The sequence below is a fragment of the Helcobacillus massiliensis genome (genome assembly GCF_033106145.1).
Classification (GTDB): Bacteria; Actinomycetota; Actinomycetes; order Actinomycetales; family Dermabacteraceae; genus Helcobacillus; species Helcobacillus massiliensis.
On record NZ_CP136959.1, the window covers coordinates 2351355 to 2408213 of the forward strand.

Below are 56859 nucleotides of genomic sequence, written 5' to 3' on the forward strand. Positions count from 1 at the left end.
ATCGTGGCGAGCCTCGGCGACGCCCTCATCTCCTCGGGTGATGAGCGGTGGGAGCTCGTCGGCGAAGCGGTCCACGCGTACCTCGCCGCGCCGTACGCGCAGCTCGAGCAGGGGCAGCGGGTGGCGCTCGCGGAGCGGGTCCACCACCGGTGGCTGTCCGCGCATCCGCGCGCTGCCGCGAAAGTGACCCCGCACCACTTGATGTCTGCGGGTCAGCGATGGGCGGACTGGTGCGATCGTGAATTTCCCGGCGCCCACACGGCGACGGAGCAGCCGCTCGCGTGGTGGAGCGCCGAGCAGCAGGAGATGGAGGGCTGGATGGATGCCCTGCTCACCCTCCCCGACGGCCGCACGATCGTGGTGGACCACAAGACGTTCCCGAACGAAGAGCCGTCGGCGATCATCCAGCACATCCGGGAGAGTCACCTCGGGCAGATGGCGACCTACGCCCGTGCGCTGGAGGAGACCACGGGGGTGCGGCCGTCGCGGCTCCTGATCCACCTGCCGCTCAGCGGAACCGTCGCCGAGGTGATAGTGCGGTGAGCCAGATGAACGACTCCGGAGGCGCGGCGCCCTCGGTGACGCCTCCTATCAATGAACCGGGCCTCCCGACCGGCGCCACTGTCCGTCCGGCGACGGACGCGGATGTGCACGTCGTTGCCGACGCGTTTCCGGACATGCAGCCGGATCGGTGGCGGGGCGGCGACAACCGCCGCTCCTTCGCTGCCCTCGCCGACGGACACGTGGTCGGACATTGTCGCGGGATCGACAACGTGTTCCACCCCGGCACTCGCACCCTGGTGTTCGAGATCGATGACGCGCACCGCGGCACTGATTTGGAGGATCAGCTGCTCGCCGCACAGATCGCGGTGTCCACGGTCCCGCTGACGGTGAAGCTCACCCGCGACACCCCCGCCATGACCGCGCTCAGCGCACGGCATAGGGGTTTCGCGTACCAGCTCTGCCCGCCGTGGGCGTATGTCGTCGGCCCGGAGATGCGCGCCTGGGCTGCCCGACACATCGCTGCCCACCGGGCCCCCACTGCGGGGGATTCGCAGGCGCTCGCGCAGCTCGAAGCCGAGCACTACGCGGCCCAGCATGCCGCGTGGAACCCGTCGGCCCCCATCGACACGATGCTCGACGCGTTCGCCGAAGACCACGACCCGGACGCGCCCGGGTATGACCGCGACCGCAGCGTCGTGATCGAACGGGACGGCAGGGTCGTTGCCGCCGCGCTCGTCTGGCCCGGCAGCAACGCCGTTCCCGACCTCGACCTCACCGGTGAGGCAGAAGAGGGCGGCAGAGAAGTCACGCTCCTGTCCAACCCGTACGACTCACCCGCGGCATGGCGCGACAAAGCAGCCTGCATCGCCGCCGTCGTTGAGCGCTCGGCCGATGGGGACCGCCTGCTGATCGACTCCCACGCCACACAGCGGGGCGAGATCGCGCTGATGGGAAACGTTCCGGGGCTTGACCCCGCGCATGATGACGAATGGACCGCGCTCGTCGCGATCCCCGCCGGAACCGGCGCGAACGCGCAGGTCCGCCCACTGCCCGCGGACGCGCTGCCAGCGGACCTGTCGGCCGCCGGGCTCACCTGGGCGCGGCCCCTGCTCACCTGACCCGTGCCCATCCGGGTCTTGCCCACGGTCCACTAGATTGCTAGCATACTAGTCATGGTGGCGCAGAAGAAGGACCAGCCTGGGGCCGAAGCACCCAGCAAGGACGACCCGAAGAAGCAGTTCAACGTCTACCTGCCGGCGTCACTGATCAAAGAGATCAAGTTCGCCGCCATCGATGACCAGAACTCCCTGTCGTCCTTCGTCGAAAAAGCGATGCGCGACTACCTCACAAGGAGCCGACCATGACCCACCTCAGCCCCATCCGATTCACAGCGGCACCCGCAGCAGTCGCCGACTTCTACACACTGCTCGGCCTGCGTGAATACACTGCCGAAGCATCCGACGGGTGGCGCCCCATGCTCGGCGGCCCCCAGCCCGGCCGGCTCAACATCCATCACGCCGACGAGGCTCGCGGTGACGCCCACCTCCATGCCGTCGACCTGCACCTCGACACCGACGAGGGTGAATCGCTCGAAGCGCTGCACCGGGCACTGCAGGACGCCGGGCATGAGCCCGGCCCCATCATTGACGAAACTTTCGGCCGGTTCTTCCGCGCCGTCGATCCCGACGGGTACACCGTGCAGGTCAACGACACCGACCACGAACTCCAGTCCCGCCAGTACACCCTCGGCCAGTAGGCGCCGCTGTCGAAGCCTGGCCCCTCGGCTCAGCAGTGCCCAAGTCGCAGCCCAGGCGGGCCTGCGTTCACTGCAGCGGGATCTCGCCCGTCTCGCCGTCCCCGCGCGGACCGACGATGCGGCGCTCGTCCTCGCTGATCGGCACGTCGTTGATGCTGGCTTCGCGGCGCTCCATGAACCCGTCGGCGTTGAACTGCCAGTTCTCGTTGCCGTAGGAGCGCCACCACTGGCCGTCCGCGTCATGCCACTCGTACTGGAAACGGACGGCGATGCGGTTCTCCGTGAATGCCCACAGGGACTTGCGCAGCGCGTACTCCTGCTCCTTCTCCCACTTCCGGGTCAGGAACTCCACGATGGCCTCGCGTCCGGTGATGAACTCGTCCCGGTTCCGCCACTGCGAATCCGGGGTGTAGGCGAGAGCGACCTTGTGCGGGTCGCGCGTGTTCCACGCATCCTCCGCGGCCTGGACCTTCTTCGCGGCCGTCTCGGCGGTGAACGGCGGCAGCGGCGGCTTCTGATCGGACATGACTGCTCCTCCTCGAACATTCGTGAGCGTCGCCCGCGGCCTGCGCCGCGGGTCACCCCGAGTGTCCCGAGTTCACCTGGGCACCACCTGCCCGGCGCCCCTGCTTCCCCGCCCAGCGCAAGAAGCTTCAGCAGAACGACGCACGTCTGGCGCGCCTCGTGCGTGCGGCATTCTGCTCAATTTCGACCGGGGAGGGGCATGCGACCACGCACCCACCACCCGCAGACCGTAGGCTGGAAGGATGGCTGAGAACCCTGCCCTGCCCGTGATCGACCACACGCACCTGCAGCGGCGCTTCGGCGACACGGTGCTGGAGCGCGCGGAAGGACTGATCCGCCGCGGCCAGGTCCTCCACGCCGACTGGTCGCCGGAGAACGGCTCCATCGACGCCATGGTCCAGGGGACCGATCCTCAGCCCTACAGCCAGACCATCAAACTGCGCCGCGCCGCCGGCGACCCTTCCCGCTGGAGCGTCACACTCGCGCACTGCAGCTGCCCCGTCCGCCTCGACTGCAAGCACAGTGCGGCGGTCCTCCTCGACATCGCCCGGGACGCCGCCGCTCTCGCTGCCGCTGACCGCCTCCGCGGCGGATCCGCCGACACCACAACCGGCACCCGCCCCGCCGGCACCACCCGGCACGCCGGGCGCACCGAACACGCTGGGCACGTCGATCACCCGGAGCACGCTGAGCGGCCCGCCACCCCGGAGTGGCGCACCGCCCTGTCCTCCCTGCTGCGGGACGAGCCGCGCGAGCAGGAGCAGCCGACCCCACTGGCGATCGGCTTCGAGCTCGATGCCGAGAAGATCGACAAGCGCCCCTTCGAATGGGGGCAGGAGCCGGCCGCAGCGGAGCACATCGCCGCTGGCAAGCCCCTGTTCGTGAAGATTCGGCCGCTGAAGGCCGGCAAGCGCAACAACTGGGTGCGCTCCGGGCTGTCCTGGCGTACCTTCGAGTTCCGGATGCGCAGCCTCGGCTACGTCCCCGAGCAGGCCGATGCGCTCCACCGCATCTTCGCCGCCGCCGAATCCGAACGCTCCCACGTGTCCGGCACCGTGGAGCACCTGTGGCTGAACTCCATCAACACCGACATGCTGTGGGAGGCGCTGCACCGCGCGCGCGAGGCGGGCGTGGCGTTCGTCGGCCTCGGCTCGGTGAAGGACGTGGAGCTCGCGGACCGCGCCGCCGTGGACCTGCGGCTCTCCCGCCCCGGCAAGGAGGGGGCCGACGGGTCCGCCGCGCCCGATGAACCCGGCGACCTCGCGCTGCGTCCCGTGCTCACCATGGACGGTGAGGAGATGGAGATCGGCCGAGCCCTCGGCGCGCACGGCGCTGTCGCGATCACGCACATGACGCGGGCGAAGCAGCCGAAGTTCTCCATCCGGATCGGCGGGATGAACGAGCCGATCCCCACCCAGCTGCAGAACCTCCTCGCGCGCCCGGAACCGCTGGTGATCCCGGCGGAGGACCGTGACATGTTCCTGCTGGAGGCGTACCCGCGGCTGCAGCGCACCGTTCCCGTCACCACCCGCGATGACTCGATCGATCTGCCGCAGATCCGGCCGGCCACCCTGGAGCTGACCGCCTCGTACGGCAAGGAGGACTCCCTCAACCTGGACTGGGCGTGGCGCTACCACGACCCGGAGCGGACTCTGCCGATGAACCAGCAGGTGGGGACGCGCCGCACCATCGAGCATGAGGATGCGGTGCTGGCTCAGGTGCGGATGCTGTGGCCCACCGCCGGCGGCACTGCCACGGAGCGTCTGCATGGCGTGGACACCGCCGAGTTCACCACCACGGTCCTCGACCAGCTGATGGAGATGGACTTCGTTGAGGTGCGGATCACCGGCACCCGCCACGCCTACCGCGAACTGGATGACGCCCCGCATGTGCGCGTCACGCAGACCGAGTCACCGGGGAAGAACGACTGGTTCGATCTCGGCTTCCACATCACCATCGACGGCCGCGACATCCCGTTCCCCACCCTGTTCGTGGCGCTGGCGAAGGGCCAGTCGAAGGTGCTGATGCCGGACAAGACGTTCTTCTCCCTGGAACGGCCCGAATTCGATGCGCTGCGCGAACTCATCCAGTCCGGTGAGCAGATGCAGGAGTGGGAGCCGGATGTTCAGCGGATCTCCCGCTACCAGATGGACCTCTGGGATGACATCGAAGCGGTCGCGCAGGAGGCGGAGACGGCGGCGACCTGGGATGCGGCCGTCGGCCGGCTGCGCACCCTCACGGACCTGGAGGACGTGCCTGCCCCCGACGGGCTGAACGCGCAGCTGCGGCCGTACCAGCGTGACGGGCTGACCTGGCTGGCCTTCCTGTGGCGGCACGGCCTCGGCGGCATCCTCGCCGACGACATGGGGCTCGGCAAGACCCTGCAGGCGCTCGCCCTCATCGCCCACGCGCGCGAGCGGCAGGCTGCCGGTGACGAACCCGTCGGCGGCGCAGGCCCCGTCGGCGCGCCCAGCGGGGGAGGGGCCGACGGGTCCGCGCATTCCCCGGGTGCCGCCTCCCGCCCGTTCCTCGTGGTCGCCCCCAGTTCGGTGCTCGGGGTGTGGCAGGAGGAGGCGGCGCGCTTCACGCCGGGTCTGCGGGTCGGTGTCATCGACCAGACGCGCCGTGCCCGCGGCACCTGGGTGGAGGACGAGGCCGACGGCTTCGACATCCTCATCACGAGCTACACGATCCTGCGGATCGACGCCGATGACTTCGCCCGCCTCGACTATGACGGCGTGATCTTCGACGAGGCGCAGTTCGTGAAGAACCGCGCCTCGCGCGTCCACCAAGCGGCGGCGCGGCTGCAGGCGCCGTTCCGCCTCGCGATCACCGGCACCCCGATGGAGAACTCGCTCGCCGACCTGTGGTCTCTGCTGTCGCTGACGGCGACGGGCCTGTTTCCGTCCCCGATCACGTTCCGGGAGCAGTTCACGAAGCCGATCGAGTCGGGGGAGCATCCGGAGCGGATGGATGTGCTGCGCCGACGGATCCGGCCCTTCATGCTGCGCCGCACGAAGGAATTGGTGGCGAAGGATCTGCCGGCCAAGCAGGAGCAGGTGCTGAGTGTGGAGCTGGAGAAGCAGCATCGGAAGCTGTACGACTCGGTTCTGCAGCGGGAGCGCAAGAAGGTGCTCGGGCTGCTGGATGACATCGACAAGAACCGGTTCATCGTGTTCCGGTCGCTGACGCTGCTGCGGATGTTGGCGCTGGACCCGGGGATCGTGGATGAGACGGAGCATGAGGGCGTGGAGTCCTCGAAGCTGAATTCGCTGTTCGAGCATCTGGAGGAGGTGCTGTCGGAGGGGCACCGGGTGCTGGTGTTCAGCCAGTTCACGTCGTTCCTGCGGCGCGTGGCCGGCCAGTTGGAGCAGCGTGGGGTCGCGTTCTCGTATTTGGATGGGTCCACCCGCAACCGCGGTGGTGTGATCGAGGAGTTCCGTGAGGGCGCGAACCCGGTGTTCCTGATTTCGTTGAAGGCGGGCGGTTTCGGATTGACGCTGACGGAGGCGGACTACGTGTTCCTGCTGGATCCGTGGTGGAACCCGGCGGCGGAGGCGCAGGCGGTGGACCGTGCGCACCGCATCGGGCAGCAGCGCAACGTGATGGTGTACCGGATGGTTGCGCAGGACACGATCGAGGAGAAGGTGCTGCAGCTGCAGCAGAAGAAGGCGGCATTGTTCTCCTCCCTGACCGACGGCGGCGATGCCTTCGCCGAGACCCTCAGCGCTGACGACATCCGCGGCCTGCTGGAGGGCTGAGCCGGGGGACCCTGCCGCCGCTACAGTTGAGCGATGAGCATCCCCGAGGACCACGGACCTCTCTACGCGGTCGTCACCTCCGACGACCGCGAGCACCTGGCGCGGCTGCTCGCCTCGTTCCCGGACTATGCACGGCGCGTCGGCGGCCTGCGGGCTGACGGAACCGTCGACGGCGACTCCGCCGCACGCGACGTGCTGGAGACCCTGCCGCCGGGGGTGGATGCGACGGCGAAGAATCTGCGCGGCCTCTGGGGGCCGGCACCCGTCGGCCCCTCCGTGCATCCCGACCGGGAAGCCTTCGCCGGGCGCCCCACTCCCTCCACTCACCCGGCCGCGGGCCTGTCCGGCATGGGCCTGATAGCCGTGGCCGACGTGATCCGCGGCTGGCCCACCGACTCCACCGCGTTCATCGGGATCCTGTTCGTGCACGGTGAGCAGCAGGGCCGCGGCCTCGGTGCCGCGTTCTACCGGCGCGTGGAGAAGGAGATCTCCCGCTGGGACGAGATCGACCGGATCGAGCTGCGGATCGTGGCGACGAACGCGGACGCCGCAGAGCCGTTCTGGCGGCGCATGGGCTTCGAGCCGACGGGGGAGACCAGCCCGTTCGAGCGAGGCGAACCAGGCGAGGCGGGGCATGTGAGCAGCACGTCGGCCCGCTGGGCGAAGGATCTGCCCCGCCGCTGATTGTCGTCAGGAACCAGGAACGTCGGCTGGGGAGTGTCGGAGCAGGCCCGGGACACCATCGAAAGCCCGGTCCGCCGAAACTATTTCATTGAATCCAGCGAGGAACGCCGTTGCCGCGTGGACGGCATCGCGGCCCCCAATTCGGCCAGCCGACGACAGCTCAACTGACTTGCGAAGAACTGCCTGGTCGAACGAATGCCAGAGCACAAGTCTGTCAACGATGCGGAACTCCTGAGCTGCCTGAGCGCCGCCCACACGGCGCATACGGTGGAACAGGAACTCCTGCCCCGCCTCAACGCTTGCGTGCAGGGTGACACGGCTTTCGCCTGCCGCCCCTAACAGTATGTGGCTCGGTTCGCGCATCGGATGGGGGCCTCCGACAGCATGGAGGAGCACTGTTGAGTCGATGAAAAGCGAGGTCACCAGCGATCCGCCTTCGCGATGAGCTCTGCGTCCATCTCGTCGCGGACGCTTTCGACTTCGCCTGCAGCCACAGGAGGCTCGGAGTCATCATTACTGGCGGTCAGAGCGAGCAGTTCGCGCGCTGCCTGTGCGCGCACTTCCACCGCATCCGTTGCGAATGATGCGTCGATGGCGTCGCGGACCACCGCGGACACAGAAGTTCCCTGCTCGGCGGCGCGCTCACGGAGCTGATCGAGCCGCTGCGCATCGAGAAGCAGTTGAAGACGGTGTTCCATAACGCTCATAGCCAGATCATACACATGCTCATGCTCATATGTGTTCGAGCTGATGGTCGCAGATCCGCCACAACGCTCCGTCACAGGCAGAAACATGGCCCCTCATCGCGTTCTCTAAGCGGCTTATGGTGAGGGGCATGACTCACAGCGACCCCTTCGACATTCCCCTGTCCGAACTGCGCCAGCGCCGCAGCATGAAATGGTCTGCGGTCGATGCCGACGTGCTCCCGCTGTGGATCGCTGAAATGGACGTGCGCCTGCCCGAACCGGTCCGCAGCGCCCTCCACCGCGCCATCGACCTCGGCGACACCGGCTACCCCGGCTCCCTGCCCGGATTCGCCGCTTCGTTCGCCGATTTCGCGCACCGCACCTGGGGCTGGGACATCGACCCGGGCCTCTGTCGCGGATTCCCCGACCTCGCGGCGTCCGGCCAGGCGCTGCTGCGCCACTTCGCCGGCGACGACGCCCGCGCCGTCATCACCCCGCCGGTGTACAACAACTTCTTCGCCTGGCTGCGCGCCGCCGGCATCACCGGGGTGGAGGTCCCCGTCGGCCCCGACGGCGTCCAGGACCTCGACGGCATCGAAGCCGCGTTCGCCGACGGCGTGCGGGTCGCCCTCATCTCCAACCCGCACAACCCCCTCGGCCGCATCTGGACCGACGCGGAACTGGAGCGCCTCGCCGACCTCGCCGCCCGCTACGACGCGTTCGTGATCGCCGATGAGATCCACGCGCCCGTCGTCCACCCCGGCCGCGCCTTCCGGCCCTTCCTCACCATCAGCGACGACGCCCGACGACGCGGCGTCGCCCTCCACTCGGCATCGAAGGGCTTCAACATCGCCGGCCTGAAGTCCTCCCTCCTCATCACCGCGGCCGACGGGCCCCACCTGCCCGACGAGCTCGACGGCTTCGCCGCCGTCGGCCACCTCGGCGCCCTCGCCAGCGAAGTCGCGTTCTCGCCTGCGTGTGATGACTGGTTCCAGACCGTCCGCGAGGGCATCGCCGCGCGCACCGCGCATGTGGCCAAGCGCGTCACCGAGGAGATCCCGGGCGCTCGCGCGGACGTGCCGGAGGCGAGCTACCTGGTGTGGGCGGACCTGCGCGAGCCCCTGGCTGCGGACCTTGCGGAGGGCCGGCGCGCCGGTGACGTGATCTGTGAGCGCGGCCGTGTGCAGTTCGCGGACGGTGAGGACTATGGGCGTGAGGGCCGCGGGTTCGTGCGGATCAACTGCGGGACGTTGTGGGAGGTGCTGGACGAGGCGATCGACCGTCTCGTCGCTGCGTGCCGCGGTGGCCGTTCCGCTGACTCCGCGCGTGTCGGCGCGGCCTCTCCTGCCGGCGCCGCAGCGGCCACCGTCGCCGCGCGCCGCTGATCGGGGCCGATTCTTCGTCCTATTCGGGATCCGGAGCGCGAAGAAGCCCGAATGCGGAGAAGGATCGGCTCAGCGCGCGGCCGGCTCCGCGGTGGTCACCTCACGGTCCTTGATCGCGCCGTACAGCGCCACGAGCAGGGCGATGAGGCCGCCGGTGATGAGCATGTGGCCGAGGCCCGCGATGCCGGGGATGGCGGCGGTGGTCATCTCCTCCGTCTTGCCCTGCAGGGTGAGAATTCCGCGGATCACCATCATGACGCTGGTGAGGAGGACACCGGCGTTGTACACCCAGAAGAACACGGTGAACGAGCGCCGGCCGGACAGGCGCAGAGAGGCGTCCAGGGCGATCATGATCAGCGCCATCAGCAGGCCGAGGGCCAGCAGGTGGGTGTGCACGGTGGACAGCTGGGACTTGACGCCGACGGCGTCGATCGACTTCGTGTACTCGCGGTAGAACAGGCCCGAGACCAGGCCGAGGATCGTGTACATGACTGCGGCAGCGTAGTTCTTCATCATGCCCGTCAGACTACGCATCGGGGCGCGGGGGCAGATCAATCGAACGGTTGAACCCGTCGGCCCCGCGCCGCCGGACCGCGTCCGGCCGCAGCCGGGCGTGCTGACGCTCCCGCCGTACACTGGCCGCATGCCCCACGCCACCGCACCCGCTCCCGCCCCCGAGCATCTGCCGCGCTTCCTCCCCGCCCCCACCGCGAGGGACCACAAGTACACGCGCGGCGTCCTCACCGTCGCCACCGGCTCCGCGCAGTTCCCCGGCGCGGCCCTGATCGGCACGGAGGCCGCGGCCCGGGTCGGCATCGGCATGGTGCGGTACGTCGGCGCGGAGTCCGTGGGCCGCCTCGTCCTGGCCCGCACTCCCGAGGTCGTCCTCGGCGAGGGCCGCTCGCAGGCCGTGGTCGCCGGGTCGGGGTGGGCCGTCCCGGCCGACGGAGCCGCTGCGCCCGACGGGTTCGAGACCGTTCTCGAGGCGTCCGGCCGCATCCCGCGCCCGGGCGAGGCGTCGAAGCCGCGGCCCCTGCCGCTGGTGCTGGACGCCGGCGCGATTCCCGCGATCGTCGGCGATGACCGCGTGGGCGACTGGGCGACTGTTCTCACCCCGCACGCCGGTGAAGCCGCGGACCTCCTCAGCGCGCTGCTGGACGCCGGCACGATCACCACGGAGCAGCTGACCGGCGCGGGCCTGTCACCGGTGTGCGCAGGCGCCGGCCCGGGCGACACCGCCCCAGGCGACTCACGCCCGGATCGCACCGCCGCGGACGGGACCGATACCGCCCCGATCACCGTGCCCCGCGCCGCGGTTGAGTCAGAGCCGCAGGCAGCGGCCGCGCTCCTCGCCGAAGCGACCGGCTCCACCGTGGTCCTCAAGGGCCACACCACGCACATCGCGACCCCGGAGCACGACGGCCCGATGGACTCCGCATTCACCGTCACCGCGCCCACCACGCGGCTCGCCACGGCCGGGTCGGGCGACGTGCTCGCGGCGATCATCGGCGCGCTGCTCGCGCTGAACTCCGACGAGATCCAGGAGGCGCGCGCCTACTTCGCGCCGGCGGCGCAGGAGATCATCGCGATGATCGCCGCCGCTGGCGTGGAGCTACACGGCCTGGCGGCGCTTCGGGCGTCGCAGGCACTCGCGGGAGGGGCAGCGCCGAACGGAGCAGAGCCGAACGAGCGGGCCGACGGGGACGCCCCCGCCGAACTTCCCTCCGCCGGAGCACCGATCCTCGCCGCGGACATCACCCGGTTCGTCCCGCAGGTCGTCGCCGAGAACACCCGTGCCTGACCCGGACCCCCGCGACACGCCCGGCCCGGCGGAACCGCTCGCGCCCACCTCATCGACATCCGCACCCCGTGGACCCGTGACACCGAGGGGCACGTTCCCGGCGGGATCGTGGTGGAGCACACCGTGCTGCTGTGGCGGCTCGACCCCGCGAGCCCGAACCGGATGGCGGGCGGTCCCGGCCCGGACGACCTCGTCATCGTCATGTGCAACGAGGGCTACCAGTCCACCCTCACCGCGGAGGCGCTGCGCCGCCTCGGGTTCTCCCGCGCCACCGACCTGGCCGACGGGTTCCGCGGCTATGCCGCCGCCGGACTGCCCACCGCGGCGCGCCCGACCCGGTACGTGACCTGACCTGCGGCTCATTCCCGGCCGGCCGCGTGACCTGACCGGCGCTGCCGGCGCGGCGTTCGACACACCGCCCGCCGACCGCCCCGCCCGCAGCTGTGCGGCTGAGGGGACTGACGGGGGAATGCCGGGGTGCGGCCTGTAGTGTTGCCTCATCTTCCCGCATCCGCCGAGCGGGCCCCGCCGTGGGTCCCGCCGGGTGCAGTCGGCGAAAGGAACCCTATGGGCGGCACACTCTCAGTGCAGTTCGAAGTCATCACCCTCGCGGTGCTGGTCGCAATCCTGGTGGTGGACCTGATCCTCGTGGTGAAGCGTCCGCACATCCCCTCGGTCAAGGAATGCCTCGGCTGGGTGGGGTTCTACGTGGCGCTCGCGCTGGTGTTCGCCGCTGTCCTGTTCTTCGTGGCCGGGGGGCAGATCGCCGGCGAGTTCGTGGCCGGTTGGCTCACTGAATACTCGCTGAGCGTGGACAACCTGTTCGTGTTCCTGGTGATCATGTCGCGCTTCGCGGTGCCGAAGAAGTACCAGCAGGAAGTGCTGATGGTGGGCATCATCATCGCGCTGATCGCCCGCGCCCTGTTCATCCTCGTAGGCGCCGCGGTGATCGACCGCTTCGCCGGCGTGTTCTACCTGTTCGCGATCTTCCTGCTGTGGACCGCGTGGCAGCAGGTCAAGGGTGAGGACGATGAGGACGACGGCGAGTCGTTCATCATGCGCTCCCTGAAGAAGCTCATCCCCGTCTCCAACGAGTACGACGGCAACAAGCTGCGCACCGTGGAGAACGGCAAGAAGGTCTTCACTCCGATGCTGCTGGTGTTCCTCGTGATCGGCCTGACGGACGTCATGTTCGCCGTGGACTCCATCCCCGCGATCTTCGGCATCACGCAGAGCGCGTTCATCGTGTTCACCGCGAACCTCTTCGCCCTGATGGGTCTGCGCCAGCTGTACTTCCTGCTGGGCGGCCTGATGGACCGCCTGGTGTACCTGCACTACGGCCTCGCGGCGATCCTCGCGTTCATCGGCGTCAAACTGCTCATCCACGCGGCGCACGAAGCGCCGTTCTGGTCGGAGAGCTCCGGCTTCGGCCGCTTCGTCCATTCGATCCCGGAGATCCCGATCTGGCTGTCGCTCTCCGTCATCATCGGCTCCATGGCCATCGCCACCATCGCGTCTCTCGTGCGCGCACCCCAGGTGGCATCGGCGGGTCGCGACGAGGACGACGACACCCCGACCGCGTGATCTGAGCGACGTTCCGGGACCCTCCCACGGCTGGCGGGGCGGGCGAGGACAGGCTCACTAGCCTGGCCAGGCGGGTCACGGACGCATAACGTCCGAGGCATGAACGCCTCATCGTCCACCCTCCAGTCCTCCCAATCCCCTCTCGCCTCAGCGTCGCACGACCCTGCCGCCGGCACGACCGCTGCCCCGGAGCGGGCGGTCCCGTCGGCCTCCCGCCTCAACCAGCTGCGCGCCGGCGTCCTCGGCGCGAACGACGGCATCGTCTCGGTCGCCGGCATGGTGGTCGGCGTCGCCGCCGCCACGCCGCACTTCGGCCCCCTCGCCGTCGCCTCCGCTGCCGCGGTCGGTGCCGGTTCCCTGTCCATGGCGATGGGCGAGTACGTGTCCGTGTCCGCGCAGAAGGATTCGGAGTCCGCGACGATCGCCCGCACCCGCGCCGCCCTCGCCGAGGACCCCGACGGTCAGCTGGAGCACCTGTCGGCCTCCCTGGAGGAGGCGGGGATCCCTGCCGATCTGGCGCGCGAATCCGCGGTCCGCATGACCGCCCACGACGCGCTCGATGCGCACATGCGCATGCGCTACTCCATCGACGAGGACGAGATCGCCTCCCCGATGCACGCCGCGATCTGGTCCTTCGTGGCGTTCCTGCTCGGCGGTCTGCTGCCGGTGCTGGCGGTGCTGCTGGTCCCGGTGCCGTTCAAGATTCCTGCGACGTTCGCCGCGGTGGTCCTCGCGCTCGCCTTCACCGGCATGATTGCCGCGCGCCTCGGTCAGGCTGCGGCGGGGAAGGCGACGCTGCGCACCATCGCCGGCGGCGTGCTCGCCATGGCGGTCACGTACGGCATCGGCGCCCTGGTGGGCGTGGCCGTCTGATCGGCCGACGGTTGCCCCGCGCCCATCGGCCCTGCGCCGCGCGGACCCTGCCGCGCCACCGCTGTGCTCAGTCGGTGTGCTGGGAGGGTGCGTAGCCGCGTGCCTGCACGGTGAACATGTCGTAGTACTGGCCCCGCGCAGCCATCAGCTCGCGGTGCGTTCCCTGCTCCACCACGCGGCCGTGGTCGAGCACCACAACGCGATCGGCGGCGGAGACGGTGGAGAAGCGGTGCGTGATCAGGAGGGTGATGCCGCCGGCGGCGCGGGTCTCCTCCGCGGCCGCGGCGTACTTCCTGAAGAGTCGGTCCTCCGTCTCGGGGTCGAGGGCGGAGGTCGGTTCGTCGAGGATGCGCAGCAGGGGAGCGGTGCGCATCATGCCGCGGGCGATGGCGAGGCGCTGCCACTGCCCGCCGGACAGGCCCACACCGTCGGGCCAGGATGTGCCGAGCTGCGTGTCGAGGCCGTGCGGCAGGGCGGTGAGGACGTCGGTCGCCGACGCCCTCTCCAGGGCCCGCATCGCAGAGTCTGCGCTGTCGTCCCCGCCGAGGTCGCCGACGGTGATCGTCTCCCGCGCCGTCGCTTCGATGTTCGCGTGGTCCTGGAACGCGCCCGCGCACTGTGCCCTCCATGCCGCGAGGTCCATGTCCGCGAGCGGGACCCCGTCCACGTCGATGCTGCCGCTGTCGAGGTCGTGCAGGCCGAGCAGCAGTTCCACCAGGGTGGTCTTGCCCGCTCCGTTCTCGCCGACGAGCGCGATCGTGGACCCGGCGGGCAGGTCGAGTGTCAGGTCATCGAACACGGGGGAGGACGCCCCCGGGTGGGTGAAGGACACGTTCCGCAGACGGATCCCGTCGGCCAGGCCGGCCGGCGGCAGCGCGGTGCCCGCGTGCGCCTCCGCCTGCCCGCGCGCGTAGTCCTCGAGCCAGAGGTAGCGGGCAACGGAGCGCGCGCAGTCGTCGAGGGTGGTGATGGCGGTGCGCACACCGCCCGCGGCCTGCTGCAGGCCGGACAGGCTGGTCAGCGCCACCGTCATCGCGCCGAGGCTGACCGTTCCCGCGACGGCGTCCATGCCCATCCAGACGAGGACGCCGACGGCTGCCGCGAGGTAGATCAGCTCCATCGCGAGCGTCAGTGCGGACGTGCGGGCGGTGCCGCGCAGCAGGACGCTCTGCCAGCGCTGTGCAGCGGCCCGCAGTTCGGCCCGGAGGAACCCGCGGGCGCCGAAGGTTCGGGCCTCACTGCCGCCGGGGCGGCTCGCGGCGATGTCCATGAGCGCACCGAGCCGCTTGGAGTCGTCGGCGGCGGCCTCTTCGTGCTTCTGGCTGATGGAGGAGATGCGGCTGGTGATGAACAGCTGCGGGACCGCGGCGAGGACCACGAGGATGAGGCGCCAGTCGGCGGTGACGGCGACGGCGACGGTGGCGATGGGGGCGAGCAGCCACCGCAGGGCGTTGAGCACCATGTTGTAGGTGCCGCCGATGCCGCCGGCGAGGTCCCGCAGCAGCTGCACCTTCGCGGACATCGTCGGGTCGTGCAGGTGCGCGGTGGTGGGGATGGAGGCGAGCAGCCGCGCGGTGCGGCCCTCGAAGCGGGCGGTGAGGCCCGCCATCAGGCTGACCCGGTGGGTGATGCCGATGAACGTCAGCAGCATGCCGGCGCCCGTCTCCAGGGCCAGCAGCGTACCGCCGGCGATCGCGAAGGACCATGTACCGGTGGCGATGCCGGTAACGATGAGGGCGAAGAACACCGGCTGCAGGGCCTCGGCGAGACGGAGCAGAAGCTCCAGCAGCGCCAACAGGCTGGAGCGGGGGCTGAGCGCCCACGCCTCGCGCAGGGCGAAGCGGACGGCGGTGATCCGGGAGCCCTTCGCGACGGGCTCAGGCGTCGTCGTCATCGTGTCCACCTGCTTCCTGGAACCGCTGGGCCTGGGTGGTGAACATGCGGGCGTAGGCGCCGCCGGCGGCCATCAGCTCGTCGTGCGTGCCGTCCTCGGTGATGCGGCCGGCGTCGAGGACCACGATGCGGTCGGCGCGGCGCACCGATGAGAGGCGGTGGGAGACGAGCAGTGTGGTGGCGCCGCGGGTGACGCGCAGGAAGTCATCGAAGATCTCCGCTTCGGCGCGCACATCCAGCGCGGATGTCGGCTCGTCGAGGACGAGCACCTGCGCGCCGGCGTCCACGGCTGCGAGGGCGCGGGCGAGCGCCACCCGCTGCCACTGGCCCCCGGACATCGACGTTCCGCCCTCGAATCCCGGGGCGAGGATCGTGCCGAGGCCGTCGTCATCAGTGGTCAGGCGGTGCAACAGGTCCGTGCCGCCGGCGCGCCGCACCTGCTCGGCGACCTGCTCGTCGTCGGCGGGGCGGCCGAGCGTCACGTTGGCGCGGACATCCAGGGGGTAGCGGGAGAACTCCTGGAAGATCACGGCAGCCGTCGGCCTGCCCTCCGCGGCGGGCGTGAGCGGCCGCCCGCCCACCTCGATCGTGCCGGCGGTGGGGCGCTCCAGCCCGGCGATGAGGGACATGAGGGTGGATTTGCCGGCGCCGTTCACTCCCACCACGCCGACGCTCTGACCTGCGGGGATGCTGAGGCTGAGGTTGTGGAGGGTGTCGGTGTCGCGGCCGGGGTAGCGGAACGCGAGGTCGCGGATCTCGATGCCGGCGCCCGGCGCCGACGGGGGCAGCGCGTCCGTCGGCGCCCCAGCGGTCGGCTGGACGGTGCCGGCGGCGGGATGGGAGGGACCGGCGACGAGGCGGGAGGCGCGGGCGAGATCGTCGATGCGGCGCTGCAGGCGACCCGACACGATCATGTGCAGGTGCGGGTCGCCGATCGGCCCTACGAGTGCCACGAGGGACACGGCCGCGACCACGAGCGCGGCTATCTGCCCGGGGCTGATGCGGCCCGCGGTGGCGTCAGCGATGATCAGGGCGATGGTGCCGAGCAGCGCCACGAGGCCGAGCAGCATGGCAAGGACCTGTGGGCGGCGCAGACTCATCTCCTGCGAGCTCTCCCGCAGGGAGTTCTCCGACCCGGCGAGGTGCGGAGTGATCCACGGCAGCAGGCCGAACAGCCGCACTTCCTTCGCGGCGGCGGGCCCGGTGGCGAGGTCGAAGAAGTAGCGGGTGCGGCGCTTCGCCGGGCCCGGCGGCTTCGTCAGCGCCGCCATGAGCCGGCTCAGGTGCTGCAGCATCACGACCGCGACGATCTGGAACACCACCAGGAGGATCAGCGCCGCCCACACGTTCCACAGGCCGATGACGATGACCGGGGCGAGCGCCGAGACGCGCATGGTGACCGTGGTGACGGTGGATTCGGTGCCGAGGAGGATCTGCCAGCCCCGCAGTTCGGACGCCACCGACTGCGCCTCCTCGGACAGTTCCGGGGTGTCGAGGTGGCGCAGCGTGTCCGGGGTGAGGACGGCGGCGGCGAAGTCGTCGGAGCGGCGGACCTGCACAGCCCGGTCCAGTGCCTTCGCGCCGATGTCGGTGGCCGCTCCCAGGAGCGGGGCGGCGAGGAGGGTGCCGCCGAGCACGATCAGCGCGGTCACCATGCTGGGGTGGTCGGCGGCGGCGAGCGCTGTGACGACCCAGCCGATGGACAGCAGCCGCGCGGCCTCCAGCACCATCTGCGCAACGATGAGGACGCCGACCAGGGCTGACAGCGCCGGGCTCGACTCCACAAGGAGGCGCACCTGCCGCACACGGTCCAGCAGCTGCTGGCGCTGCGCCTCACCGGTGCTGAGCGCGGCGTCCGTGGGTGGGATGCGCAGCAGCGGCGCGGCGGGGGAGGACATGCCGCCGAGCATAGTGCTGTTCGTGACGGGGCGCCCCCGTTTTTCCGCAGGTCGCGCGGCCTTATTCTGGGGTGGCCCTCAGTACTCGCCCATTCTGCAGAGGAGCCCCATGAGCACTGCCGCCCCTTCCGGCCTGCGCCGCCAGGTCACCCTTCCCGAACTCATCGCCTACGGCCTGGTATTCATCGGACCGGCGGCTGCCGTCGGCGTCTTCGGTCCGCTCGACGCCAAGAGCCACGGCGTAGTCCCGATCGTCTACCTCGTTGCGACCATCGCGATGGCGTTCACCGCCGCTTCCTATGTGCTGATGAGCCGAGAGGTGCCCAGCGCCGGGTCCGTCTACGCCTATGCGCGAGCCGGCATCGGGCCGCGGGCAGGGTTCTTCACCGGCTGGATCGTCATGCTCGATTATCTGCTGATCCCGTCGGTCGCCTACCTGTTCACCGGCATCGCCATGAACTCCCTGGTCCCGGTTGTGCCGGTGTGGGTGTGGACCGCCGGTGCGGTTGCGCTGACCACTGCGATGAACCTCGCTGGATCCAAGATCGCCGCCCGCGCCGCCACCATTGTGGTGGTCGCTGAGGTGATCGTGCTGGGGCTCGTGCTGATCGTCGGCGTGTGGCACTTGGCGACTGTTGGTCCGTCGCGCGGCTGGCTCACCCCATTGACCGGTATCGGAGTCTTCTCCTGGCAGGCGGTGTTCGCGGCAGTGTCCGTCGCCGTGCTCTCCTATTTGGGGTTCGACGCGATCGCCACGTTCGCCGAGGAGACCGTCGGCTCCTCCCGCGTCGTCGGCCGCGCGACCCTGGTCTGCCTCGTCCTCGCCGGCGCCCTGTTCATCCTGCAGACCTACATCGGAGCCCTCCTGATGGAGCCGACCCCCGCGGAACTCGCCGCGAACCCCGAACTGCAGGGCCCCGCCTACTACACGGCGGTGGGGGAGCAGCTGTCTCCGATCCTGCACACTCTGCTCGCGGTGGCGAAGGGCATCGGCGCCGCGTTCTCCGCGATGGTGGGCCAGGCGGCGGCGTCGCGAATCCTGCTCGGCATGGGGCGCACCGGAGCCCTGCCCTCGGCTCTGACGCGGGTCTCGGAGCGGACAGGCGTGCCGATGCGCGGCATCCTCTTCGCGGCGACCGCGAACGTTGCGCTCGCGGTGTGGGCCGCCACGCGGGCCGACGGGCTCGACCTCCTCGTCTCCATTGTGGACGTGGGCGCCCTGGTCGCTTTCACTCTGCTGCACGCTTCAGTGATCGGCTGGTTCTGGGCCGGCCGGCGCCACGCCGCGGGTGCAGCGCCCGTGGCGCGCTCCGTGCTGCGGCACCTGATCCTGCCGCTGATCGGCGCGGCGATCCTCATCGCGGTGCTGGTGAACGCCTCCACGATCGCGCTGATTGTGGGCGCGGTGTGGACGGTCGTCGGCGTGGTCGTGATGCTGGTGCGCGGTCCCGGCAGCCTGGACGACCCCGCCGTCACGAGGCGCGCGGCCTAGGCGCCCGGCGGCGTCGCCGGCAGATCCACCACCCACGGTTCGAGCACCCATTCAGTTCCCGGACCGGCCGACGGGTCCAGGGCGGCGGCGATGTCCGCGGCGCTGCGGGCATGCTCCACGCCCAGGCTGCGGCCGATCCGGTCCACCACGTCCGCGATGCTCTCGCCGGCGTCCAGGCGGTCGCGGAGGGTGACGGCGCCGTCCCGCTTCGCGAGCCGCTGCCCGTTCGTGTTCAGGGCGAGCGGCACGTGGATGTACTCGACCTCTGGCCACGGCGCGGCCCCGTCGGCCGCCTTCCCGCCGCCGGCGGAGGAGCCCCCGTCGGCCGTTCGGCCCGACCGCGCAGCGCCTTCCCACCCGGGGACGTCGCGGCCCCATAGGCTCGGCCACACCTCCTGCAGCAGCGCCGTCAGATGCGCCTGGCGGGGCGCCGAGGCCAGCAGGTCATCAGCGCGGACGATCTGATCGACCGCGAACGCGCAGTCATCCACCACGCTGACCAGGTTGTACGCCCACACCCCGTCCCCGCGGCGCAGGACGATGTCATCGACCGCGCCCTCCACGCTCCCCGCGAACCGGTCCCGCACCCGGTACGTGGACACATCCGCCCGCAGTCGCAGCGCCGGCTCCCGGTTCAGGTCCGCGACCTTCGCCCGGCCCGCTTCCCGCTCCGTCTCCGTGAGATCCCGGCACGTCCCCGGGTAGGCGCCGGGTGCGGCGTGCGGCGCACTCGGCGCCTCCTGGATCTCCCGGCGCGTGCAGTAGCACTCGTACACCAGGCCCCGCTCCGCGAGACGGCGCGCCGCCTCGTCATACAGGTCCGTCCGCTCCGACTGCCGCACCAGCGGCTCATCCCACTCGATGCCGACCGCCCGCAGATCCTCCAGCTGCCGCTGCTCCGCGCCGGGCCGCACACGGTCCAGGTCCTCGATGCGCATCACGAACCGGCGATGCGTGGCGCGGGCGAAGAACCACGCGAGGATCCCGGTGCGCAGGTTCCCCAGGTGGAAGTCACCACTGGGGGAGGGGGCGAATCGGCCGGCCGGTGCCGGGCGGTCAGCGGGCGCCGCGAGCCCCACCGGCCTGCGCAGCAGCACGTGCTCGAACCCCGCCGTCGGATCCTCCTCATCGGTCTCGTGGAAGCCGAGCTGCTCGGCGAGGCGGCGCATCGGTGTGTTCTGCACCGCGGTGATCACGACCGCGTCCGACGGGTAGGGAGTGTCCGGGTCGAGGGAGCGGGAACGGTCCGCGGCGGCGAGGACCGCGCGCAGCGCCTCGAGGGCGTACCCGCGCCGCCACTGTTCGGGGAAGAGGCGGACGTACAGGTTCGCCACCGTCTCGCCGGCCACGTCCATGCCGGAGAGGCCAGCGGCGCCGACGGGTTCCCCGTCGTGTGTGGTCACGAGGAAGTAGCCGTAGTGGTCGCGGCGGGCGTAGGCGAGCCACTGCGCGAGGACGCGCTGCATCTGGTCGACTGCGCCGAGCTCGGGGATCGCGTCGTGCTCGAAGGCGCGCGGGTCGGAGTGCAGGCGCCACAGCACCGGCAGGTCCGTGTGGGCGAGGGGGCGCAGCTGCAGGCGTTCGGTGAGGATGGGCTCGGACACGCGGCCAGCCTATCGGGCAGCGCGGCACCCGTCGGCCCCTGCCTGCGGCCACCGCACTCAGTCGGCTGGGACCCGTCGGCCCCTGCCTGCGGCCACCCCACTCCGACGGCTGGGGCCCGTCGGCCCGCCGCGGCACAGCGAAGCGGCCCGACGCAATGCGCCGAGCCGCTTCGATTCACTGCCCCTGATGGGGAGCACGGATCACTTGTTCGGGAAGTGTTCCTTCTTGTTCACCGGAGCCTCCGGGTCGCGGGTGGCGTTGGGGTCCACGACCTTCTTCGGGTTCTCCACGTCGTTCACCTTCTTGGCGTCGGCGACGTGGGTCGGGGTGGAGGCATCGCGCTGGGCCGGGTTCGGCTTCACCGGGGTGTCGGTGACGCGCTTGACGTCGCCGCCCTTGGCCTCCGGGTCCGGGGTGCGCTTCACAGCGGTGTCCGCGCGCTTACCGGTCACGGGACGCTCAGAGCCCGGGTTCGTGTTCAGCGACTTCGGGTCGCGCTTGAGCGCACCCGGGAGATCGCCGGCCTCAGCGGAGGCGACGGAGTCGGACACGTCAGCGGAATCCGCATCGGTGGTGCCGGCAGCCGGGTAGTGCGCGCGAGCGAAGTCCGCCGGCGGAGCCCACGGATCCTCGATCGGACGGGTCTTCTGCCACACCACGTAGCCGACGGCCGCACCAGCAGCAGCCAGACCGGTCACCAGCAGCAGCTTGCCGAACACGCTCTTCTTCTTCTTCTTCGGGGAGGCGGTGGCGGCCTTCTGGATGTCACCAGCGCCCTTGTCCCACTCCTTGCGAGCAGCAGCCAGAGCAGCGGTGAGCGCAGCGGCACCGGTCTCCGACGCGGCCGATGCGGTGTTGCGTGCGCGCGGCAGGTAGTCGTCCTCGAAGTCGCCGCGGAACTGCTTCGCCTTCTTCGCGTAGTCGCCGTTGAGGTTGGAGGCGAGATCACCGAAGCGCTCGCCGCCCTTCTTCAGGCCCTCACGCACGTTCTTCTGCACCACGGGAGCGTAGTCCTCGTAGTAGCCGGCAGCGCGCTCACGTGCCTGCTCAGCGGCAACAGCAGCCAGCGGGCCGATCGAAGCCATCGCCTTCTGGGCGCGGGTCTGCGCCTTCGATGCGTTCTTCTGCGCCTTCTTCGACAGATGCTTCTTCTTCACAGCGGCCTTCTTCTCAGCCGCGCGTTTGGTCCTAGGCAGGAGTGCCATGTGCGAACCCCTTTCGTTGGTTCCTCCGCGTCAGCGGAACAGACTGTGCACCCGGGCGCGCGCCGCGGCAGAACCGAAGGGTCAGCCGAGCAGAGCGCACCTGTGGGCTACGCCGCAACTCTACCGCTGAGGTCTCGGAAGGATCACAGAGACTCCCCAGACACCCGCGCGCATCGGCCCAGCACACCCGCGCGCATCGACAGCGGCCTCTGGGCCGGCCCGGTGCGGGTATATGGGAGACTGGAGGCATGTTTGCAACGCTTCACACCAACCACGGCGACATCCGCATCGAGCTGTTCCCGAACCATGCCCCGAAGACCGTCGAGAACTTCGTGGGCCTCGCCAAGGGCGAGAAGGAGTTCACCAACCCCCTCAACGGTGAGAAGGAGCAGCGCCCCTTCTACGACGGCGTCATCTTCCACCGCATCATCGACGGCTTCATGATCCAGGGCGGCGACCCCACCGGCACCGGCACCGGCGGCCCCGGCTACAACTTCGATGACGAGATCTCCGAGAAGAACTTCGACAACAAGTACATGCTCGCCATGGCCAACGCCGGCAAGCGCATGAACGCCATCACCGGCCGCCCCTCCGGCACCAACGGCTCCCAGTTCTTCATCACAGTGGCCCCGACCCAGTACCTGTACGGCAAGCACACCGTGTTCGGTGAGGTCGCCGACGACGAGTCGAAGAAGGTCGTGGACGCCATCGCCACCGTGAAGACCGATATGCGCGACCGTCCGCTGGACGATGTTGTGATCGAGAAGGTCACCATCGAGGACTGAGCCCCTCGGCCCCTGTCGTCGGGCCACGGTCAGCTTCCTGGCCGCCCGACCATCTGACCACCGGTCGCGACGAAGGCCCCGGATCCGCAGCAGCGGAGGCCGGGGCCTTCGTCTGTCTCCGCGCCGCCCCACGCCCGCGGGCCGGGGCGCCGCTGAACAAAAAACGACCGGAAACGCCCCGATACAGCACGAGGGATCCCTGCAGCCCGCTTTTTCTCCAACATGTGCACGCCGTGCGTCGGCTGCAGACGCGGGGCGGCTGCCGTGATCCCTTCGGCCCGAGCGTGCGCGCGCCGATCCTGGCACTTCTCCCCAAAGACGGAAGCGCCGTGGAACGGAGGCTGTGTTCGGGTTGAGTGTTGAGAAATGGGACAGACGAGCGCGTCGCTCAACCTCGAGCGGATCTTGACCGAGGGGCCTCCTCCGCCCGGTCGCCCGGCCACAACGATCCGGGATATCCACGACTCCTTCTTCAGCCACGGACAACTCAGAGCTCGGGGCATGACCCGCCGAAGAATCGAAGCTGCTGTTCGGCAGGGCAGGGCGGTCAAGGTGGGGTGGGGCTGGTACGCAGTCCCGGGATCAGACCCGACAGTCGCGGCGGCATTGGCTCGAGGCAGGCGGATCACCTGCTATTCCGTGCTTGCCCTGTACGGACTGTGGGTTCTCGACCGCAGCGGCACTCATGAATACGGCCGAAAAGGGATCGGTGGTCGTGCAACAACAGGCCACCGGGCGGCCTGCCGGTGGCCCAACGATTCGCCGGTAGCGCCACTGCACTATGCCCTCGACGATGCGCTGCGATGCGGCAGCGCATCGGAGTCAGCCGTCGTGCTGGAGTCCGCGGTCAACAAGCGTCTGCTCTCCTTCGAGGAAGCCGAGTCGCTGCTTGCCGCGGTGCCGCGTGACCGCCGACGCCAGATCGGACGGATCTCGGGTCTCTCCGAATCGGGAACGGAAACCCTGATGCACCGCATCCTTGATGCGATGCGGGTTCCCTACCGCCAGCAGGTGCGGTTGGCGCACGGGCACAGGGTGGACTTCCGAGTCGGGAAACGGCTGATCATCGAATGCGACTCGCTGGCGTTCCACGGGAACACGATCGATGCCTACCGGATCGACCGAGCGCGCGACCTCGCCTCGATGGAGCTCGGTTTCCACACGCTGCGGTTCACCTGGCAGCAGATCGTCTATGAGCCCGACCGTGTCGAGGCGGCGATCCGGTCAGCACTCAGCCATGACCGCCGTTCACGCGTTCGCTGACCTCGGCGGTGATGCCTCGGGAGTGGGCATCGGCCCCAAACGCTTGTGCAAAAACAGGGGGAGCGGCCCCTTTTCGGTTGTGCACTGTGCAAGAGATGGAGTCCGATGCCCCCTCAAACGCGTGGAAAGCTGAAAACCGAGGATTCTGGTCGGAAAGTGCACGGTGACCCGTCGGCAGCCCGCGGCGAGGCGGGTGCGTAGGCGGGCAATGGCGCGGGGGCAGGGGCGGAGATCCGGGTGATGCTGCGCAGGGCCTGGCGCTGCGCGGCGTCTCATCACCGCGTTCCGCACCCGCCGGCGACGACCGAGTGGTAGATTCCTCACAGCTGAAACGCCGGGTACGGGGGATGAGCATGGGAGGTTCGCACAGCATCGAGGCGTGCGGACAGGCCCAGGGTTCGTCCATCGGCCCGCATCCCCCGACTCTCAAAGGACCACCGATGAGCCCCTCCCTCAGCTCCCCCCGCCGCTCGGTCGCGTTCCTGTCCTCGCTGGCATCCGTCGGCCTCGGACTGTCCTTGATCGCCGCGCCCGCATCCGCAGCATCCGTCGATCCCCTCGAGCGGGACACCACTCTGGCGGACACCGCGACACTGAAGACCCCCGCCGCCCCGGTGCCCGCCACGGATACCTCTGCGATGCAGATCCTCACCGGCTCCGGCACCGCCGACATCACCGGCGAGCCCGGCGAGAACGGCATGATGGGCTACGGCGACGGCAGCCAGAAGTCCAGCGGCATCCACATGCGGCAGTACGCGCGCGCGTTCGCGTTTCAGGACCCTGCCACGGGGGAGCGGACCCTCATCATCACCGCTGATGTCCTCTCCGGCACGAACCTGGTGCGGCAGCAGGTGCTGGCGCAGCTGAAGAAGGAGCTCGGGGACAAGTACACCGATGCGAACGTGATGATCGTGGGCACCCACACGCATGCCACGCCGGGGGGTGACACCGACTATTCGCTCTACAACGTGACCACGATGGGTGTGCACCAGAAGACCCTGGATGCGCGCGTGAACGGGATGGTGGATGCGGCGAAGCAGGCGGATGCGTCGCTCGCGCCGAGCACCCTGTCCCTCGGCACCGCGGAGCTGACCGATGCGGGCACGAACCGGTCGATGGCGGCGTGGGAGCGGAACCCGTCGGAGCTGAAGGCGAAGACCCCGGGAGCCCGCGACCCGAAGTCGGTGACCCTCGGCATCGACCGGCAGGGCGATGACCCGGACATGATCAACTTCTTCGGAACCCACCCCACGTCCCTGACCTCGAAGAACACCCTGATCTCCGGTGACAACAAGGGGTACGCGCAGTCGCTGTACGAAGCGGAGACCGGCGGCACGGGTGCGTTCCTGATGTCCGGCGGCGCGGATCAGACGCCCAACCTGAACCTGAAGCCCGGGTCGGGCCCCACCGATGACGAGTTCGAGAACATGCGGATCATGGGCAGCCGCCAGCATGATGCGGCGGTGCAGGCGCGTCAGGCGGCGGAGCCGATGGGCTCCACCACCGTGAAGTCGCAGATCCTGTGGCTCGACATGCAGAACCAGACGGTGAGCGCCGAGTACTCGACCACCGGGAAATCGGAGCGGACGTGCCGCGCGATCCTCGGCGCGCCGTTCGGCGCCGGCAGCCAGGAGGACGGTGGCGGCGGCGCCACGTTCCTGCATGAGGGTGACGGCAACAACCCGTTCTTCGAGGCGATCACGAAGGGCACGCAGAGCGGCGATGCGGCGCTGCGGCACTGCCAGGCGCCGAAGGCGACCCTGTTTGAGTCGGGGCTGATCAACGGCGTGCAGACTGTGCTGCCGCTGCAGCTGATCCAGGTGGGTGACCTGTGGATCGTCGGCGCGCCCGGTGAGGTGACGGCCGCGTCCAGCGTGATGTTGCGCGAAGCGGTCGCGCAGAAGGCGGGGATCGACCCGGATCAGGTGGTGGTGGCGCAGGCCGCGAACGCGTACGGCCACTACTTCGCGACCCCGTGGGAGTTCGAGCAGCAGGACTATGAGGGCGGCGCGACCCTGTTCGGCCGGTTCACGGTGCCGGCGCTGCAGCAGGGGTATGCGCAGCTCGCGGACCACCTCGCGAACGGCGCCGAGATCGATCCTGGTGAGGCGCCGAAGATCCGCCCGTACGTGAAGAGCGCAGTCGGCGTGGTCCTGTACGACCTGCCCGGCACCCGCAGGTACGGCGATGTCCTCACCCAGCCAGCGGGTGAGGTGAAGCGCGGGCAGCGCGCCAGCGCCGTCTTCCAGGGCGCGCACCCGAACAACGATCTGCGCCACAACGACACCTATCTCGAGGTGGAGCGCAGGGTGGTGAGGGCCGACGGGTCCGCGTCGTGGGAGCGGATCGCTGACGACAACGACTTCACCACGCGGTTCGAGTGGAAGCGGCACCTGGCGGCGCAGTCCCATGTGACCGTGTCGTGGGATGTGCCGGAGGATGCGGCTGCGGGCGAGTACCGCCTGCGCTACTTCGGCACGGCGAAGAACGGGGCGGGGCAGCTGAAGGAGATCTCCGGCATATCGCACTCGTTCCGCGTCGGGTGACGCCGCAGGTCCCGCGGGGGAGTGTGGGGGGGGTGGGGGCCGACGGGTGAGTCCGTCGGCCCGGATCAGGCAATCCTGCCCCGTCTGGTGATGGCGGGTCGGTGAGGCGCACTGTTCTCGAGGCGGCGGCGCGTCGCCGGCTCGGCATCGTCACCCCGATCATCGCGACGGTGGCGCTGCTGAGCGTGCCGCTGGCGACGTCCCCTGGTGAGTCGCTGGAGAGGCGGACCACGCCGACGGCGCAGCTCGAATTCCACACGCGGGTGGCGGGGACGGCGCTGCCGATCCTGTAGGTGCTAGGCGCGGTCGGCGCCCTCCGTCGGCGTCTCACCACGAGCCTGCATCCGCAGCTGCTCGAACAGCTCGAACAACGACTGGATCGGCGGATCCGTGGCGAACTGCGTATAGATCAAGTGGTTTCGCGGGAGCAACCCGCCCAGGCCGAACGGATACCCCGAGTCCCACCTGTTCCCCCGCCGCAGTTCGTCTGTCCAAGCATGATCCTCGACCATGAAACCGACCTGCGTCTTCTTGTCCGGGGCCTGACCGTGCGTCGGGTTCAGCCACAGGGACTCCACGTCCTCCCAACGCACCCGCCACGAGTGCGTGCACACCCCCTGCTCATCCACCGTCAGATGCCGCGGCCGCCGCCACGCCATCCACGCGTAGACCACATACAACGTCAACGGCAGAAACCCGATCCCCATCAACACCCGCAACAGCAACAGCATCGCGGACTCATCATCGAACAACGACGACGGCACCCCCGCCATGATCAGCACGGACAACACCCACAACACCACCGCCAACACGAACGCCGGCGCCCACACCTTCGTCCGCACACGCACCCGCAACGGGAAACGCACATCCTCCAGCGACACCGACTGCACTCCCTGCTCAGACATTGATCGTCCTTCCATCGCCACGTTCGGGGCCACCGCCCGACGCCCAACCGGCATCAACAGCCATCCCGAGTCGCATCTGTTGTCCTACCGCAGACCGTCCTGCCACAGACGCTTGAAGCGCCCGGGGTTTCGTTCCGAGGTCAGGACGCAACGGGCGGGACTGATGCGTGATCAGGTGTCAGTTGGGGTTAGGCCGCCAGGCTGACGGTCGGGTTCATGATGGTCTCGTTTTCGATGGGGGTCAATCGGCCCAGGCGGGCCTGTCGGTGGCGTCGATGGTAGGTTCGCTCGATCCAGGTGATGATTGCGATCCGGAGATCTTCTCGAGTCCGCCATTGCTTGCGGTCCAGGACGTTCTTCTGGAGCAGGGCGAAGAAGGACTCCATCGCGGCGTTGTCCCCGGCAGCACCGGCTTTGCCCATCGATCCGATGAGGTGATGGCGGTTCAGGGCGTTCACCGCGAGGCGGGCCTTCATCCGGTCGCTGATGGAGCAGCCGACGATCCGGCCGGAGAACACGTCCTTGATCGCGCAGAGGTAGAGCTTCCCCTCGTCGGTCCAGTGTTCGGTGATGTCAGTCAGCCATATCTCGTTGACGTTATCGGCGGTGAAGTCGCGCTTGATCAGGTCGTCGTGCACGGGTGGTCCGGGGCGCTTGCCGTTCTTGCCGCGCTTCTTCCCGAACACCGACCACCACTGATTGTCCCGTCAGATCCGCCACGCGGTCCGCTCACACATCGGCTCACCAGCGGCTTCCGCTTCCCTGGCGAGGAACCGGTTGCCGAACTCGGGATCGTCACGGTGGGCGTCGAACAGCGGTTAGCTCGATAGGCCTCGACCAGCTCGGACTCGGTGACCTGCTGTTTCCGCCAGCGGTAGTAGGGCTGGCGGGAGAGCTTCAGCACCCGCAAGGACACCGCGACAGGGACCCCATCGGCGGCGAGCTCACTCACGAGCGGGTAGAGCCTGTTCCCGGCAGGTTCGCCTGCGAGAGGTAGGCGGCAGCGCGGCGCAGGACCTCGTTCTCGTGCTCCAGCAGCCGGTTGCGCCGGCGGAGGTCGCGCAGCTCGACCAAGTGCGCAGCGTCGGGCTCAGCGCCGAGCTCAGCGCAGCGGTGGAACAAGGGGTCCTCTCCGCTTGGCGGGCGGACCGAGACGGTGTGGACCGGATTCAGCGAGCTTGAGCCCTCACCAGGGAGTCTGTCCGTGAATGTCAGACCTTGGCTGAGACCGCGAGCCGTGCGCCGAAGAAGATCAGGACACCCCGGTGACTCGGTCGATCCAGCGGAGGAAACGAGCGGACCGGAGCTGTCGTCCGATCGTGGCGGTGCCCAGGATGATCAGGGTCAGCCAGATCATTCCGATCACGCAGGCGGGTCGAAGTGCGGTGCTGTGTCCGCTGCCGCCACGGGGTGAGCCCGAGACCCGCGCAGTCTGCTCGTGATGGCCGTCGTCTCGCGTCCGGTCCGGTGGTGCCGGCTCGCCGGTGACGCCGCGCACGCGATGACTCCAAACCTCGGCCAGGGCGGCGGGCAGGCTATGGCGGACGCGGCCACTCTCGCGACTCTGCTCGCCCCGCTGGCTCCCCATGACTCTCCGGACCCCGAGGCACTGGCGCGGGCACTGGAGGCATACGACTCGCTGCGCAGGCCTCGCAGTCAGCGGATCGCGCAGCGGTCCCGGCTGGTGGGCCGGCTCGCCCACGCCGGCGGTCCGGTTGCGGCGCGAATGCGGGACGCGGTGCTCGCCGCCACGCCTCAGTCGGCGCTCAGGCGGCAGTCGGACTGGTTGCAGTCGTGGACTCCACCGGCGAAGTGAGTGCCCAGAGTCCGCGGCCAGATGCGACCGCTCCTCCTCCTGTCGGTCGATCCGGTTTGAGCTCGCGCCGGAGCGTACCGCCGACCGTGCGTCCTGGACGGTTAAGGGGTAGAGCCCGGCTGTACCGCCGCCGTCGGCCACCATACCCTGTCGCCGATGAGGGTGAACACGGCGGGCACGAGGACGGTGCGCACGAGCACCGTGTCGATGAGGACGCCGAGGCCCACGATCAGACCCAGCTGCCCCAGCACCACCAACGGCAGAACACCCAGAGCGGCGAACACGGCGGCGAGGACCACGCCAGCGCTGGTGATGACCACGCCCGTGTGGGACACGGCCCGCACCAGGGCGCTGCGCATCGGGTGCGTCCGGTTCTCCTGCTGAATGCGGTGGGCGAGGAAGATCGAGTAGTCCACGCCGAGCGCCACCAGGAACAGGAACGCGATCAGGGGGACGGTGATGTCCAGGCCCGGCCAGTCGAACAGGGCCTCGCCGAGGAGCGTGCCCATGCCGATCGCACCCACGGTGGAGATGCCGGTCAGGGCCATCAGTACGATCGGGGCGACGACCGAGCGCAGCAGCACGCCGAGCAGGATGAGGACCACCAGAACGATCAGCGGCGCGATCAGGGTCAGGTCCCGCACGGACGCGTTGTGCACATCCGCTGCGGCCGCGCTGGTGCCGCCCACGAGGATCTGCGGATCGGTGTCCACGGCAGCGGAGCGCAGGGCGTCCACCTCGGCGGTCGCAGCAGCGGTCTCCGGCTCCGCCGTGCCGGTGACGCTGATCGGAACCCAGGTGCCGCCGTCGGCAGTAAACGGCTTGCCGGTCACGTGGGCGCGCTGCACACCGTCCACGTCCTTCGCCTTCGCGAGGAACCCGTCGGCGGCGGAAGCGGGGGCGACCACGGTGTGCGGGCCGGCCTCACCGGCCGGGTAGTGCGCAGCCATTGTCTCCAGTCCGGAACGGGACTCGGACGCGGTCGCGAACTGCTCCGACTGCGACAGCCCGATCTGCGTGCCCACCAGGCCCAGGCCACCGGCCACGAGGATCGCGAGGGCGGCCAGGCCCGAGATGACCGGATGTGCCGTGACGGCGCGGGCCACGGCAGCGAACAGGCCGCGCGGCTCCTCCTCGGCACCGCCCTGTGCCTCATGGTGATGCGCGGGCCGCGGGATGAACGGCCAGAAGATGCCGCGGCCCAGCAGGGCCAGCAGAGCGGTCAGCGGGAACACGACCGCCAGAAGTGCCAGCAGCAGACCAGCGGCGGCAGCGATGCCGAGGCCGCGCGTGGCAGGCATCAGCGCCACCATGAGGGTCAGCAGGGACAGCACCACGGTCACGTTCGAGGTGACGATCGCGGGGATGATCCGCGACCACGCGGTGGCGAGCGCTGAGCGCTGATCCTGCTGGACGTGCAGCTCCTCGCGGTAGCGGGAGATCAGCAGCAGGGCGTAGTTCGCGCCCGCGCCGAACACCAGCACGGAGATCACGCCGGCGTCGAAGGCGAGGCTGAGCTTCTCGCCGAGGAAGCTGGTCAGAGAACTGGAGGCCCCGTCGGCCAGGGCGATCACCACCAGCGGCACGATCCACAGGATGGGGGAGCGGTAGGTGAGCAGCAGCAGGACCGCGACCACCGCGATCGTCACCGCCAGCAGGGTGAAGTCGGCGCCGACGAAGGCGCCGCGGATGTCGGAGCCGATGGCGGGACCGCCGGTCACCTGCACGGTGAGGTCGTCGCCGCCGGTGCGGTGCGCGGTCTCCCGCAGGGCGTTCACTTCGGCGTCCACAGCCGTGTTGTTCTCACTGGTCGCGGTGGCCTCATCGGCGGAGGTGGACGGCTCCGTGTTGATCTGGGTGCCCACGATCACCGCCTTGCCGTCCTCCGACGGGATCGGCCCGAACGCCTCCGTGCCGCTCTCGGCGGCGAGCGCGGACTTCACCTTCTCGGCGCGCTTCATGTCCTCCGGGGTGAGGGCGGCGCCGTCCGGGCGGGAGACCACGGCCATGACCTGCTGGTTCTCACTGCCGGGCGCCTTGGCGAGCAGCTCCTTCGCCTGCGTGGACTCAGCGGTCGCGGGCGCGGCGTCCATTCCGCCGACGGGCCCCGTGCCGCGCAGACCGCCGAAGATCGCGAGCGCGGCGACCACGGCGAGCGCGAGGGTGATCCACGCGCCCTTCGTGGACGTGAGGAAACGGCCCATGCGCTCCAGGCGGGTCGGCTCACCGGCGGGGCCGGGCCCGCCCGGGTGGGCGCGGTGCCCGTTGCGGGTGTGGGCGGAGCGGGCTGCGGTTTCACGGGTGGAGGTGGAGGCCGACGGGTGCCGGCGGGCCTCAGTGCGGGGCAGTGCGGTGCTCATGCCTCCACGCTAGAAATCGGGCAGACGGGGGTGATCAACCGAAGGGTTGATCGTGCCCGCGCCCTGACCGGGCCCGCTCCCCGCGCCCTGACCGGGCCTGGGCGGGCCGGGTCGGGTAGAAATGGGGTATGAGTCAGAACCCACCGAGCTTCGGCCAGTCAGGATCCTCGGGCGCCGCCCACAGCGCGCCCGTCTGTCCGCGCCACCCGCAGGTCGCCAGCTATGTGCGATGCCGGCGCTGCGACCGGCCCATGTGCGGCGCCTGCCAAGTGCACACCGAGGTCGGCGCCATCTGCACCGACTGCGCCGGCGACCTGCAGCGCGACCGCGCCGCCGCCCAGCCCCGCAACGCCATCGGCGGCCGCGGCTCCGACACCCCGATCATCACCTGGACACTGATCGGCATCTGCGTGGTCATGTTCGGCCTGCAGAACCTCCCCGGGGTCTCCGGCGTGATCCGGCAGTGGACCACCTTCGCGCCGTTCCGCACCGAGGCGATGCCGTGGACACTCATCACCTCCGGATTCCTCCACGGCGGCATCATGCACCTGCTGCTGAACATGTACGCCCTGTGGGCGATCGGCCAGTTCCTCGAACGGTCCTTGGGCCGCTGGCGCTACCTCGGCCTGTTCCTGCTGTCCGTGATCGGCGGCCACGCCGCCGTGATGTGGCTGGCGAGCGCGGGCCTGGACGACTGGTACACCGGCACCGTCGGCGCCTCCGGCGGAGTGTTCGGCCTGTTCGGCGCACTCTTCGTGGTGCAGCAACGCATGGGCGAGCAGGCCACCCAGGTGCTGGTGCTGATCGGACTGAACTTCGCGTTCTCCTTCATGTACCCCGACATCTCCTGGCAGGGACACCTCGGCGGCATGATCACCGGCACCCTCATCGCCCTCGTCCTGTTCGCCACTCGCGTGAAGGCGGCCCCCGGTGCTGACCGTGCCGCCCTCGCCCGCCGGGCGGACCTCACCCATGCCGCGGTGCTCGCGGCCGCGCTCGCGGTGCTCGGCGCAGTGGTCCTGGCCCGCGTGCTGACAGTGCCGGACTGGGCGATGCCGCCGCTGTTCTGATGGCACCGCGGGCGGCGTGCACCGCCGCCTCACTTCTGCACACCGGCTGCGTGCTCTGCTCTGAGCGCGCAGCCGGTCTGTTCACGCCGACATCAGGGGCTCGTCACCAGGGGTTTTCTCGGTGACCGGGCGGTTGCGGTTCCACAGTCTGTCCACCCGTTGTGGACAAGGTGGGGCTTGTGCACATGCGCCATCCACATCGCTGTCCACATGTGTGGAGTAATCGCATTGTTGTGATTTCCCAGGTCAGTGGGTGTTCCGACGGGTTATCCACAGTGAGTGTGGTGGGTAGGCGGCGACTGTGCACACGATTCACACCCGTAGTTGTCCCCACTTGGGCGCGGTATGTGCACAACGCAGGCCGCATATGTGCACAATTGAGGCCGGGGAATCCACGAACATCCCAAAAGTTATCCACAAAGTTGTCCACGGCTGGGGATAATCACAGGCGTGTAGTTTCCGTCGGCCCTGATTCGGCCACCCGGCCCCGCGCGGTTGTCCACACTTCCGGTTCTTCAGGGGCCGCAGCCCCACTCCGACACCGCGCCCGTCGGTCCCCGTATGCTCGTCCAATGAGCACGTCCACCAGCCTCGAGGACCTGTTCCCGCCGTTCGCCCTGCGCATCACCGCCGACGACCTCACCATGCGCCTGATGCGCGACAGCGACCTTCCCGAATACGCCGCACTGCTCCACGAACCGGTCTTCGACCCCGCCTTCGAACACGCCTGCTTCGCCTGGCTGGGCGAAGACCTCGCCGCGACCGCGAAAAGTGCGGTCCAGTTCCAGTGGGCCCAGCGCGCCGCCATCGGCGGAGACGACTATGAGATCCCCTTCGGCGTCTGGTGGAAGGGGCGCCTCGTCGGCAGTCAGGGCCTGCGCCTCAAGGAGTTCGCGAGCCTCCGCACAGTCGACTCCGGCTCCTGGCTCACCCGCTCAGCCCACGGCCAGGGCATCGGCACCCTCATGCGCCAAGCGATCCTCGTGTTCGCGTTCGACCACCTCGGCGCCGAACGCGCCGAATCCGGTGCGGAGGACGGCAACCTGCCCTCCCTCGCCGTGTCGAAGCGGCTCGGCTACCGGCCGAACGGCACAGCCGTCGTGATGGAGGGCGGCCGACGGAGGCTGCACCACCGCATGGTCCTCACCCCGGACGACTTCGTGCGCCCCAAGGTGGAGGTGCAGGTGGAGGGCTTCACCCCCGAGCTGCGGCGGATGCTGACGGGGGAGTAGCCGCCCGGGTCGGCACCCGTCGGCCCGGGTCTGATCCCGTCGGCCAGCGCCACCCGGGCATGAGCCCGTCGGCCGGCGCCCACCCGCGCACCTCCGCCGCCACGGGAGGGGGCGGGCTCGTCAGTGCCGCACCACCGAGCTCAGCAGCAGTGAGGAATGCGAGTTCTCCACCCCGCTGGTGTTGCGGATTTCGCGCAGCACCTGGTCGAAGTGGGTGAGGTCGCGGCAGGAGATCTCCGCGACCAGGTCCCAGTTGCCGTTCGTGGTGTGCAGCGCCGCGATCTCCGGCATGCCGCGCAGACGCTCGATCACGGTCGTGGTGGTCACGCCGCCCACCGCGATGTGGGTGACGCTGCGGATCTGGTCGAGCTCGCCTTCGTCGCGCACCCGCACCGTGTAGCCGACGATCACGCCGCGCGACTCCAGGCGCTCCAGACGCTTCGTCACCGTGGTCCGGGAGACACCGAGCTGCGCGGCGAGCGTCGCGATCGGCATGCGGCCGTCCTTGCGGAGAAGGGAGATGAGGGAGCGGTCGAACTCAGACAGAGCGGGCATGGTCACAATGCTAACCAGGGATGCGCACAATGATGTATCTCTGCGCACACTGTGCCCACTACGTCGGTGGTGTGTTCACAATGATCCCTTTAGGCTTGACATTGTTCTGAGTCGCAACGAACGGCCCCGCGCCGGCCACCAGCTGGAACGGGACCCGCACGCGAGTCAGCGAAGACCGAGCCGCAGCAGCGGCATCCCCATGTGGAAGGAGCACACAGTGGTAGCTTTCGTCGGCGTCGATTCCATGGCGCGCTGGATCCAGCGCGACGGCGTGGAGAACATCATCGCCCGGATGATCGACCAGCTCGAGGCGGACTTCAAGCGCTGGGAGATGTTCTACAAGATCCCCCGCGTCGCCTCCCACACCCCGATCGGCGTCATCGAACTGATGCCCACCTCGGACTCGGAGACCTACTCCTTCAAGTACGTCAACGGCCACCCCTCCAACCCGGCGCGCGGCTACCAGACCGTCACCGCGTTCGGTGTCCTCGCCGATGTCGACAACGGCTACCCGACCTTCCTCGCCGAGATGACCCTGCTGACCGCCGTGCGCACCGCGGCCGTGTCCGGCATGTTCGCCAAGCACCTCGCCCGCAAGGACTCGAAGGTCATGGGCATGATCGGCTCCGGCTCGCAGTCCGAGTTCCAGGCCCTCGCCATGCGCCACGTGTTCGGCGTCGAAGACCTCAAGATCTACGACGTCGACCCGGCCGCACAGGAGAAGGTCCGCCGCAATCTCGAGCCGCTCGGCTTCCGCGTCCAGATCTGCGACACCTCTGATGAGGCCGTCACCGGCGCGGACATCATCACCGTCTGCACCGCCGACAAGGCGCAGAACAAGGTCCTCTCCGACCGCCAGATCGACCTCGCCAACCCGGGCGTTCACATCAACGCCATCGGCGGCGACGCCCCCGGCAAGACCGAGCTCGAAGCCGCCATCCTCGAGCGCGGCCCCGTGTTCGTCGAATTCCCGGAGCAGACCCGCATCGAGGGCGAGATCCAGCAGATGCCGGAGGACTTCCCGGTGGTCGAGTTCTGGAAGGTCCTCACCGGCAAGGCCGACGGGCGCACCTCCGATGACCAGATCACGATCTTCGACTCCGTCGGCTTCGCGATCTCCGACGGCTCCGCGCTCAAGGTGTGCCGCGACATGACCGCCGGCACTGAGCTGCAGGACCAGGTCGACCTGGTCGCCGACCCGGACGACCCGAAGGACCTGTTCTCCATGGTCAACTCCCTCAAGCCCGTCGGCTGAGGTCGCTGCCATGGGATACACCTCCATGGCGCAGATCGGAACCGACGGGGGCGCGGCAGCGCGCCTCCGTCGGCCCTCCCCGGAGCAGGGGTCTCCTTCGCGTACCCGAACCCAGGCTCCCAGCGCCGTCATGATGGTGCGACCGCACCGTTTCCGCCCCAACCAGCAGACCGCGGCGGACAACCACTTCCAGACTGAGCCGGACGCATCCCGCAGCGTCATCGCCCAGCGCGCCTACGATGAAGTGACGCGCATGGTCGAGCAGCTGCGCGGCCGCGGGGTCGATGTCCTCCTGCTCGAGGACGAGGGCACCACCACCCCCGACTCCGTGTTCCCCAACAATTGGATCACCACGCACCCCACGGGGCTGCTCGCCACGTTCCCGATGTATGCGGAGAACCGCCGGCTGGAACGCCGGGCCGACGCGCTCGAGCTGCTGCAGGAACGGTTCCACGTGTACGACACGGTTGATCTCTCGGCGGCGGAGCTGGAGGGCGAAGCGCTCGAAGGCACCGGCGTGATGATCTTCGACCACCTGGAGATGCTGGCGTACGCGTGCCGCTCGAAGCGGCTCTCCAGCCGCCTGTTCGACGAGTTCTGCGAGCTCGCCGGCTACACCCCGATCCTGTTCGACGCCACTGACTCCGACGGCGTCCCCGTGTACCACACGAACGTCATGATGGCGCTCGGCACGGACCTCGCCGTGATCGGTGCGTCGATGATCCGCGACGGGTCCGAGCGCCGCGCCGTGCTCGGGCAGCTGCGCGACACCGGCCGCGAGGTCGTGGAGCTGACGGAGGAGCAGATCGGGTCGTTCGCCGGGAACTGCCTCGAGGTGCAGGGGGCCGACGGGCGCCTGCTCGTCATGAGCCGCACCGGTGTGGATTCGCTCAGCCGCGCCCAGCGCGACCGGATCGAGTCGCGCGTGGAGCTGCTGCCGGTGGATGTGCACACGCTCGAACTGGCCGGTGGGTCCGCTCGCTGCATGCTCGCCGGGATCCACCTCGAGCCCCGCCAGGTGCACACCCCGCGCGCCTGACGCGGCGGGGCGGCCGGGCAGGGCGCCTCGCCGTGGTGGGGCTGACGCGGCGGGGCGGCCGCGAACGCTGCTCGAACCCGGCCGTGCCCCACCGAGTCAGCCGCCCCGCGTCGGCGGCTCACTCGTTGAAGTCGGCGGGGTCGCGGGACACGCGGCCCTCGGGCCCGCGGTCCAGTGCGGTGATGCGCTCCACCTCGTCATCGGTCAGCGTCAGCTGCAGCGACTCGAAGTTCTCCCGGATGCGCTCCGGCGTCACCGACTTCGGGATCACCACGAGGCCGAGCTGGCGGTGCCAGGCGAGGATCGTCTGCGCCGGCGTTGCGCCGTGCGCCTTCGCGATCTCGGTGATGACCGGGTCGGTGAGGGCATCGCCGCCCTGCGACAGCGGGCCCCACGACTCCGTCAGCACGCCCATCTCCGCATTGACGCGGCGCAGCTGCGGCTGGTTGAAGTGCGGGTGCAGCTCGATCTGGTTGAGCACCGGAGCCACGCCGGAGCCGTCCACGAGCTCCTCCAGCTGCTCCACCGGGAAGTTCGCGACGCCCACCGACGAGATGCGGCCCTGCTCCTTCAGCTCCAGGAACGCCCGCCACGTCTCCGGGTACAGCCGACGCTTCGGCATCGACCAGTGGATCAGGTACAGGTCGATGCTCTCGCGCCCGAGGCGCTGCATCGACTCCTCGAACGCGCGCAGCGTGGAATCGTAGCCCTGGTCGGTGTTCCACAGCTTCGTCACCAGGAAGATCTCCGACGGGTCCACCCCCGACGCTTCGATGCCGCGGCGCACACCCTCCTCATTGCCGTACACAGCGGCGGTGTCGATGTGGCGGTAGCCGACGGTGAGGGCCTCCTTCACCGACGCCTCCGCCTCCTCGTTCGACATCGTGAACACGCCGAACCCGAGCTGCGGGATCTCGCGGCCGTCGTTCATCGTCAGGGTGGGGGAGGCGAGAGCAGTCACGGGGTGTCCTTTCCTCAGGCGGGGGGTCAGGGGCGGGGCCGACGGGTGCCGGCTATTCCCCGATGCGGCGCATGGTGGCGGGGTCCATGCCGGTGCGGCCCGCGATGCCGCGGTCCAGTTCGTTGATGAGGTCGATCTGCGCATCGGTCAGTTCGATCCGCAGCGACTCGAAGTTCTCCCGCAGACGCTCCGGAGACACCGACTTCGGGATCGCGATCGTGCCGATCTGCCGGTGCCAGGCCAGCACCACCTGCGCGGGCGTGGCGTCATGCATCGCGGCGATCTGGTGCAGATCCGCCTGCGTGAACAGTTCACCGCCGCGCGCGAGCGGCGCCCACGCCTCGGTGGGGATGATCAGCTCGCGGTTCACCTCGCGCATGCGGGCCTGGTTGAAGAACGGGTGCAGTTCGATCTGGTGGACCGACGGGGTCACGCCCGTGGCGTCGATGATCTCCCGCAGCTCCGGCTCGGCGAAGTTGGAGACGCCGATGGAGCGGACCCGGCCCTCCTCCTGCAGGTCGATGAGGGCGCGCCAGGTGTCCACGTACAGTCCCTGCTCGGGTACGGCCCAGTGGATGAGGCAGAGGTCGAGGACGTCGAGGCCGAGGCGGTCCATGGAGGCGTCGAAGGCGCGGCGGGCGGCGTCGTAGCCGTGGTCGTCGTTCCAGATCTTCGTGGTGACCACGATGTCCTCGCGCGGCACGTCGCTCTCGCGCAGGGCCTGCCCCACGCTCTCTTCGTTCTCGTAGAGCGCGGCGGTGTCGATGAGGCGGTACCCGATGTCCAATGCGGCAGAGATCACGCCGGGAATGTCAGCGTTGTCGACCTTGTAGACGCCGAGCCCGAGTTGCGGGAGCTCGAGGCCGTCGCGCAGGGTGACGACGGGGCTGACCAGGGGTTCTGTCATTCGGGGGCCTCCTTGGGGCACGGACCGGCACCAGGCTATCCTTCCCGTCCGGCGCGCTCGGACCCCCGGCTGCACGAAGACCCGGACATTACCTTTTCTTTACCCTACGATGGTCGAATGCGGAATCACTGTTGCGTCCCCATACTGGTTCCCATGACTCGCAGCACCAGCTTCCCTCTCGTCCGCCGCCCCCGCCTGCGCACCGCCGCAGCCCTCCTCGCCGGCGGCGTCCTCCTCGCCTCCTGCACCAGCGGCCCCGACTCCGCACCCGCGGGCGGAACGGGTGACAAGGGAGCGAACCAGGGCGCTGGCCAGCCTCCGTCGGCCGCCGACGACGCGAAGAAGCTCCCCAAGGGCGCCCTCGACGCCTCCGTTGCGACCGACCTCGCGCCCACCGACGCCGTCGACTCCGCCCTCGCCTCCGACCCCGACCTCAAGCCCTCCGGCAAGGTCATCACCGGTGACATCAACGGCGACGGCGAAGAGGACGCCCTCCGCCTCGCCACCCGCACGAGCCAGAACGGCAGCGTGGTCGTCGTCGGCGCGCTCGGGAAGTCCGAATCCGTCGGCCAGCAGACCGTCCTGCTGCCCGCCCAGCAGCTCGGCGTCCACCTCACCGTCACCGACACCGGCGCCTCGGCCGACGGAGTCCGCATCACCGTCGACGCCCACACCTCCGCCGGCATCGTCGACCACAGGCAGCGACGCCTCGTCATCACCCCCGCCGCGAAGGGCGCCGGCACCGCCGCAGCCTGGGACATCGGCGTGACCCCCGCCTCGGCCGGCTCCGACGGCGAAGTGTCCAGCGCGAAGGAGGACCACGCCGACGAACTCAAGGTCAACAACGGCGCCCCCATCGCCTCGATCACCGAGGGCTTCGAGTACTCCGACCCGATCCTGTTGGGCCGCCCCGTCGAATTCGCGTTCGACGTCCCCGACGGCCAGGACCTTGTGCTGTCCGGTTCGTTCACCGACACGCAGCTCGACGCCGTCGACGCCGACGGCCACCAGCTCTCCATCGGCACCGACGGCCTGATCCACACCGACCACCCGGGTGTGGTGCGCGTGCGCATCGCCAGCCTCGCCGCCCCCACCACGACTCCGCAGATCCGCGGGCACCTCGTGCCCACCGGCCGCCACATGGGGGCGGAGCAGAACTCCGACAAGCGCCCCGAAACCGCTGAGCAGGCCGAAGCGAACAGCGGCGAGCCCGGCGGCCAGCCCGACGAGTTCGTCCCGTGGAACCAGGGCATCACCGGCACCTCGGCCTTCCCCACCCACACCGCCGACGGCAAGCCCATCGCCTACCTCACCTTCGACGACGGCCCCGGGCCCGACACCCCGAAGGTGCTCGCCACCCTTGAGAAGTACGACATCCCCGCCACCTTCTTCCTCCTCGGACAGTCCGCCGCCGCTGACCCCGACATGGTGCAGACCATCCGCGACAAGGGCATGAAGGTGGGCGGCCACTCCCAGACCCACCCGGACCTCACTAAGCTCGGGCCCGACGGGGTCCGCCGCGAGTTGCGCGATTCCCGCAAGGCGATCGGCGGCGACCTCACCTGCATGCGCCCGCCCTACGGCGCGTCCAACTCGCGCGTCCGCAGCATCATTGCGGAGGAGAAGGAGAACATCGTCGGCTGGACCGTGGACCCGCAGGACTGGGCGAAGCCCGGCGCGGACACCATCGCGAAGCGGGTTGTCGAGCAGACCCACCCGGGCGCGGTGATCCTCGAGCACGACGGCGGCGGCGACCGCAGTCAGACCGTCGCGGCGATGAACCAGTACATCCCGCAGCTGCAGGCGAAGGGCTACGTGTTCCGCACCATCCCGTCCTGCTGAGCGCTCACCGGCGCTTCCGGTTCCGACGTGTTCAGCCCTGTCGGCCGGTGTCGTCGCTGAACACGTCGGGGATGCCGTCCTGGTTCGCATCCACCGACTCCTCCTCCGCGATCTTCGCGTAGTGGCGGCTGCGGGGCAGGAGGATCGCCGACCCGACGATCGCCGCCAGCACCGACGCCGTCAGAACGCCCACCTTCGCCGCATCCTGCATGGACGGATCCGACGGGAAGCTGAGCTCCGCGATCAGCAGCGACACGGTGAAGCCGATGCCGGCGAGCGCCGCCATGCCGATCAGGTCGATCCATGCGATCGCCGGATCCAGATTCGCCCGCTTCAGACGGGTGATGAGGAACGTTGTGCCGACGATCCCGATGATCTTGCCGGCCACCAGACCCGCCATCACACCGAGGGCGATGGTGCCGGTCCAGGCGTCGAGGAGGCCGCTGAGACCGCCGACTGCCACACCGGCGCTGAAGAACGCGAACACCGGCACCGCGAACCCGGAGGACAGCGGTGCGAAGCGGTGCTCGAAGGTCTTCGCCAGCGAGTACTCCCTGCCGAGGTGGGAGCGCACCGTCACCGGCACCATGAACGCGAGGACCACACCCGCGATCGTGGCGTGGATGCCGGAGTTGTAGAACAGCGCCCACACAACGGCGCCGAGCGGCAGCAGCACGAACCACGCCGCACCGTACGACTTCTTGAACAGCGTCTCCGCCTTCTGCGCGATCAGGCGGTACAGCGCCAGCGGGATCAGCGCGATCGCCAGGTACCCGAGCTGCAGATCATCGGAGTAGAACACGGCGATGATCACGATCGCGAGCAGGTCGTCCATGATCGCGAGGGTCAGCAGGAACGTCCTGAGGGCCGACGGGAGCTTCGAACCCACGATCGCCAGTACCGCAACAGCGAACGCGATATCAGTGGCCGCCGGGATCGCCCAGCCATTCGTTGCGCCACTGGGGCCGGCGAGGTTGATCGTGAAGAAGATCAGCGCCGGAACCGCGACACCACCGACCGCGGCGGCGACGGGCACAAGCGCCTTCCCGGGGTCCCGCAGGTCGCCCTGAATGAACTCCATCTTCAGCTCGAGGCCCACCATGAAGAAGAAGATCGCGAGGAGGCCGTCGGCCGCCCAGTGGCCGATGGAGAGGTTGAGGTCGAGCCCGAACAGTTCGAAGCCGAGGTGAGTGTCGCGCAGGGCGAAGTAGGCGTCCGCCGCGGCGGAGTTGGCGAGGATCAGCGCGATGATCGTGGCGAGCACGAGGATGCCGCCGCCGGTCGCCTCACGCGTGAGGACCTTTTCGATGCGGGAGTATTCGCGGTAGGTGCCGCGCTCCAGGATCGCCCGACGCCGCGGGGTCGAGGCAACCGGCTCCGTGCCGTCGGCGCTGGGGCTGTTCAGCTCAGGGCTGCTGGGCGCGGCGCTGCTCTGCTGGGTGCTGCTGGGCGCGGGGCGGCTGGGCTCAGGGCTGCTGGGCTCGGAGCCGTTCGGGGCTGCGGGTGAGGGGGCCATAGGAGTCCTTTCGGGGTCAGCGAACATCGTCATTCGCCGACCAGACTTCCCGGCACACCGCAGTCCACCTTGTCACGCCGGCCGCGCTTCGACCTAGGCGCCGCGCGTCCCCATGTGACGGGCGCCACTGCAGCGAGGGGGTCGGACGGCGCCCGACCCGTCGGCGCGCCCGGCCCCGCCCGGCTCCGTCGGCCGCCGCCCCGGCCCGCCGCACTTCCCCCACAGAATTCGATATATGGGCAGAATTCGGGCCGAATAGCGAACATCCAACAACTTCTGTGGGCTGGGCTGAGCTCGCGGCGGGGCCTCGGTTGGCGACTGTGGACCGACGGTTACCCCCAGCGCACCCTGGGCGGTCGCGGAATCCGTCGGCCGGTACGAAGGTCGAAACATGGCCCGCCACTCAGCCCCGCTGCCCCCACTGCTTCATCGGACCGTGTTCCTTGCGGCCGATGCAGCAGCGTGCGGCGTGTCGAGGGCGCGTCTCAGGGCGAGGGACATACTCCGATTCGGGCAGGGCCTCTACGCACACCGTGACCTCGAGGTGACGGAAGCGATGATGGCAGCTGCGCTGGTGAGGAAGTTCCCGGGCAGCACGGTGTCGGGGTTGAGTGCTGCGCGCCTCCACGGCATCCCGCTGCCGACCTGGCTGAACACCTGGGAGCCCGGGCAGCCAGTGCACCTCAGCGACGCCCCGGGTAATCGTCGCCGGAGCACCCCTCTGGTGACCTGGGATCATTCGCTCGTCCACGGGGCTGATCGAAAGGCGTGGCGGATACCGCGCGTGCCGGCGCTGGGTGACCTGTCGCGGCTCAGTTCGTCCATAGTCCAACGATCGGGAACAGCCGGCACCGGATCGGGGCCAACCGGTTTTCAAGCGCGCACTGCCAGAACCGATGGGCCTGGGGTGCGCGGATATTCGTTTGTTCCGATGCTCACGCCGGCGCGTCTGTGGATCCAGATCTGCCCGGATCTGCCGTGGGATTGGCGGGTCGCCGTCGGCGATCACCTGGTGCGCATCCCCTTCCACCGGGCTGATGAGCGCTACGGTCGCGGACCCATTGAGTCGCCGTTGACGCTCGCCGAGACCGTCTCCCAGTGCGCCGCGCTTCGCGGTGTCGCACTGGCGAGAAACGCTCTGCCGTTGATCAGGGTCGGTGTCGACTCCGTCCAAGAGACCAGGACACGGCTCGCGTTCGCATGCGGGAGGATCCCTGCCCCGGAGGTCGGAGAGCCGATGCATGATGCCAACGGCCGGATCTGGGCACGCCCCGATTTCCTCTGGCGGGAGTTCAAACTGGTCGGGGAGTACGACGGCATCAAGCACTTCGCGAGTGGTGCCGCTTCTCGGGACCAGGCACGGTCAGCGAGGCTGCGACGCGCGGGCTTCACCGATGTGCACATCTTCTACGACGATCTTCCGCTCAGCGTGCCCGGTCAGACAGACGCAGAGGTCCGGGCTGCGCTCGCGGACTGCGGGGCCGTTCGCTTGGTGGGAGAAGAGCTGCGCCGATTGGGGTGGAAGTCGGGTCAGCGCAGGTGACCGGACTGGCTGGAGAGTCCCGAGCCGTCAGGGGAGCTTCGGGCTAGCTGGGGTGCCTCGGGCCGACCGGGAACGGGCCCGGCTGAAGCTGGTTGGCCGACGGATTCCGCGTTGGCTGGGGCGAACTGTTCACTGAGCACCAACAGAATTCGACGGATGTTCCTTATTCGGGCTGAATAGCGAACATCCGTCGAATTCTGTGGCGGCGGCGGCGCGGCGGCGCGGCGGCGCGGCGGCGGGAGCCGACGGGGGCCGCGCGCCAGCCGGGGCTGACGGCCCCGGGACCCCGCGCCGGGTCAGTCGGCGCGGGGGTCGGTGGAGCCGAACTTCTCCCCAGCGCCGGTGCCGGGCTCACCTTCGGCGTACGGCGGGACGCGGCTGGAGCCGGTGCCGGCACCGGTGTCGTCCGCGAAGACGTCCGGGATGGAGTCCTCGTTGAGGTCCTCCTTCTCCCGCTCAGCGATCGCCTTGTACTTGCGGTTGCGGGGCACCAGGATGATCGCAGCCACGACCGCGGCGAGCACGGATGCGGTGAGGACGCCGACCTTCGCGTCGGCGTGGAGGATGCTCTCCGGGTCAAAGGACAGCTCCGCCACCAGCAGGGACACGGTGAAGCCGATGCCGGCCACCGCGGACATGCCGATCATGTCGATCCACTTGATGTCGGAGTCGAGGTTCGCGCCCTTGAAGCGGGTGACGAGGAACGTGGTGCCGGTGATGCCGATCATCTTGCCGAACACGAGGCCCACGATGATGCCGAGCGCCACGGTGGTGGACCATGCCTCGACCAGGCCGCTGAGGCCGCCCACGGCGACGCCCGCGCTGAAGAACGCGAACACCGGCACGGCGACGCCCGTGGAGAAGGGGCGGAAGCGGTGCTCGAACGTCTCGGCGAGGGAGAACTGCTTGCCGTAGATGGAGCGCGGGCGCACCGGCACCATGAACGCGAGGACCACGCCGGCGATGGTGGCGTGGATGCCGGAGTTGTAGAACAGGATCCACACGATGATGCCCAGCGGCAGCAGCAGGTACCAGGCGGCGCCGTAGGACCGTTTGAACAGGGCCTCGCCCTTGTGGGCGATGAACCAGTACAGGGCGATGAACGGCACCGCGATCAGCAGGTACACCAGGTGGAGGTCGGTGGCGTAGAAGACCGCGATGATGATGATGGCGATGAGGTCGTCCACCACGGCGAGGGTCAGCAGGAAGGTGCGCAGCGCTGCGGGCAGCTTCGAACCGATGAGGGTGAGGACGGCGACCGCGAACGCGATGTCGGTGGCGGCGGGGATCGCCCAGCCGCCCCGTGCTTCGGCCGGGCCCATCAGGTTGATGAGCGTGTAGATGACGGCGGGGACGGCCACGCCGCCGGCGGCGGCGAACATCGGCACGAGCGCCTTGCCGGGGTCGTTGAGGTCACCGGTGACGAACTCCTGCTTCAGCTCCAGGCCGGTGAGGAAGAAGAAGACGGCGAGGAGTCCGTCGGCCGCCCAGTGGGCGAGGGACAGCTTCAGGTCCAGCCAGGGGGTCTCGAATCCGACTTCGGTCTGAGCGAGGGAGGTGTAGAAGTCGTTGAAGCCGGCGTTGGCGAGGATCAGCGCGATGAGGGTCGCGATCATCAGGGCGATGCCGCCGGCGGATTCCTTCGTGAGGATGTTCTCCACGCGGGAGTACTCGCGGTAGGTGCCGCGCTCGAGGATGCGGTGGGGGACTTTGTGGGGTTCGCCGGCGAGGGGCTTGTCGGGAGTGTTCACTGCGCGGTCTCCAGGTGGGTGAGGAGGGCGGCGAAGAAGTCCTCGCAGGCCTCGAGCTGGTCGAGAGAGACGAATTCGTTGGCACCGTGCGCCTGGGCGATGTCACCGGGGCCGATGACCACGGCGCTCATGCCGGCGTGCTCGTAGATCCCGGATTCGGTGCCGTAGGTGACCTTCTCGGCCTGGACGTCGCGGCCCAGCGTCTTCGCGAGGGTGGCGGCGGGGCCGTCGGGGGCGGCGTCCAGGGGGTAGAGGAGGGAGTTGATGGTCAGCTGCGCGCCCACCTTCTTCGCGGCCGACGGGTCCGCGGGATCGTCGGGGACCGCGGCCTTCATGGCGGTGTCGAGCTCGTCGATCTTCGCCTGGATGTCGCGGACCACGGCGGGGACGTCGACGCTGGGAAGGGCGCGGAACTCGAACGTGAGGTGCGCGTGGTCGGGGACGGTGTTGCCGGCGATGCCGGCGTCGACCACGTTGACGCCGCCCGTGGTGTGGGGGACGGGGAACGCGTCGTCGCTGGGGCCCTCCTCGACGAGGCGGTCGATGACCTCGCGGTGGTACCAGGTGATGAATTCGCCGGCGTAGCGGATGGCGTTGAGGCCGCGCGGCAGCAGGGACGAGTGGGCGGCGATGCCGTGGAAGGTCGCCTGGAAGGAGTTCATGGACTTGTGGGAGGCGATCGCGGTCATCATGGTCGGCTCGCCGACGAAGGCGACGCGCGGGTGGATGCCGAGGGCGTCGAGCTGCTTGACGAGTTCTCGGGCGCCGTTGCAGGTGGTCTCCTCCTCCCACGTGGCGGCGAAGATGACGGGTTCGTCGAGGTCAGCGGCCTGGAAGCGGCCGGCCATCTGGGCGAACACGGCGAGGTAGGACTTCATGTCGCAGGTGCCGCGGCCGTAGAGGAGGCCGTCGCGCTCGGTGGCGGTGAAGGGGTCGGAGTCCCAGTCCTGGCCGTCCACGGGCACGCAGTCGGCGTGGCCGGCGATGAGGACGCCGCGGCGCTCACCGGCAGCGGGTGCCTCGGCTGCGTCGGCGGAGCTGGTGGCCCCGTCGGCCGACGGGTTCGCGCTGGTGGCGCCGTCGGTGGGGGAGTCGAGGCGGTCCACGCCGCCCTTGCCGACCCCGGACAGCTCCCCGATGAGGTCGCGGGAGAGCTGGTCGCTGGGGGTGAGGGCGCGCTCGGGGAGGAGGGCGCCGACGGATTCCTGGCCTCCGTCGGCCCCGCCGGCCTGGTGGCGGGAGGGGATGACGCCGATGAGGTTCGCGTTGATGCCGTCGTCCTCACGCAGCACGTGCGTGATCACGCCGTGGTCGCTGAGCCACCGTTGGAGGAGTTCGATCGCGGGCACGTTGCCGTCGCGCGAAGTGGTGTCCAGGGCGATCAGCTGCTCGACCGCGGCGCGCGGAGTGTCGGGCAGTGAGATGTTCACGTCGTCGGGAAGGTCTGCCATGGCGCCACTCTATGCCCCACCTCCTGGGTCGGGCAGGGGCGTCCGCCCGGAGCTGTCCGGTACCCCGTGGACGGCGGTCTGGGAGATGATATGGGTCACCCACCGGTGTAGAGTGTGCCGGTTCCACTGGAAGCACCCGATGCCCTCGGGCGCCGATCACGAGGAAGGCCACTCATGTCCTCCGCAACCCCCACCAGCGGCGCCGGCAGCACCCCGAATGCCGCCAGCGGCGCGACCACTGCGCCCGAGCACGGCGGCGGCGAGCTGAAGAAGGCCATCGGCCCGAAGCTGCTGCTCCTGTTCATCGTCGGCGACATCCTCGGCACCGGCGTCTACTCCCTGACGGGCAAGGTCGCCGGCCAGGTGGGCGGCGCCGGCTGGATCCCCATCATCATCGCGTTCGGCGTCGCACTGCTGACCGCCTTCTCCTACCTCGAGATGGTCACGAAGTACCCGCAGGCCGCCGGCGCAGCGCTCTACGTCCACAAGGCGTTCGGCATCCACTTCCTCACCTTCATGGTGACGTTCGCGGTGCTCTCCTCCGGCATCACCTCCGCCGCCACCAGCTCCGTGTTCCTCGCGAAGAACTTCCTCGCCGCGTTCCACCTCGACACGTCGATGAGCGAAGCCTCCGCCTCCACCCTCGTCACCGTCATCGCGGTTGTGTTCATCAGCCTCGTGGCGCTGATCAACCTGTACGGCGTGAGCGAATCGGTGAAGGCGAACGTGGTGCTGACCGTCATCGAACTGTCCGGCCTGGCGCTGGTGCTGGGAGTCGGCTTCCTCGCCATCGGGCAGGGCAACGCCGACCTCTCCCGCGTGGTCCTGTTCGAATCGCAGAACGACAAGTCCCTGTTCATGGCGACCATCGGCGCCACCGCCCTCGCGTTCTTCTCCATGGTCGGCTTCGAGGACTCCGTCAACATGGCCGAAGAGGTGAAGGACGCCCCCAGCACCTTCCCGAAGATGCTGCTGGCGGGCCTGTCCATCACCGGCGTGGTGTACGTGCTGGTGTCCATCACCACGGTCGCCGTGGTGCCGATCGGCCCCCTCACCGAGTCCGACACCCCGCTGCTGGAAGTGGTGCACCACGGCGCCCCCGGCCTGCCGATCGACGACATCTTCCCGTTCATCTCGATCTTCGCTGTTGCCAACACCGTCCTGATCAACATGATGATGGCGTCGCGCCTGCTGTACGGCATGGCCCGCCAGGGCGTGCTCCCGGGCTTCCTGCGCGGCGTGCTGAAGACCCGCCGCTCCCCGTGGAGCGCGATCATCTTCTCCACCGTGCTCGGCGTGGGCCTCATCCTCGCGGTCCGCTTCGTGTTCGCCGAGGACACCATTGCCGCGCTCGGCGGCACCACCGCCCTGCTGCTGCTCGCCGTGTTCTGCCTGGTGAACATTGCGGTGCTGGTGCTGCGCCGGGACTGCGTGGACCACAAGCACTTCACCACCCCCACCGTGATGGCGGTGCTCGGCGCAGTGACCGCCGGGTTCCTCGTGGGGCCGTGGGCGCAGGACCCGAAGAACTACACGATCGCCGCGGGCCTGCTGGGCGTGGGTCTCGTGCTGTACGTGATCACCTACCTGTACAACGGTGCTGTGCGCGCCCGCCGCACCCGCTTCCACAACCCTGATGAGATCGGCAAGGAATGACCCGATGAAGATCCTGCTCGCCTACGTCCCCTCCGCCACCAGCGAAGCCGCCTTCGAGTACGCAGTCGCCGAAGCCGCCGCCCACGGCGGTGCGCTGCTGGTCCTCGCCTCCGAATCCAGCGGTGTGGCCCGCAAGGACCGCGCCGTCACCGACCGCCGCCCCCTCACCGAGCGGCTCGATGAGACCGGCCTGGAGTACACCATCCGGACCGTGCCGCGCCGTGACGACCCCGCCGACGACATCCTCCGCGCCGTCCGCGACGACGCCGTGGACCTTGTGGTGATGGGCATCCGCAAGCGCACCCCGATCGGCAAGATCCTCGTGGGCTCCACCTCGCAGCGCGTGGTCATGGAGGCGCCGTGCCCGGTGGTGCTGGTGAAGCCGAAGGACTTCGTGCAGCCGCAGGGATTCTGAGCAGGGGTCTGGCGAGGATGCTTGCACACTGCTAGCATGCAGGTATGTCCACTCTGTACATCCGGGATGTGCCTCCCCACGTTTCCGCAGTTCTCAAGAAGCGTGCGGCTCTTAGTGGTCAGTCCCTGTCCGCGTATGTGGTGGACGAACTGACCGCAGTGGCTGCTCGGCCATCGAAGGACGAACTCATGGCACGTCTTGATTCCATCTCGAGGTCGAGCGCCCCGACACGAGACGAGATTCTGAGCGAGCTGCACAAGTGCCGCCCATAGCCGTTCTCGATGCGTCTGCCATCGTCGAGATGCTGGTCGGGGAAGCCGACAGAACGTGGTGGTCCGACGTCCTCGCGTCCGACCTCCACGCCCCGCAGCTTCTCGACATCGAGGTGATGAGCGTCCTGCGAGGCTTGGAACGGGGGCGTCGGATCACAGCAGAGTCGGCTGAACAAGCGTGGGCAGTCATGAGTGATCTTTCGGTCACGCGCCATCCGTTCGCCGTGACCGCTCCACGCGTCTGGGAGCTGAGGCACCAGTTCACTACCTACGATGCGTCGTATGTGGCGCTGGCCGAGGCGCTCGATGCGCGGCTGCTGACGTGCGACCGAAAGCTCGCAGCCCCCGGCCATCGAGCTCTCGTCACCGTGCTCTGATCCGCTTCTGCTCAGAATCTACAGCGACGCCTGCCACGCCTCGTGCAGCGCGGCGAAGCGACCGCCGGCGTCCACGAGCTCGGCGGGGGAGCCGTCCTCGACCACGCGGCCGTCGTGCAGCACGAGCACGCGGTCGGCGATCATCACGGTGGACAGGCGGTGCGCGATGATCAGCGCGGTCCGGTTGCCGAGCAGGCGCGTGAGCCCCTCCTGCACCATCCGCTCCGATGGGATGTCCAGTGAACTGGTCGCCTCATCGAGGATCAGCACGCTCGGGTCGGCGAGGAACGCGCGAGCGAACGAGATCAGCTGCCGCTGACCCGCGGACACCCGCCCGCCGCGCTTGTTGACGTCCGTGTCGTACCCGTCGGGCAGCGCCTCGATGAACTCGTGCGCCCCGATGGCTCGGGCCGCCGCTTCGATGTCCTCGCGGCTCGCGCCGGGGCGCCCCAGTTCGATGTTGTCGGCGATGGTGCCGGAGAACAGGTACGCCTCCTGCGTCACCATCACCACGTGCCGCGTCAGCTCCAGGCCGGTCATGTCCCGCAGGTCGACGCCGTCGAGCTCCACGGTGCCGCCGGTGACGTCGTAGAAGCGGGAGATCAGCTTCGCGATCGTGGACTTGCCGGCGCCGGTCTGGCCCACGAGCGCCACGGTCTGCCCGGCCGGGATGTGAAGGTCCAGCGGGTGCAGCACGAGGGGCCCGTCGGCGCTGTAGCGGAAGGACGCATCGCGGAAGTCGATCTCCCCGCGGCCCTGCTCGATGCGGCGCGCCCGCTCCGGCTGCGGGTCCTTGACGGTCGGCTCCTCCCACAGCAGCGATGCGATCTTCTCCAGCGCCGCCACCGCGGACTGGAACGAGTTGTAGAACCCGGCGATCTCGTCGATCGGCTGGAAGAAGCGGCGGGAGTACAGGACGAGTGCCAGCAGAGCACCGACGGACAGGTCACCGGAGAGCACCCGCAGGCCGCCCACCACGAGCACGGCGGTGATGGTGAGGTTCGCCAGCCACCGCAGGGACGGCTGGTAGATGCCGAACACGTTGATGGAGCGGACCGTGGCGGCGCGGTAGTCCTCCGCGAGCTGCGCGTACCGTTCGTTGTTCTCCTCTTCGCGGCGGAACGCCTTCACGGCGCGGATGCCGTTCATCGCCTCCACGAACTGAACGATCAGCCGCGCCGAATGGGTGCGGATCGCGCGGTACGCCTCCCGGGACGCCCGCTGGAACCATACGGTGACCGCCACGCACGGGATCAGCATGATGAGCATGACGGCGCCGGTCACCCAGTCCATCCAGACGATCGAGACGGCGGTGAAGACCATCGACAGGCTGGAGCCGATGAGGATCGGCACACCGAATTCGAGGAGTTCTCGCAGGGCCTCCATGTCCGAAGTCTGGCGGGACACGATCCGGCCCGAGGTGTAGCTCTCGTGGAACTCGAGGCTGAGGCGCTGCGTGTGCCGGAACACTCGGCGTCGCAGCTCCAGCAGCATCTGCTGCCCGATCACGGTGGACTGGCGGATGTACCCGAAGGTGAGGGCACCGGCGATGACAGCCGCGGCCACGTGCAGCGCGGCGGCGGCGAGCGCCGGCCCGGAGCGGCCCTCCATGAGCGCAGGCAGGCCGTTGTCGATGCCCCAGGCGATGATGGCGGGCCCGGCGACCACGGCGATCTGCGCCGCCACCACCATGATCGCGACGAGCACGAACTGCAGCTTCACGGGGGCGAGGAGTTCGCGCAGCAGCTGCATGGAGCGGCGGCGGGACTCACGGTTCTCCTCCGCGGTGACGGGGACGGCGCCGTCGGCGTCGAGGCCGTTGCCCTTCGCGGAGGTGCTGTTCGCGGCGGTGCTCATCGTGCCTCCATCCCTTCCGCGGCCTCGCCGCTGATCGCTTCGATCTCGCCGGTGAGGGTGTCCACCGAGGTGTTGCGGCGGTTCTCCTCCTGCTGGTGCGCGATCACGTACCGGTACCGTTCGGACGTCTCCATCAGCTCCGCGTGCGTGCCGACTGCGGTGATTCGGCCGCCGTCCAGCAGCGCGACCCGGTCGGCGAGCGCCACGGTGGAGGTGCGGTGCGCCACGATCAGCGTGGTGGTCTCATCCAGCACCTCGCGCAGACGCTCGGTGACGCGCTCTTCGGTCTTGGTGTCGAGGGCGCTGAGGGGGTCGTCGAGGAGGAGGACTTCGGGGCGGGCGGCGATGGCGCGGGCCAGGGCGAGGCGCTGCCGCTGCCCACCGGACAGGCTGAGGCCCTCCTCGCCGATCGCGGTGTCCACACCGTCGGGCAGGTCGTAGGCGAAGGAGGCGTCGGCGGTGTCGAGCGCGAGGTGCAGCAGGTCCTCGCGCTCCTGGTCGCTGAGGGCGGCGTCGGCCCCCAGGAGCACGTTGGTCCGCACGGAGTCGGAGAAGAGGGTGGCGTCCTCGAATGCGACGGCGGTGCGGGTGTGGAGGTCCTCGAGCTGGAGGTCGCGCAGGTCGGTGCCGTCGATGGTGATGGCGCCTCCGGTGACGTCGTACAGGCGGGCGACGAGCTGCAGCAGGGTGGACTTGCCGGACCCGGTGATGCCGACCAGCGCCATCGTCTCCTTCGGGCGGATGGTGAGGCTGGCGCCGTCGATGATGTCGGGTATGCGGTCGGGGGCGTCGGCGTAGCGGAAGTGGACGTCCTGCAGGACCACTTCGCCGCGCGCAGTGGGGGAGGGGGAGGCCGACGGGTGCTGCGCCTGCCCCGGCTCCGGCGAGGTGATGGTGTTCTCGGCGTCCATCACCTCGAAGTGGCGGTCGAGGGCGGTGGAGGTGTTGACGAACATGCCGAGCAGCTGGCCGAGCATCCGCACGGGCCCGGTGACGAGGACGGCGGTGGTGAAGTACGCGGCGAGCTGGCCCACGTTCATGTGCCCCGACGCCGTCAGATGCAGGCCCACCAGCAGGGACAGACCGGTCGCGATCTCCGGCAGGGTGAACATGACCATGTCGAAGCGGGCGATGGCGGTGGCTTTGCGGACCTCGGTGAGGCGGAGGTCGTCGGCCTGCGCGGTGAAGCTCTCCAGCGCGGTGGGGCCGCGGCCGAACGCCTTGAGCACGCGGATGCCCTGCACGGACTGCTCAATGGTGGTGGCGAGGTCACCGGTCTGGTCCTGCGACTGGCGGGACAGCTGCGAGAAGGTGCGGCTGAACCGGTAGGAGTAGATGCTGACGGGCACGGCGGCGGCGATGAAGATCAGCGCCAGGATCCAGTTCGCCTTCACCAGCAGGGCGAGGCCCACCACCACGGTGACGATCGTGGTGACGCCCATGATCATGCCGAACGCGATGAAGCGGCGGATGAGGTTGGTGTCGGTCATCGCGCGGGACAGCAGCTGCCCGGAGCCCCACTGGTCGTGGAAGGCGACCGGCATGTCCTGGATCTTGCGGTGCAGCCGGACCCGCAGGTCCCGCTCCACCGTGGTGGCGGGGCCGATCACGAAGATGCGGCGGAGGAACAGCAGGAGCGCTTCGAGGGTGCCGAGCGCGAGGACGATCGCGCCGCCGGTCCACACCACGGAGGCGGGGCCGCCGGGGTGCAGGTCGGAGTTGACCATCTGCTCGAGCACCTGCGGGATCATCAGGGCGAGCACGGAGGAGCCGAGGGCGACGATGAGTCCCAGGATGAGCCGGATGCGGATGGGGGCGATCAGAATCCAGAGTCGTCGCATCGCCAGCCGCATCGTCTATCGCTCTCCTTCATGTCGCACAGGCCGCCCATCCTATGTGATGCAGGTCGCCTGCTGCACGTGGTTTCGCAGGTCAGTGCTTCGGAGCGACACCATCGACGGCGTCGATCGCCTCCCCGGAGGTGGCGCGGACGAGGGTGCGCTCGCCCACGAGCACGATCGGAAGGGCATCGAGCCCGCCGAGTTCGGCGGTGAGGGTGCGGGCGTCCGCATCGTGCACCACGTTCACCCAGCTGAAGCGGTCGTCGTTGGACCGCAGCGCCACCTGCATCTGCGCGGAGCCCTTGTTGGACGGGGCCCACAGGATGATGCCGTGGCCGTCGGTGCGCCGCGTCAGCGCCTGCGTGAGCGGTTCGTGCAGGCCGCGCCGCAGCGGTGAGGTCCAGAACGCCATGAATGCGCCGAACGCCAGCATCACCGCACCGTAGACGGGGTGAGAGGAGGCTGTGAGCAGAACGCCGATCGCCGTGAACACGAGGAACAGGGCGACGGGTTTGACCCACAGCCGCCCGAGCGGCAAGGGGGCAGGAGTGATGCGGCCGGGGCCCTCCGGGGTGGGGGAGGGGGCCGACGGGTTCACGGATCGCGACGACATGTCCCCATCGTCCCACGTGGGCAGTTATCCACAGTCTGCGGAGCCCATCGCCATCGGTGCGCGGGCCCGGCAAGAATGGATGCCAGAGGGAGAGGAAACGGCCCCGGCGCTGCTGAGGGGGATAGCGCCGGGGCCACTTCATTGCCCGACCAGATCGAGCAAGGGGTTACACGGTGCCGGTGCGCAACGCTTCCTCTAGGTATTCGGCCTGGCGCATTGCCAAAGCGACGATCGTGAGTGTCGGATTGGCAGCGGCGCCGGTTGTGAACACCGAGCCGTCGGAAACGAACAGGTTCGGAATGTCGTGGGCCCGGCCGAAGGCATCGACTACACCATCGTCCGGACGCTCACTCATACGGCACGTCCCGAGATTGTGTGTGGACGGGTATGGCGGAGTGCGATGAGTCGATGTCGAACCCACTGCTTCGTAAAGGGCCTCCGCTGCGCTGTAGGCATGTTCGCGCATGGCTAGATCATTTGGATGATCGTCGTAATGCACATTTGCGACCGGCAGGCCGAACTGGTCGCTGACAGTGGGGTTCAGCGTGATCGCGTTGGACTCCTGCGGCATGTCTTCACCCACCAGCCAGCAACCAGCCGTACTCGCATAACCGTCGAGGATGGACGTGAAGTTGCGTCCCCACGCTCCGGGCTCTGCGAAACTGGCCAGGAAAGCCGGCCCCAAGGAGATTGTTTCGATGTAGTAGCCGCCGGCGAAGCCGCGGCCGGGATTGTGAACGGATTCATCGGCGATCAGGCCAGCCATGGTCTCACCCCGGTACATGTGCACAGGCTTCGAGAACTGTGCGTATACGCTGCCCGTCAGGTGGCGCATGTAATTGCGGCCGAGCTGCCCCGAGGAGTTCGCAAGGCCGTCCGGAAACAGAGCATTTGCGCTCTGCAGAAGCAGACGCGGGGTTTCGATGGCGTTGCCTGCTACACAGACCACGGCGGCTGCCTGACGCTGCAGGTTGCCGTCTTCGTCGAAGTAGAGGACCCCTTCGATTCGGCCCTTCGAGTCCGTGGTCAGCTCGGCGACATGGCAGTTGGGGCGAAGATCGAGCTTTCCAGTCTTGACAGCACGCGGGATCTCTCGCACCATCGTCGACCACTTCGACTTGTTCTTATCGCCCTGGAAGTTGAAGCCATCCTGGATCGACGCCGGCCGGCCGTCGTAGGGTGCCGCGTTGGTGCCGTAGGGACCGGTTGCGTAGTGCTTGTAGCCCACCTTCTCCGCACCCCCGGCGAGCACCTTGTAGTTGTTGTTCGCCGGCAGCGGCGGGCGCCCGCCGCGATGTGTGGATCCGATCGCGTCCTCGGCACGCGTGTAGTACGGCTCCAGATCCTCATAGCTGATGGGCCAGTCGAGAAGATTCGCACCGTCGATTCGCCCGTAGGTGGAACGGGTCTTGAACTCGTGGGGTTTGAAGCGCGGTGTCGCGCCCGACCAGTGAGTGGTGGTCCCGCCGACGGCCTTCACGATCCACGCGGGCAGGTTGGGGAAGTCCTTGGCGATGCGCCACGACCCGGAGGTCGTCCTCTGGTCAGTCCACGCCATTTGGTTGAAGGCTTCCCACTCAAGGTTCACGTAGTCCTCGTTGTGCAGGTAGGGGCCCGCCTCCAGCAGCACGCATTCGATGCCCATTCGTGTCAGTTCGTAGGCCATGGTGCCGCCACCGGCTCCGGAACCCACGATGACGACCGACGGGGTTGTGAGCTCGATCTTCTTCATTGCCCGCTCCTCCCGGTCCGGTTCGGCTGTCCTGACTGTCGGTTCTGCCCCACGGGTACTGCAGCCGGTCGGACATCTGCGGCGCCGCTGGCGCCAGGGATTGGGGAAATGACATGAGCCAACGGCTCGCCTTCGTACTCCTCGATCCGAGGTTCCGGCAGCCAATCGAGGTCGTTGAAGCCGCGGTCGATGTATCCGCCCTTGTCGAAGGAGGGGCCTTCATACCCGAGCGTTGCCCACACCTCCTCGTCCTCGTACAGGTTCACAACGGCGTTCTGCCGCACGAACCCGAAGAACGGTGTGTGCTGGATCTGCATGAGCAGCGGGTGTGCCTCGTCGGGCTCCATGTCGATGAAGGTGCCGTTGGACAGTGCTTCTAACGACCGCAGCCCTTGGTGGAGCTTCACTTCGGCCCACGGTGACGCGGCGGCTTCCCGCAGAACGATGTCCGCGGTCCGCTCATACGCCGTGATGGGCACCGAGTCATGCGGGAAAATGGCCCGGATCAGATGGGTGAGATAGGCCTTTTCGTCTGGGAGTTGGCCTGCTCTTCTCCCGGTTTCAGTCTTCTTCGACTGCATGACCCCTCCTTAGGTCGTGACGTGATGGCCGCCACAGTAGGAAGAGGGGTCTGGGTGCTCAAGAGGTGTTCTCAGGGCACGAGAATCAGCCTCCGCGGGAGTGTCAGAGTCGGTTCGCGCCCAGGCGGTACGCCCGTGAGGCCCGCGCTGCGGAGGCACGCAGCCGTGATTCGATGTGGCGCTGCCGCCCGTCGTAGGCACCCGACGGAGCCGATATCGCCAGTGACCCGATCAGCAGTCCGTCGCCTGCCCGAATCGCAGCAGCGGCACACGATATCCCTGGCTGGAACTCTTCGTGCTCCCACGCAACACCGCTCTCGCTGATCGCCGCCAGCTCCTCAAGGAGCTCGTTCGGATCGGTCCTGGTGTTCGGGGTGTGCTGCTGAAGAGGAGTCCCAGACACGCGTTCGTGCTGCTCGTCGTGGGAGAGGGATGCGAGGCCGATCTTTCCGAATGCCGTCGCGTGGGGACTCTCATGGAAGCCGAACCCCATCTTCCCCAGACGGGGCGCGTCAGCGGAGTCGGCGACGTCGACCACGACGAAATCGGTGCCGCGATGGACTGCCAGGTAGCAGGCGAGATGGAGGTCATTGTGGAGGCTGCGCACCTCTCGGCGGACAGCGAGCGGCACACCGATATCGTCGTGGAGGCCCTTTGCCAGCACGTGCAGCCGGTAGCCCAGCGCAAACCTGCTTTCGGCGCGGAGATGCACCATGTACCCGAGGTCGATGAGTTCGCTGCATGCCCGGTACACCGTTGGGAGTGGGATGGAAGTCCGTTCCGCGATCGACTTCGCGGAGGCGCTTCCCTGAGACGCGACAGCTTCGAGGATTGCGAACGTCCGCTCCACCTGTCCGTGAGGTGGGTTCTGAGCCGCCTGAAGATCCGCCATTGCGCAAGGCTAGCCCACGAGCAGCGGCGCTGAGGGCTTCTTGCGCGATGAGAAGAGCTGTGGAAGTCGAGGGGCGGCACAGCCCAGGATGGGCACATCGTCCGAGGCAGTCCACCAGTTCAGGAAAGGGAAGACGATGATCCTTATCAATGTGAAGTTCGAGGTCAAGCCGGA

The 56859-nt window shown here is 68.9% G+C and carries 49 protein-coding genes and 2 pseudogenes (2 of these 51 running past the window's edge); 27 read left to right on the top strand and 24 right to left on the bottom strand.

Annotated elements, in window-relative coordinates; translation table 11 throughout:
* The 4 genes in view from R3I40_RS10690 to R3I40_RS10705 are tightly spaced (at most 54 nt apart) and all read left to right on the top strand, a layout consistent with a single transcriptional unit that may run on beyond the window.
* A protein-coding gene (locus tag R3I40_RS10690; protein ID WP_285261676.1) for a UvrD-helicase domain-containing protein crosses the window boundary here: on the top strand, positions 1-543 show its 3' end. It extends 2919 nt beyond the left edge of the window; the window shows 543 of its 3462 coding nt (coding positions 2920-3462); the start codon falls outside the window, past its left edge; the stop codon is at positions 541-543.
* Positions 540-1622, top strand: coding sequence for a GNAT family N-acetyltransferase (locus R3I40_RS10695; protein WP_285261675.1), 1083 nt, complete (start codon positions 540-542; stop codon positions 1620-1622). Before R3I40_RS10690 ends, R3I40_RS10695 begins: the two co-directional genes overlap by 4 nt.
* A gap of 54 nt (positions 1623-1676) precedes the next feature.
* Positions 1677-1868, top strand: coding sequence for a ribbon-helix-helix domain-containing protein (locus tag R3I40_RS10700; RefSeq protein WP_183377052.1), 192 nt, complete (start codon positions 1677-1679; stop codon positions 1866-1868).
* The gene (locus R3I40_RS10705; protein ID WP_183377051.1) at positions 1865-2260 is read left to right on the top strand and encodes a VOC family protein; all 396 of its coding nucleotides are present in this window, start codon (positions 1865-1867) and stop codon (positions 2258-2260) included. The genes R3I40_RS10700 and R3I40_RS10705 overlap by 4 nt, the downstream gene beginning before the upstream one ends.
* A 67-nt stretch (positions 2261-2327) precedes the next feature.
* On the opposite strand, the gene R3I40_RS10710 is transcribed toward R3I40_RS10705, so the two are convergent.
* Positions 2328-2786, bottom strand: a complete 459-nt coding sequence (locus R3I40_RS10710; RefSeq protein WP_183377050.1) for a nuclear transport factor 2 family protein — start codon at positions 2784-2786, stop codon at positions 2328-2330.
* Between the two features lie 241 nt (positions 2787-3027).
* Here R3I40_RS10710 and R3I40_RS10715 point away from each other — a divergent pair, with 241 nt between their 5' ends.
* Both R3I40_RS10715 and R3I40_RS10720 read left to right on the top strand, forming a co-directional pair.
* Positions 3028-6546 (top strand): DEAD/DEAH box helicase, encoded by a 3519-nt coding sequence (locus tag R3I40_RS10715; RefSeq protein ID WP_285261674.1) that lies wholly within the window; start codon positions 3028-3030, stop codon positions 6544-6546.
* Between the two features lie 33 nt (positions 6547-6579).
* The gene (locus R3I40_RS10720) at positions 6580-7230 is read left to right on the top strand and encodes a GNAT family N-acetyltransferase (RefSeq protein WP_285261673.1); all 651 of its coding nucleotides are present in this window, start codon (positions 6580-6582) and stop codon (positions 7228-7230) included.
* Positions 7231-7236: 6 nt separating this feature from the next.
* Here the strand turns inward: R3I40_RS10720 and R3I40_RS10725 are convergent, their stop codons facing one another.
* Together R3I40_RS10725 and R3I40_RS10730 are read right to left on the bottom strand one after the other, a co-directional pair.
* Complete coding sequence (locus tag R3I40_RS10725) at positions 7237-7593, bottom strand: type II toxin-antitoxin system VapC family toxin (protein ID WP_317700144.1); 357 nt, start codon at positions 7591-7593, stop codon at positions 7237-7239.
* A 56-nt stretch (positions 7594-7649) separates the two neighbouring features.
* On the bottom strand, positions 7650-7952 hold the full coding sequence (locus tag R3I40_RS10730; protein WP_285261671.1) for a hypothetical protein: 303 nt from the start codon (positions 7950-7952) through the stop codon (positions 7650-7652).
* Positions 7953-8065: 113 nt separating this feature from the next.
* Here R3I40_RS10730 and R3I40_RS10735 point away from each other — a divergent pair, with 113 nt between their 5' ends.
* Positions 8066-9301: a MalY/PatB family protein gene (locus tag R3I40_RS10735; protein WP_317699988.1), complete on the top strand. Its 1236-nt coding sequence runs from the start codon at positions 8066-8068 to the stop codon at positions 9299-9301.
* Between the two features lie 69 nt (positions 9302-9370).
* Here the strand turns inward: R3I40_RS10735 and R3I40_RS10740 are convergent, their stop codons facing one another.
* On the bottom strand, positions 9371-9817 hold the full coding sequence (locus R3I40_RS10740) for a DUF2871 domain-containing protein (RefSeq protein ID WP_183377045.1): 447 nt from the start codon (positions 9815-9817) through the stop codon (positions 9371-9373).
* A gap of 127 nt (positions 9818-9944) precedes the next feature.
* Here R3I40_RS10740 and R3I40_RS10745 point away from each other — a divergent pair, with 127 nt between their 5' ends.
* From R3I40_RS10745 to R3I40_RS10760, 4 genes are all read left to right on the top strand, one after another.
* Entirely contained in the window at positions 9945-11102 is a 1158-nt protein-coding gene (locus R3I40_RS10745; protein ID WP_285261669.1) for an ADP-dependent NAD(P)H-hydrate dehydratase, read from the top strand.
* A 57-nt stretch (positions 11103-11159) separates the two neighbouring features.
* The gene (locus tag R3I40_RS10750; RefSeq protein ID WP_317700145.1) at positions 11160-11453 is read left to right on the top strand and encodes a rhodanese-like domain-containing protein; all 294 of its coding nucleotides are present in this window, start codon (positions 11160-11162) and stop codon (positions 11451-11453) included.
* Positions 11454-11669: 216 nt separating this feature from the next.
* Complete coding sequence (locus tag R3I40_RS10755) at positions 11670-12686, top strand: TerC family protein (protein WP_285261668.1); 1017 nt, start codon at positions 11670-11672, stop codon at positions 12684-12686.
* A 99-nt stretch (positions 12687-12785) separates the two neighbouring features.
* Entirely contained in the window at positions 12786-13559 is a 774-nt protein-coding gene (locus R3I40_RS10760) for a VIT1/CCC1 transporter family protein (protein WP_285261667.1), read from the top strand.
* A 67-nt stretch (positions 13560-13626) separates the two neighbouring features.
* On the opposite strand, the gene R3I40_RS10765 is transcribed toward R3I40_RS10760, so the two are convergent.
* Positions 13627-15453 (bottom strand): ABC transporter ATP-binding protein, encoded by a 1827-nt coding sequence (locus R3I40_RS10765; RefSeq protein ID WP_285261666.1) that lies wholly within the window; start codon positions 15451-15453, stop codon positions 13627-13629.
* Positions 15437-17350 (bottom strand): ATP-binding cassette domain-containing protein, encoded by a 1914-nt coding sequence (locus R3I40_RS10770; RefSeq protein WP_285261665.1) that lies wholly within the window; start codon positions 17348-17350, stop codon positions 15437-15439. The genes R3I40_RS10765 and R3I40_RS10770 overlap by 17 nt, the downstream gene beginning before the upstream one ends.
* Before the next feature lie 109 nt (positions 17351-17459).
* On the opposite strand from R3I40_RS10770, the gene R3I40_RS10775 reads away from it, so the two are divergent.
* The gene (locus R3I40_RS10775) at positions 17460-18842 is read left to right on the top strand and encodes an APC family permease (RefSeq protein ID WP_239375662.1); all 1383 of its coding nucleotides are present in this window, start codon (positions 17460-17462) and stop codon (positions 18840-18842) included.
* Here R3I40_RS10775 and R3I40_RS10780 read toward each other — a convergent pair.
* The 3 genes and pseudogenes from R3I40_RS10780 to R3I40_RS10790 form a co-directional block, all read right to left on the bottom strand.
* Positions 18839-19921, bottom strand: a complete 1083-nt coding sequence (locus R3I40_RS10780) for a glutamate--tRNA ligase family protein (protein ID WP_285261744.1) — start codon at positions 19919-19921, stop codon at positions 18839-18841. The genes R3I40_RS10775 and R3I40_RS10780 overlap by 4 nt on opposite strands.
* Before the next feature lie 117 nt (positions 19922-20038).
* Positions 20039-20446 (bottom strand): annotated as a pseudogene (locus R3I40_RS10785) (GNAT family N-acetyltransferase); the annotation flags it as partial.
* Between the two features lie 201 nt (positions 20447-20647).
* Entirely contained in the window at positions 20648-21652 is a 1005-nt protein-coding gene (locus tag R3I40_RS10790) for a hypothetical protein (protein ID WP_285261664.1), read from the bottom strand.
* 248 nt (positions 21653-21900) lie between these two features.
* On the opposite strand from R3I40_RS10790, the gene R3I40_RS10795 reads away from it, so the two are divergent.
* The 4 genes from R3I40_RS10795 to R3I40_RS10810 all read left to right on the top strand — a co-directional run bounded on the left by R3I40_RS10795 (position 21901) and on the right by R3I40_RS10810 (position 26539).
* Positions 21901-22437, top strand: a complete 537-nt coding sequence (locus R3I40_RS10795; protein ID WP_183377315.1) for a peptidylprolyl isomerase — start codon at positions 21901-21903, stop codon at positions 22435-22437.
* Between the two features lie 366 nt (positions 22438-22803).
* Complete coding sequence (locus tag R3I40_RS10800) at positions 22804-23700, top strand: endonuclease domain-containing protein (RefSeq protein WP_317699989.1); 897 nt, start codon at positions 22804-22806, stop codon at positions 23698-23700.
* A gap of 440 nt (positions 23701-24140) precedes the next feature.
* Positions 24141-26246, top strand: a complete 2106-nt coding sequence (locus tag R3I40_RS10805; RefSeq protein WP_285261662.1) for a neutral/alkaline ceramidase — start codon at positions 24141-24143, stop codon at positions 26244-26246.
* Positions 26247-26347: 101 nt separating this feature from the next.
* Positions 26348-26539, top strand: coding sequence for a hypothetical protein (locus R3I40_RS10810; protein ID WP_239375659.1), 192 nt, complete (start codon positions 26348-26350; stop codon positions 26537-26539).
* A 3-nt stretch (positions 26540-26542) separates the two neighbouring features.
* Here the strand turns inward: R3I40_RS10810 and R3I40_RS10815 are convergent, their stop codons facing one another.
* Positions 26543-27151 carry a hypothetical protein gene (locus R3I40_RS10815; protein ID WP_239375658.1) on the bottom strand — a complete coding sequence of 203 codons (609 nt, stop codon included), beginning with the start codon at positions 27149-27151 and terminating at the stop codon, positions 26543-26545.
* A 188-nt stretch (positions 27152-27339) separates the two neighbouring features.
* Positions 27340-28249, bottom strand: a pseudogene (locus R3I40_RS10820) (DDE-type integrase/transposase/recombinase); the annotation flags it as partial.
* 343 nt (positions 28250-28592) lie between these two features.
* On the opposite strand from R3I40_RS10820, the gene R3I40_RS10825 reads away from it, so the two are divergent.
* Positions 28593-28967, top strand: coding sequence for an FAD-dependent monooxygenase (locus R3I40_RS10825; protein ID WP_239375657.1), 375 nt, complete (start codon positions 28593-28595; stop codon positions 28965-28967).
* A gap of 101 nt (positions 28968-29068) precedes the next feature.
* On the opposite strand, the gene R3I40_RS10830 is transcribed toward R3I40_RS10825, so the two are convergent.
* Entirely contained in the window at positions 29069-31327 is a 2259-nt protein-coding gene (locus R3I40_RS10830; RefSeq protein ID WP_285261661.1) for an MMPL family transporter, read from the bottom strand.
* 128 nt (positions 31328-31455) lie between these two features.
* Between R3I40_RS10830 and R3I40_RS10835 the strand changes: the two genes are divergently transcribed.
* Together R3I40_RS10835 and R3I40_RS10840 are read left to right on the top strand one after the other, a co-directional pair.
* Positions 31456-32397, top strand: coding sequence for a rhomboid family intramembrane serine protease (locus tag R3I40_RS10835; RefSeq protein ID WP_285261660.1), 942 nt, complete (start codon positions 31456-31458; stop codon positions 32395-32397).
* Positions 32398-32969: 572 nt separating this feature from the next.
* A complete protein-coding gene (locus R3I40_RS10840) occupies positions 32970-33629 on the top strand; it encodes a GNAT family N-acetyltransferase (RefSeq protein ID WP_285261659.1) in 660 nt (219 codons plus the stop codon).
* Positions 33630-33749: 120 nt separating this feature from the next.
* On the opposite strand, the gene R3I40_RS10845 is transcribed toward R3I40_RS10840, so the two are convergent.
* On the bottom strand, positions 33750-34184 hold the full coding sequence (locus R3I40_RS10845) for an Lrp/AsnC family transcriptional regulator (RefSeq protein WP_259922370.1): 435 nt from the start codon (positions 34182-34184) through the stop codon (positions 33750-33752).
* A 199-nt stretch (positions 34185-34383) separates the two neighbouring features.
* Between R3I40_RS10845 and R3I40_RS10850 the strand changes: the two genes are divergently transcribed.
* Together R3I40_RS10850 and ctlX are read left to right on the top strand one after the other, a co-directional pair.
* Positions 34384-35439, top strand: a complete 1056-nt coding sequence (locus R3I40_RS10850) for an ornithine cyclodeaminase (RefSeq protein ID WP_285261658.1) — start codon at positions 34384-34386, stop codon at positions 35437-35439.
* Positions 35440-35569: 130 nt separating this feature from the next.
* A complete protein-coding gene (gene ctlX / locus R3I40_RS10855; RefSeq protein WP_317699995.1) occupies positions 35570-36478 on the top strand; it encodes a citrulline utilization hydrolase CtlX in 909 nt (302 codons plus the stop codon).
* A 118-nt stretch (positions 36479-36596) separates the two neighbouring features.
* Here ctlX and R3I40_RS10860 read toward each other — a convergent pair whose 3' ends face one another.
* Positions 36597-37409: an aldo/keto reductase gene (locus R3I40_RS10860; protein ID WP_285261743.1), complete on the bottom strand. Its 813-nt coding sequence runs from the start codon at positions 37407-37409 to the stop codon at positions 36597-36599.
* A gap of 82 nt (positions 37410-37491) precedes the next feature.
* Positions 37492-38346, bottom strand: coding sequence for an aldo/keto reductase (locus R3I40_RS10865; RefSeq protein ID WP_285261656.1), 855 nt, complete (start codon positions 38344-38346; stop codon positions 37492-37494).
* A 153-nt stretch (positions 38347-38499) separates the two neighbouring features.
* Between R3I40_RS10865 and R3I40_RS10870 the strand changes: the two genes are divergently transcribed.
* Positions 38500-40188 carry a polysaccharide deacetylase family protein gene (locus R3I40_RS10870; RefSeq protein WP_285261655.1) on the top strand — a complete coding sequence of 563 codons (1689 nt, stop codon included), beginning with the start codon at positions 38500-38502 and terminating at the stop codon, positions 40186-40188.
* Between the two features lie 31 nt (positions 40189-40219).
* On the opposite strand, the gene nhaA (R3I40_RS10875) is transcribed toward R3I40_RS10870, so the two are convergent.
* The gene (gene nhaA, locus R3I40_RS10875) at positions 40220-41704 is read right to left on the bottom strand and encodes a Na+/H+ antiporter NhaA (RefSeq protein ID WP_259922376.1); all 1485 of its coding nucleotides are present in this window, start codon (positions 41702-41704) and stop codon (positions 40220-40222) included.
* 559 nt (positions 41705-42263) lie between these two features.
* Here nhaA (R3I40_RS10875) and R3I40_RS10880 point away from each other — a divergent pair.
* Entirely contained in the window at positions 42264-43247 is a 984-nt protein-coding gene (locus tag R3I40_RS10880; protein WP_285261654.1) for a putative endonuclease domain-containing protein, read from the top strand.
* 296 nt (positions 43248-43543) lie between these two features.
* Here R3I40_RS10880 and nhaA (R3I40_RS10885) read toward each other — a convergent pair whose 3' ends face one another.
* Both nhaA (R3I40_RS10885) and R3I40_RS10890 read right to left on the bottom strand, forming a co-directional pair.
* A complete protein-coding gene (nhaA, locus tag R3I40_RS10885; RefSeq protein ID WP_285262001.1) occupies positions 43544-44998 on the bottom strand; it encodes a Na+/H+ antiporter NhaA in 1455 nt (484 codons plus the stop codon).
* Positions 44995-46449, bottom strand: coding sequence for a M20/M25/M40 family metallo-hydrolase (locus R3I40_RS10890; protein WP_285262000.1), 1455 nt, complete (start codon positions 46447-46449; stop codon positions 44995-44997). The genes nhaA (R3I40_RS10885) and R3I40_RS10890 overlap by 4 nt, the downstream gene beginning before the upstream one ends.
* A gap of 174 nt (positions 46450-46623) precedes the next feature.
* Here R3I40_RS10890 and R3I40_RS10895 point away from each other — a divergent pair, with 174 nt between their 5' ends.
* From R3I40_RS10895 to R3I40_RS10905, 3 genes are all read left to right on the top strand, one after another.
* Complete coding sequence (locus R3I40_RS10895) at positions 46624-48105, top strand: APC family permease (RefSeq protein ID WP_285261999.1); 1482 nt, start codon at positions 46624-46626, stop codon at positions 48103-48105.
* 4 nt (positions 48106-48109) lie between these two features.
* Entirely contained in the window at positions 48110-48520 is a 411-nt protein-coding gene (locus tag R3I40_RS10900) for a universal stress protein (RefSeq protein WP_285261998.1), read from the top strand.
* Between the two features lie 259 nt (positions 48521-48779).
* Entirely contained in the window at positions 48780-49169 is a 390-nt protein-coding gene (locus R3I40_RS10905) for a type II toxin-antitoxin system VapC family toxin (protein ID WP_285261997.1), read from the top strand.
* Between the two features lie 18 nt (positions 49170-49187).
* Here R3I40_RS10905 and R3I40_RS10910 read toward each other — a convergent pair whose 3' ends face one another.
* From R3I40_RS10910 to R3I40_RS10935, 6 genes are all read right to left on the bottom strand, one after another.
* Entirely contained in the window at positions 49188-51026 is a 1839-nt protein-coding gene (locus R3I40_RS10910) for an ABC transporter ATP-binding protein (RefSeq protein WP_183376708.1), read from the bottom strand.
* The gene (locus R3I40_RS10915; RefSeq protein WP_285261996.1) at positions 51023-52879 is read right to left on the bottom strand and encodes an ABC transporter ATP-binding protein; all 1857 of its coding nucleotides are present in this window, start codon (positions 52877-52879) and stop codon (positions 51023-51025) included. Before R3I40_RS10915 ends, R3I40_RS10910 begins: the two co-directional genes overlap by 4 nt.
* Before the next feature lie 79 nt (positions 52880-52958).
* The gene (locus tag R3I40_RS10920) at positions 52959-53480 is read right to left on the bottom strand and encodes a hypothetical protein (protein ID WP_285261995.1); all 522 of its coding nucleotides are present in this window, start codon (positions 53478-53480) and stop codon (positions 52959-52961) included.
* Between the two features lie 166 nt (positions 53481-53646).
* A complete protein-coding gene (locus R3I40_RS10925; RefSeq protein ID WP_285261994.1) occupies positions 53647-55212 on the bottom strand; it encodes a GMC family oxidoreductase in 1566 nt (521 codons plus the stop codon).
* Positions 55209-55793 (bottom strand): hypothetical protein, encoded by a 585-nt coding sequence (locus tag R3I40_RS10930; protein WP_239375640.1) that lies wholly within the window; start codon positions 55791-55793, stop codon positions 55209-55211. The genes R3I40_RS10925 and R3I40_RS10930 overlap by 4 nt, the downstream gene beginning before the upstream one ends.
* Positions 55794-55896: 103 nt before the next feature.
* Positions 55897-56643: an IclR family transcriptional regulator gene (locus tag R3I40_RS10935; RefSeq protein ID WP_317700003.1), complete on the bottom strand. Its 747-nt coding sequence runs from the start codon at positions 56641-56643 to the stop codon at positions 55897-55899.
* A gap of 178 nt (positions 56644-56821) precedes the next feature.
* On the opposite strand from R3I40_RS10935, the gene R3I40_RS10940 reads away from it, so the two are divergent.
* Positions 56822-56859 carry the start of a putative quinol monooxygenase gene (locus R3I40_RS10940; protein WP_259922391.1) on the top strand. The gene runs 283 nt beyond the window's last position, so 38 of the gene's 321 nt are visible here — the first part of the coding sequence; its start codon is at positions 56822-56824; the stop codon falls past the right edge of the window.

Coding starts and splice junctions, on each gene's coding strand:
- R3I40_RS10700 (WP_183377052.1), top strand. CDS start 1,677: ATGGTGGCGCAGAAGAAGGACCAGCCTGGGGCCGAAGCACCCAGCAAG.
- R3I40_RS10705 (WP_183377051.1), top strand. CDS start 1,865: ATGACCCACCTCAGCCCCATCCGATTCACAGCGGCACCCGCAGCAGTC.
- R3I40_RS10710 (WP_183377050.1), bottom strand. CDS start 2,786: ATGTCCGATCAGAAGCCGCCGCTGCCGCCGTTCACCGCCGAGACGGCC.
- R3I40_RS10715 (WP_285261674.1), top strand. CDS start 3,028: ATGGCTGAGAACCCTGCCCTGCCCGTGATCGACCACACGCACCTGCAG.
- R3I40_RS10720 (WP_285261673.1), top strand. CDS start 6,580: ATGAGCATCCCCGAGGACCACGGACCTCTCTACGCGGTCGTCACCTCC.
- R3I40_RS10725 (WP_317700144.1), bottom strand. CDS start 7,593: ATGCGCGAACCGAGCCACATACTGTTAGGGGCGGCAGGCGAAAGCCGT.
- R3I40_RS10735 (WP_317699988.1), top strand. CDS start 8,066: ATGACTCACAGCGACCCCTTCGACATTCCCCTGTCCGAACTGCGCCAG.
- R3I40_RS10740 (WP_183377045.1), bottom strand. CDS start 9,817: ATGATGAAGAACTACGCTGCCGCAGTCATGTACACGATCCTCGGCCTG.
- R3I40_RS10745 (WP_285261669.1), top strand. CDS start 9,945: ATGCCCCACGCCACCGCACCCGCTCCCGCCCCCGAGCATCTGCCGCGC.
- R3I40_RS10755 (WP_285261668.1), top strand. CDS start 11,670: ATGGGCGGCACACTCTCAGTGCAGTTCGAAGTCATCACCCTCGCGGTG.
- R3I40_RS10760 (WP_285261667.1), top strand. CDS start 12,786: ATGAACGCCTCATCGTCCACCCTCCAGTCCTCCCAATCCCCTCTCGCC.
- R3I40_RS10765 (WP_285261666.1), bottom strand. CDS start 15,453: ATGACGACGACGCCTGAGCCCGTCGCGAAGGGCTCCCGGATCACCGCC.
- R3I40_RS10770 (WP_285261665.1), bottom strand. CDS start 17,350: ATGTCCTCCCCCGCCGCGCCGCTGCTGCGCATCCCACCCACGGACGCC.
- R3I40_RS10775 (WP_239375662.1), top strand. CDS start 17,460: ATGAGCACTGCCGCCCCTTCCGGCCTGCGCCGCCAGGTCACCCTTCCC.
- R3I40_RS10790 (WP_285261664.1), bottom strand. CDS start 21,652: ATGGCACTCCTGCCTAGGACCAAACGCGCGGCTGAGAAGAAGGCCGCT.
- R3I40_RS10795 (WP_183377315.1), top strand. CDS start 21,901: ATGTTTGCAACGCTTCACACCAACCACGGCGACATCCGCATCGAGCTG.
- R3I40_RS10800 (WP_317699989.1), top strand. CDS start 22,804: ATGGGACAGACGAGCGCGTCGCTCAACCTCGAGCGGATCTTGACCGAG.
- R3I40_RS10805 (WP_285261662.1), top strand. CDS start 24,141: ATGAGCCCCTCCCTCAGCTCCCCCCGCCGCTCGGTCGCGTTCCTGTCC.
- R3I40_RS10815 (WP_239375658.1), bottom strand. CDS start 27,151: ATGTCTGAGCAGGGAGTGCAGTCGGTGTCGCTGGAGGATGTGCGTTTC.
- R3I40_RS10825 (WP_239375657.1), top strand. CDS start 28,593: ATGGCCGTCGTCTCGCGTCCGGTCCGGTGGTGCCGGCTCGCCGGTGAC.
- R3I40_RS10830 (WP_285261661.1), bottom strand. CDS start 31,327: ATGAGCACCGCACTGCCCCGCACTGAGGCCCGCCGGCACCCGTCGGCC.
- R3I40_RS10835 (WP_285261660.1), top strand. CDS start 31,456: ATGAGTCAGAACCCACCGAGCTTCGGCCAGTCAGGATCCTCGGGCGCC.
- R3I40_RS10840 (WP_285261659.1), top strand. CDS start 32,970: ATGAGCACGTCCACCAGCCTCGAGGACCTGTTCCCGCCGTTCGCCCTG.
- R3I40_RS10845 (WP_259922370.1), bottom strand. CDS start 34,184: ATGCCCGCTCTGTCTGAGTTCGACCGCTCCCTCATCTCCCTTCTCCGC.
- R3I40_RS10850 (WP_285261658.1), top strand. CDS start 34,384: ATGTGGAAGGAGCACACAGTGGTAGCTTTCGTCGGCGTCGATTCCATG.
- ctlX (WP_317699995.1), top strand. CDS start 35,570: ATGATGGTGCGACCGCACCGTTTCCGCCCCAACCAGCAGACCGCGGCG.
- R3I40_RS10860 (WP_285261743.1), bottom strand. CDS start 37,409: ATGAACGACGGCCGCGAGATCCCGCAGCTCGGGTTCGGCGTGTTCACG.
- R3I40_RS10865 (WP_285261656.1), bottom strand. CDS start 38,346: ATGACAGAACCCCTGGTCAGCCCCGTCGTCACCCTGCGCGACGGCCTC.
- R3I40_RS10870 (WP_285261655.1), top strand. CDS start 38,500: ATGACTCGCAGCACCAGCTTCCCTCTCGTCCGCCGCCCCCGCCTGCGC.
- nhaA (WP_259922376.1), bottom strand. CDS start 41,704: ATGGCCCCCTCACCCGCAGCCCCGAACGGCTCCGAGCCCAGCAGCCCT.
- R3I40_RS10880 (WP_285261654.1), top strand. CDS start 42,264: ATGGCAGCTGCGCTGGTGAGGAAGTTCCCGGGCAGCACGGTGTCGGGG.
- R3I40_RS10890 (WP_285262000.1), bottom strand. CDS start 46,449: ATGGCAGACCTTCCCGACGACGTGAACATCTCACTGCCCGACACTCCG.
- R3I40_RS10895 (WP_285261999.1), top strand. CDS start 46,624: ATGTCCTCCGCAACCCCCACCAGCGGCGCCGGCAGCACCCCGAATGCC.
- R3I40_RS10900 (WP_285261998.1), top strand. CDS start 48,110: ATGAAGATCCTGCTCGCCTACGTCCCCTCCGCCACCAGCGAAGCCGCC.
- R3I40_RS10910 (WP_183376708.1), bottom strand. CDS start 51,026: ATGAGCACCGCCGCGAACAGCACCTCCGCGAAGGGCAACGGCCTCGAC.
- R3I40_RS10915 (WP_285261996.1), bottom strand. CDS start 52,879: ATGCGGCTGGCGATGCGACGACTCTGGATTCTGATCGCCCCCATCCGC.
- R3I40_RS10920 (WP_285261995.1), bottom strand. CDS start 53,480: ATGTCGTCGCGATCCGTGAACCCGTCGGCCCCCTCCCCCACCCCGGAG.
- R3I40_RS10925 (WP_285261994.1), bottom strand. CDS start 55,212: ATGAAGAAGATCGAGCTCACAACCCCGTCGGTCGTCATCGTGGGTTCC.
- R3I40_RS10930 (WP_239375640.1), bottom strand. CDS start 55,793: ATGCAGTCGAAGAAGACTGAAACCGGGAGAAGAGCAGGCCAACTCCCA.